The 57,671-nt window shown below is 35.1% G+C and carries 49 protein-coding genes, 2 tRNA genes and 1 other RNA gene (2 of these 52 cut by a window edge); 33 read left to right on the top strand and 19 right to left on the bottom strand.

Annotated elements, in window-relative coordinates; genetic code table 11:
- Together recJ and cmk are read left to right on the top strand one after the other, a co-directional pair.
- On the top strand, nucleotides 1-900 hold the 3' portion of the coding sequence (gene recJ, locus WD055_03320) for a single-stranded-DNA-specific exonuclease RecJ (protein ID MEX0849234.1). Its footprint begins 831 nt before the window's first position; the window shows 900 of its 1,731 coding nt (coding positions 832-1,731); its start codon lies beyond the left edge, outside the window; its stop codon occupies nucleotides 898-900.
- 4 nt (nucleotides 901-904) lie between these two features.
- Nucleotides 905-1,558 carry a (d)CMP kinase gene (cmk, locus tag WD055_03315; protein ID MEX0849233.1) on the top strand — a complete coding sequence of 218 codons (654 nt, stop codon included), beginning with the start codon at nucleotides 905-907 and terminating at the stop codon, nucleotides 1,556-1,558.
- 51 nt (nucleotides 1,559-1,609) lie between these two features.
- Here the strand turns inward: cmk and WD055_03310 are convergent, their stop codons facing one another.
- Nucleotides 1,610-2,644 (bottom strand): hypothetical protein, encoded by a 1,035-nt coding sequence (locus WD055_03310; GenBank protein MEX0849232.1) that lies wholly within the window; start codon nucleotides 2,642-2,644, stop codon nucleotides 1,610-1,612.
- Between the two features lie 179 nt (nucleotides 2,645-2,823).
- Here WD055_03310 and WD055_03305 point away from each other — a divergent pair, with 179 nt between their 5' ends.
- The 3 genes from WD055_03305 to WD055_03295 all read left to right on the top strand — a co-directional run bounded on the left by WD055_03305 (nucleotide 2,824) and on the right by WD055_03295 (nucleotide 4,258).
- Entirely contained in the window at nucleotides 2,824-3,177 is a 354-nt protein-coding gene (locus WD055_03305; protein ID MEX0849231.1) for a hypothetical protein, read from the top strand.
- An 84-nt stretch (nucleotides 3,178-3,261) separates the two neighbouring features.
- On the top strand, nucleotides 3,262-3,975 hold the full coding sequence (locus WD055_03300) for a hypothetical protein (GenBank protein MEX0849230.1): 714 nt from the start codon (nucleotides 3,262-3,264) through the stop codon (nucleotides 3,973-3,975).
- Between the two features lie 88 nt (nucleotides 3,976-4,063).
- Nucleotides 4,064-4,258, top strand: a complete 195-nt coding sequence (locus WD055_03295; GenBank protein MEX0849229.1) for a hypothetical protein — start codon at nucleotides 4,064-4,066, stop codon at nucleotides 4,256-4,258.
- A 25-nt stretch (nucleotides 4,259-4,283) separates the two neighbouring features.
- Here the strand turns inward: WD055_03295 and WD055_03290 are convergent, their stop codons facing one another.
- From WD055_03290 to lon, 3 genes are all read right to left on the bottom strand, one after another.
- On the bottom strand, nucleotides 4,284-5,156 hold the full coding sequence (locus tag WD055_03290; protein MEX0849228.1) for a hypothetical protein: 873 nt from the start codon (nucleotides 5,154-5,156) through the stop codon (nucleotides 4,284-4,286).
- 294 nt (nucleotides 5,157-5,450) lie between these two features.
- Nucleotides 5,451-5,669: a hypothetical protein gene (locus tag WD055_03285; protein ID MEX0849227.1), complete on the bottom strand. Its 219-nt coding sequence runs from the start codon at nucleotides 5,667-5,669 to the stop codon at nucleotides 5,451-5,453.
- Between the two features lie 36 nt (nucleotides 5,670-5,705).
- Complete coding sequence (gene lon / locus WD055_03280; GenBank protein MEX0849226.1) at nucleotides 5,706-8,129, bottom strand: endopeptidase La; 2,424 nt, start codon at nucleotides 8,127-8,129, stop codon at nucleotides 5,706-5,708.
- A gap of 279 nt (nucleotides 8,130-8,408) precedes the next feature.
- On the opposite strand from lon, the gene WD055_03275 reads away from it, so the two are divergent.
- The 7 genes from WD055_03275 (at nucleotide 8,409) to der (ending at nucleotide 16,079) form a co-directional block, all read left to right on the top strand.
- Nucleotides 8,409-9,761 carry an Npt1/Npt2 family nucleotide transporter gene (locus WD055_03275; GenBank protein ID MEX0849225.1) on the top strand — a complete coding sequence of 451 codons (1,353 nt, stop codon included), beginning with the start codon at nucleotides 8,409-8,411 and terminating at the stop codon, nucleotides 9,759-9,761.
- Between the two features lie 137 nt (nucleotides 9,762-9,898).
- On the top strand, nucleotides 9,899-11,344 hold the full coding sequence (locus tag WD055_03270) for an Npt1/Npt2 family nucleotide transporter (GenBank protein ID MEX0849224.1): 1,446 nt from the start codon (nucleotides 9,899-9,901) through the stop codon (nucleotides 11,342-11,344).
- A 137-nt stretch (nucleotides 11,345-11,481) separates the two neighbouring features.
- Complete coding sequence (gene rpsB, locus WD055_03265; GenBank protein ID MEX0849223.1) at nucleotides 11,482-12,570, top strand: 30S ribosomal protein S2; 1,089 nt, start codon at nucleotides 11,482-11,484, stop codon at nucleotides 12,568-12,570.
- A 14-nt stretch (nucleotides 12,571-12,584) separates the two neighbouring features.
- A tRNA-Ser gene (locus tag WD055_03260) sits at nucleotides 12,585-12,676 on the top strand.
- Between the two features lie 181 nt (nucleotides 12,677-12,857).
- An RNA gene (ffs, locus tag WD055_03255) (signal recognition particle sRNA small type) lies at nucleotides 12,858-12,951 on the top strand.
- A 36-nt stretch (nucleotides 12,952-12,987) separates the two neighbouring features.
- Entirely contained in the window at nucleotides 12,988-14,730 is a 1,743-nt protein-coding gene (gene dnaX / locus WD055_03250) for a DNA polymerase III subunit gamma/tau (protein ID MEX0849222.1), read from the top strand.
- Nucleotides 14,730-16,079 carry a ribosome biogenesis GTPase Der gene (gene der, locus WD055_03245; protein MEX0849221.1) on the top strand — a complete coding sequence of 450 codons (1,350 nt, stop codon included), beginning with the start codon at nucleotides 14,730-14,732 and terminating at the stop codon, nucleotides 16,077-16,079. The genes dnaX and der overlap by 1 nt, the downstream gene beginning before the upstream one ends.
- 13 nt (nucleotides 16,080-16,092) lie before the next feature.
- Here der and WD055_03240 read toward each other — a convergent pair whose 3' ends face one another.
- A complete protein-coding gene (locus tag WD055_03240; GenBank protein ID MEX0849220.1) occupies nucleotides 16,093-17,340 on the bottom strand; it encodes an ATP-binding protein in 1,248 nt (415 codons plus the stop codon).
- Nucleotides 17,341-17,767: 427 nt separating this feature from the next.
- On the opposite strand from WD055_03240, the gene WD055_03235 reads away from it, so the two are divergent.
- Nucleotides 17,768-18,151, top strand: a complete 384-nt coding sequence (locus WD055_03235) for an HPF/RaiA family ribosome-associated protein (GenBank protein ID MEX0849219.1) — start codon at nucleotides 17,768-17,770, stop codon at nucleotides 18,149-18,151.
- Nucleotides 18,135-18,371, top strand: a complete 237-nt coding sequence (locus WD055_03230; GenBank protein MEX0849218.1) for a hypothetical protein — start codon at nucleotides 18,135-18,137, stop codon at nucleotides 18,369-18,371. Before WD055_03235 ends, WD055_03230 begins: the two co-directional genes overlap by 17 nt.
- 10 nt (nucleotides 18,372-18,381) lie before the next feature.
- Here the strand turns inward: WD055_03230 and WD055_03225 are convergent, their stop codons facing one another.
- A complete protein-coding gene (locus WD055_03225) occupies nucleotides 18,382-20,136 on the bottom strand; it encodes a cytochrome c biogenesis protein CcdA (GenBank protein ID MEX0849217.1) in 1,755 nt (584 codons plus the stop codon).
- 106 nt (nucleotides 20,137-20,242) lie between these two features.
- Here WD055_03225 and WD055_03220 point away from each other — a divergent pair.
- Both WD055_03220 and WD055_03215 read left to right on the top strand, forming a co-directional pair.
- A tRNA-Ala gene (locus WD055_03220) sits at nucleotides 20,243-20,315 on the top strand.
- 245 nt (nucleotides 20,316-20,560) lie between these two features.
- On the top strand, nucleotides 20,561-21,574 hold the full coding sequence (locus tag WD055_03215) for a hypothetical protein (protein ID MEX0849216.1): 1,014 nt from the start codon (nucleotides 20,561-20,563) through the stop codon (nucleotides 21,572-21,574).
- On the opposite strand, the gene WD055_03210 is transcribed toward WD055_03215, so the two are convergent.
- The gene (locus tag WD055_03210) at nucleotides 21,571-21,780 is read right to left on the bottom strand and encodes a hypothetical protein (protein ID MEX0849215.1); all 210 of its coding nucleotides are present in this window, start codon (nucleotides 21,778-21,780) and stop codon (nucleotides 21,571-21,573) included. The two genes, WD055_03215 and WD055_03210, sit on opposite strands and share 4 nt — an antisense overlap.
- 138 nt (nucleotides 21,781-21,918) lie before the next feature.
- On the opposite strand from WD055_03210, the gene WD055_03205 reads away from it, so the two are divergent.
- Nucleotides 21,919-22,899 (top strand): tetratricopeptide repeat protein, encoded by a 981-nt coding sequence (locus WD055_03205; GenBank protein ID MEX0849214.1) that lies wholly within the window; start codon nucleotides 21,919-21,921, stop codon nucleotides 22,897-22,899.
- Nucleotides 22,900-22,973: 74 nt separating this feature from the next.
- Here the strand turns inward: WD055_03205 and WD055_03200 are convergent, their stop codons facing one another.
- Nucleotides 22,974-23,897, bottom strand: a complete 924-nt coding sequence (locus WD055_03200) for a hypothetical protein (protein MEX0849213.1) — start codon at nucleotides 23,895-23,897, stop codon at nucleotides 22,974-22,976.
- A 54-nt stretch (nucleotides 23,898-23,951) separates the two neighbouring features.
- On the opposite strand from WD055_03200, the gene WD055_03195 reads away from it, so the two are divergent.
- The 9 genes from WD055_03195 (at nucleotide 23,952) to rpsT (ending at nucleotide 32,793) form a co-directional block, all read left to right on the top strand.
- Nucleotides 23,952-25,367, top strand: coding sequence for an HD domain-containing protein (locus WD055_03195; GenBank protein ID MEX0849212.1), 1,416 nt, complete (start codon nucleotides 23,952-23,954; stop codon nucleotides 25,365-25,367).
- A 62-nt stretch (nucleotides 25,368-25,429) separates the two neighbouring features.
- Nucleotides 25,430-26,122: a MotA/TolQ/ExbB proton channel family protein gene (locus tag WD055_03190; protein MEX0849211.1), complete on the top strand. Its 693-nt coding sequence runs from the start codon at nucleotides 25,430-25,432 to the stop codon at nucleotides 26,120-26,122.
- Nucleotides 26,123-26,133: 11 nt separating this feature from the next.
- Nucleotides 26,134-26,547, top strand: coding sequence for a biopolymer transporter ExbD (locus tag WD055_03185; protein ID MEX0849210.1), 414 nt, complete (start codon nucleotides 26,134-26,136; stop codon nucleotides 26,545-26,547).
- Nucleotides 26,516-27,310, top strand: a complete 795-nt coding sequence (locus WD055_03180) for a TonB C-terminal domain-containing protein (GenBank protein MEX0849209.1) — start codon at nucleotides 26,516-26,518, stop codon at nucleotides 27,308-27,310. The genes WD055_03185 and WD055_03180 overlap by 32 nt, the downstream gene beginning before the upstream one ends.
- A gap of 7 nt (nucleotides 27,311-27,317) precedes the next feature.
- Nucleotides 27,318-28,577 (top strand): hypothetical protein, encoded by a 1,260-nt coding sequence (locus WD055_03175; protein MEX0849208.1) that lies wholly within the window; start codon nucleotides 27,318-27,320, stop codon nucleotides 28,575-28,577.
- Between the two features lie 165 nt (nucleotides 28,578-28,742).
- Nucleotides 28,743-31,400 (top strand): ATP-dependent zinc metalloprotease FtsH, encoded by a 2,658-nt coding sequence (ftsH, locus tag WD055_03170; protein MEX0849207.1) that lies wholly within the window; start codon nucleotides 28,743-28,745, stop codon nucleotides 31,398-31,400.
- A gap of 17 nt (nucleotides 31,401-31,417) precedes the next feature.
- Nucleotides 31,418-32,218 (top strand): inositol monophosphatase family protein, encoded by an 801-nt coding sequence (locus WD055_03165; protein MEX0849206.1) that lies wholly within the window; start codon nucleotides 31,418-31,420, stop codon nucleotides 32,216-32,218.
- Nucleotides 32,219-32,293: 75 nt separating this feature from the next.
- A complete protein-coding gene (gene rpmB / locus WD055_03160; GenBank protein MEX0849205.1) occupies nucleotides 32,294-32,497 on the top strand; it encodes a 50S ribosomal protein L28 in 204 nt (67 codons plus the stop codon).
- Between the two features lie 20 nt (nucleotides 32,498-32,517).
- On the top strand, nucleotides 32,518-32,793 hold the full coding sequence (gene rpsT, locus WD055_03155; GenBank protein ID MEX0849204.1) for a 30S ribosomal protein S20: 276 nt from the start codon (nucleotides 32,518-32,520) through the stop codon (nucleotides 32,791-32,793).
- 115 nt (nucleotides 32,794-32,908) lie between these two features.
- Here the strand turns inward: rpsT and WD055_03150 are convergent, their stop codons facing one another.
- Nucleotides 32,909-33,322 (bottom strand): hypothetical protein, encoded by a 414-nt coding sequence (locus WD055_03150; GenBank protein MEX0849203.1) that lies wholly within the window; start codon nucleotides 33,320-33,322, stop codon nucleotides 32,909-32,911.
- Between the two features lie 109 nt (nucleotides 33,323-33,431).
- Nucleotides 33,432-35,135 carry a penicillin-binding transpeptidase domain-containing protein gene (locus WD055_03145; GenBank protein MEX0849202.1) on the bottom strand — a complete coding sequence of 568 codons (1,704 nt, stop codon included), beginning with the start codon at nucleotides 35,133-35,135 and terminating at the stop codon, nucleotides 33,432-33,434.
- Nucleotides 35,136-35,285: 150 nt separating this feature from the next.
- Here WD055_03145 and WD055_03140 point away from each other — a divergent pair, with 150 nt between their 5' ends.
- The gene (locus tag WD055_03140; GenBank protein MEX0849201.1) at nucleotides 35,286-36,626 is read left to right on the top strand and encodes a ferric reductase-like transmembrane domain-containing protein; all 1,341 of its coding nucleotides are present in this window, start codon (nucleotides 35,286-35,288) and stop codon (nucleotides 36,624-36,626) included.
- Nucleotides 36,627-36,654: 28 nt separating this feature from the next.
- On the opposite strand, the gene xerA is transcribed toward WD055_03140, so the two are convergent.
- The 3 genes from xerA to WD055_03125 form a co-directional block, all read right to left on the bottom strand.
- Nucleotides 36,655-37,578, bottom strand: coding sequence for a site-specific tyrosine recombinase/integron integrase (gene xerA, locus WD055_03135; GenBank protein ID MEX0849200.1), 924 nt, complete (start codon nucleotides 37,576-37,578; stop codon nucleotides 36,655-36,657).
- A gap of 135 nt (nucleotides 37,579-37,713) precedes the next feature.
- A complete protein-coding gene (locus WD055_03130; protein MEX0849199.1) occupies nucleotides 37,714-40,440 on the bottom strand; it encodes a sigma 54-interacting transcriptional regulator in 2,727 nt (908 codons plus the stop codon).
- Nucleotides 40,441-40,785: 345 nt separating this feature from the next.
- A complete protein-coding gene (locus WD055_03125) occupies nucleotides 40,786-43,479 on the bottom strand; it encodes a sigma 54-interacting transcriptional regulator (protein ID MEX0849198.1) in 2,694 nt (897 codons plus the stop codon).
- A gap of 286 nt (nucleotides 43,480-43,765) precedes the next feature.
- On the opposite strand from WD055_03125, the gene nth reads away from it, so the two are divergent.
- Entirely contained in the window at nucleotides 43,766-44,437 is a 672-nt protein-coding gene (gene nth, locus WD055_03120) for an endonuclease III (protein ID MEX0849197.1), read from the top strand.
- Here the strand turns inward: nth and WD055_03115 are convergent.
- The 5 genes from WD055_03115 to WD055_03095 all read right to left on the bottom strand — a co-directional run bounded on the left by WD055_03115 (nucleotide 44,434) and on the right by WD055_03095 (nucleotide 49,836).
- Nucleotides 44,434-45,141, bottom strand: coding sequence for a hypothetical protein (locus WD055_03115; GenBank protein MEX0849196.1), 708 nt, complete (start codon nucleotides 45,139-45,141; stop codon nucleotides 44,434-44,436). The two genes, nth and WD055_03115, sit on opposite strands and share 4 nt — an antisense overlap.
- Before the next feature lie 12 nt (nucleotides 45,142-45,153).
- Complete coding sequence (locus WD055_03110) at nucleotides 45,154-45,777, bottom strand: hypothetical protein (protein ID MEX0849195.1); 624 nt, start codon at nucleotides 45,775-45,777, stop codon at nucleotides 45,154-45,156.
- Nucleotides 45,778-45,795: 18 nt separating this feature from the next.
- Nucleotides 45,796-46,446, bottom strand: coding sequence for a hypothetical protein (locus WD055_03105; GenBank protein MEX0849194.1), 651 nt, complete (start codon nucleotides 46,444-46,446; stop codon nucleotides 45,796-45,798).
- A gap of 541 nt (nucleotides 46,447-46,987) precedes the next feature.
- Nucleotides 46,988-47,425, bottom strand: a complete 438-nt coding sequence (locus WD055_03100) for a hypothetical protein (GenBank protein MEX0849193.1) — start codon at nucleotides 47,423-47,425, stop codon at nucleotides 46,988-46,990.
- A 455-nt stretch (nucleotides 47,426-47,880) separates the two neighbouring features.
- A complete protein-coding gene (locus tag WD055_03095; protein MEX0849192.1) occupies nucleotides 47,881-49,836 on the bottom strand; it encodes a hypothetical protein in 1,956 nt (651 codons plus the stop codon).
- 230 nt (nucleotides 49,837-50,066) lie between these two features.
- On the opposite strand from WD055_03095, the gene WD055_03090 reads away from it, so the two are divergent.
- The 3 genes from WD055_03090 (at nucleotide 50,067) to WD055_03080 (ending at nucleotide 55,198) form a co-directional block, all read left to right on the top strand.
- Nucleotides 50,067-53,339, top strand: coding sequence for an ankyrin repeat domain-containing protein (locus tag WD055_03090; GenBank protein MEX0849191.1), 3,273 nt, complete (start codon nucleotides 50,067-50,069; stop codon nucleotides 53,337-53,339).
- A gap of 66 nt (nucleotides 53,340-53,405) precedes the next feature.
- The gene (locus tag WD055_03085; GenBank protein MEX0849190.1) at nucleotides 53,406-54,287 is read left to right on the top strand and encodes an ankyrin repeat domain-containing protein; all 882 of its coding nucleotides are present in this window, start codon (nucleotides 53,406-53,408) and stop codon (nucleotides 54,285-54,287) included.
- A 59-nt stretch (nucleotides 54,288-54,346) separates the two neighbouring features.
- Nucleotides 54,347-55,198, top strand: coding sequence for a DUF4258 domain-containing protein (locus tag WD055_03080; protein ID MEX0849189.1), 852 nt, complete (start codon nucleotides 54,347-54,349; stop codon nucleotides 55,196-55,198).
- Between the two features lie 206 nt (nucleotides 55,199-55,404).
- Here WD055_03080 and WD055_03075 read toward each other — a convergent pair whose 3' ends face one another.
- On the bottom strand, nucleotides 55,405-55,572 hold the full coding sequence (locus WD055_03075) for a hypothetical protein (GenBank protein MEX0849188.1): 168 nt from the start codon (nucleotides 55,570-55,572) through the stop codon (nucleotides 55,405-55,407).
- 245 nt (nucleotides 55,573-55,817) lie between these two features.
- Between WD055_03075 and WD055_03070 the strand changes: the two genes are divergently transcribed.
- Nucleotides 55,818-56,747 (top strand): ankyrin repeat domain-containing protein, encoded by a 930-nt coding sequence (locus WD055_03070; GenBank protein ID MEX0849187.1) that lies wholly within the window; start codon nucleotides 55,818-55,820, stop codon nucleotides 56,745-56,747.
- Nucleotides 56,748-56,813: 66 nt separating this feature from the next.
- On the top strand, nucleotides 56,814-57,671 hold the 5' portion of the coding sequence (locus WD055_03065) for an ankyrin repeat domain-containing protein (protein ID MEX0849186.1). 1,539 nt of this gene lie beyond the right edge of the window; only the first 858 of its 2,397 coding nucleotides appear in the window; the start codon lies at nucleotides 56,814-56,816; the stop codon falls past the right edge of the window.

Below are 57,671 nucleotides of genomic sequence, written 5' to 3'. Positions count from 1 at the left end.
ATTTCATCAACCGATATCGGTTTTTCAATTGCGCCTCAAATTAACGCATTGGGCCGTTTGGAAGATGCGCGCGATGGCGTAAAATTTCTTATTGGTTCTGACACCAATGATATTGAAGCGGTCGGTAATGTACTGCTTGAACTCAATGAAGCACGAAAAGGTATTGAACGTTCTATTTTTGAGCAAGTTAAACAGCAAATTGAACAGAAAAAAATAGATCTTGATCATGAAAATGTGATTGTTGCGGCGAGTAATAATTGGCCAGCAGGAGTTATTGGTTTAGTTGCATCACGTTTGGTTTCAGCATATGGTCGCCCCACGTTATTGTTCCATTTGTCAAAAGATGGGTTGGCAAAAGGTTCGTGCCGTTCAATTGCCGAATTTAATATGTTTGATGCATTGTACCAAAACAAAGATATGCTCAAATCATTTGGTGGTCATTCAATGGCTGCCGGGCTTGCTTTACCGGTTGAAAAATTATCAATATTAAAAGAGAATTTGGAAGCGTTAGTTGCAGAGCAATGTACACCGGAAGATTTACAACTTAAATTGACGCTGGATGCACAAGCAAAACTAAGTGATTTAACCAAAAAGTTTATGAATGATATGCAAAATCTGGAACCGTTCGGCAATGAAAATAAACAGCCTTATTTTTATTTTGAAGGTGTGGTAATGGTACAAAAACCGCAATTGCTCAAAGATTTGCATGTTAAATGTACTATGTTTGCCGATGGGGTTATCAAACCGGTTATATTTTTTAATCGTCCGGAACTGTTTCAACGATTTATTGATCAAGGTGAAAAACCGTTCTGTTTGGCCGCTCAAGTTATGGAAAATCATTGGAACGGCAGGGTGTCAATAGAACTTTCCGGCGTTGATGTTTCTTTTGATAAGGATTAAATGTATGATAATTACTTTGGACGGTCCGGTTGCAAGTGGCAAATCGACTATTGCACGTTTGCTTGCAGATAAACTGGGCTTTTATTATTTAAATACCGGCATTATATATCGTGCATGCGCTTATGTTGTACTCAGGCAGGGTAAACAGATTGATCAAGCCACTCAAGATGATATCAAGCAGATTATGACTCAGATTGCTTATAGTTATGCAAATGGTGCTGAAAAAATAACCTATAATGATCAGAATATTACTGCAATGTTAACGACACCTGCTGTTGATGAAGCTGCTTCAAAGATCAGTGCTATTGCATGGGTGCGGCCTTATGCAGATGCTTTGCAGCGTCGGTTGGTCAAAGATAAAGATGCTGTCATTGATGGTAGAGATAGCGGCTCAGTGGTGTTTGCCGATGCTGATTATAAATTTTATATCACTGCATCAGATACTATCCGTGCGCAACGTTGGCAAAAAAAACAAAAACAAAGAAATAAGACATTCAGTTTGCAAGAAGCGCTTGAGCATATTAAATCACGTGATGATCGAGATTCTCATCGTGAAATTGCACCATTAGTTATTCCGCATGATGCTTGTGTTATTGAAAATAATGGCAATCATCCGGAACAAGTGGTACAGCAGATTTTATCCGGTATTAAAAAATGAGCACAAAAAAAGCCAAGAAATTAACCTTGGCTTTTTTTGAATAATATATTCTTATTCAATTTCATCTTCAGGTTGTGGAACTTTTTGTTTCAATATATTAACCAGTTCTTGTTTATGTCGTGGAGGAAAATCACCGGATTTAAACACTGGATGATCTTCAATAAGTTCTTTAATGTAGATCAATTGTTCATCGTTACCTTGAAATAGGTTCAGTAATTCTTCCAGTCCCGCTCGTGCATTACCGTAATAGCGTCCTTTATCTTTATGGAAGAAATTATCAGGATGTGAATTATTTGGTTGTTCAAAGTCAGTTAAATGAATAATGATATGCATTTTGTTGTTATTATCAACAAAAATATTATTATTAATATTCCATAATCCAGCGCCAATAATAGCTTCGACAAGATCTTGGATGGCATTTTTGGATAAGTTTTTTGCTAGTGTAGAATTGATTTTTTTTGCTGATTGAGGAATTGCTTTTTGCAAAATGAAGACATACTCATCTTGGATATCTTTTTCTGGTGCATGAGGAGCAAAAACCAAATGAGTCTCAGGAACTGAAATGTGTTTCAATCCTTTTTTATCGATTAACTCTTTTAAGATAAGGTAATATGCGGCTCTACTTGCTGTTTGATAAGTTGGTATTACTTTCAAACTTCTTGCTACTGCTGCTGAAATTGGTTGCCCAGGCCAAATGCCTTTTGTAATCAATATTGATTGTAAGCGATTGAGTGGCCCTGAAATTTTCACCATATAATCCATGGTTGGTATTTTAAGCACATAATTCAATTGACTTGTGTTTCTATCGCCGGCAGCTTGCAAAACTCTTGTATTTAGTTGCATTTGGCCTCTCCAATTAGGGAATCGATTGAATGGTATGAGTTGATTTAAGAGCTTAGTTGTTTTTGGTTCACTTATCCACTGGGTAAGTCGAACTTGTACTTCTTCAGGCACTTGAGGTGTAAGATCAAATAAGCTTTGTGGAGTGATTTTTTGTCCTTGATAAGAATCAGGAACCTGTACGTCAGCTGCAAAGCCGTAGGTACCTAAAGTGAGCAAAATTAACGTTATATATGCTTTATACATGTTATTCTCCTTAACATTTAATTCAAAACAGCTATCATTTACTATTGTAATGTATTAATAGCAGAAACATCAATAAGGTTTATTTTCAAATTGAAAAAAAAGCATTGTCTTTATATTGTGTTATGTAATAAACTGATAATAGTAGTATTTTATTAACCTTTTTTAAGGAGTTCACTATTATGATGAACAGAAAGATGTTGTTAACTTTTTTGATGATCTCTTCAGGTTGTCTGTATGCGGCGGACAACAGAGACGAATTTGTAGGATTTGATTTAAGTAGATTTTTAGTACATAACAATGGTGTTACAGAGATTGCTGAGGAATCTAATACGCCAGAAAAACTTAAAGCAAACTTAGAGGGCTTAAGAACATCCGCGCAGCAAGGTGAAATACTCCCTGGTGAAGTTCGTGGTTTTCGGGCTATTGGAACATTAGCTGAAGGCCCGGCACGAGAGGTTAGGGATCGTGTGCTGGCTATAATAAATGATCCAAGCGTAGTAGAAGATCAAGGACTTACCAAACCTGCTAGATAATAAAAAATAAAATTGGGAGGTATGGAGCATGCTTCCCAATTTTATTCAATACTATTAATTCGTTTTTATTAGAAGGAATAGGCAGTGATATCGAAAAAATTAAGTTTAAGCTGTTTAATACTCATGCAGTCTTTGCATGCAGGTGTGGTTGTTTTAGTAGATCTACCACAAGATGTAATGCAAGAAATTATGCAGGTTGCTCAGGAATCAGCTGCAAAAGTTGTAAATGATGTCGCTCAAGAAAATAAGGTAGCATTGCAGTTTAGCGAGTCTCCTTATTTGCCTCATATTTCATTGGCATTTGTTTCTCCGGATAAATTGAATAACGAGCAAATTAAAGAAAAATATGCTGCATTACTACCGAACTTTAAAAAAATTGCACAGGGTGCGGACAGTATTGATTTGAGTGAAGCAGTTAAAAGTCCTGAGGTTAATTTATGGCCTGGTAGGTTTGAAATGGAATGTGGTGGAAGCAAGAAAAAGAACTATCAAAACCTGGTCTTGGCTTTAGGCGCATCAGCAGCTTTATCTACTTTGGCAGAGCAGGTCAGGGGTTCAATTGAAACAGAATATGACATAACTCAACGGTTTCCATTTAGTGCGCATTTAACTTTAGGTAGAATTTGTGAAAAAGATGATCAGCCATTGAGTCCTGAACTATTAGCTTCATTGAAAGAAACTTTAGAAAAGAAAATTGGATCAGAAGTGCAAGAGCTTCCTGAGGTAAAGGTTCGCAAATTTATGCTTAAAGGTGATGATGTAATGTCAGATCCTGATTTTGAATTTGAATTGAAATAATATATAAGTAAACAATAGTTAGTGGTGATAATCAAAATGTATTATCACCACTAACTATTTAAAATTACTTAAAATAGGATATTAAGATATGAAAAAAGTAGCACGAATCCCATTTTTTTTAGCACTTTATCCAATGCTAATTCTTGGCGCCGCCGAAGAAAAAAAACTATCAGATCTAATGAACCGTTACTCTAGCGATAGAGCAATGATTCAGTTGCTATTACGTTTAGGTGCCGATCCCAATAAGGCTAATAAGTATGGACGCAAACCTTTTGACAAGTAATAACGTGGATTATGATTTTGGATGATCATTTTATGTGCTGTAAAAGAAGGGACATTTCACGTTTCCAACGGTCCGCAAAATGATCAATATGTTTACTTGATTTTATTAATTGAACAATTAAAGCCATCTTTTTTGGATCATGTTTGCATAGATTAATAAGTTGTTCAATGCCTGATTTTACATTCCCTTGATATTCAAAATCATCACGCTCAAAACAATGATCCGGGTGTGCATTGTTTGGTTGCTCAAGATCAACGATGTAGATTGTACCATCTTTTTGTAGCAAATCATTCAAAGTCCATAGGCCAACACGTTCAATGAGGGCGAAAAGTTCTCGAACATGCTCTATTGTCATCTTTTGTGTTTCACATGTAGTTGCATCTGTTTTTTCTTGTATCACAACGCAATTTTCATCATGAGGTTTTTTTGCTTGATCAAAAACATATAAATAGGTTGTAGGGACATCGACCGTTTTTAATTTTTGTTGATCAATGCATTCTCTGCAAAGGAGATAGTTTCTAAAACGGCTTGCAGTTTGATAGGTTTCAATTTTTTTAGGTAAAACATCAGTTAGCCGTTTTACATTGTTGTTTTGAATGATAACGAGGTCGCCACTGGGTGTTGCGCCCCATTGTCCGGGCCATATACCTTTGGTTATAAGCATTGATTGCAGACGATTTGAAAGGCCACCACTTTTGATTTTATGATCAGATAATTCAAAAACTATATTGTATGCACTTTGATTAACAAGTCCTTCTTGTTCTAAGAGAGCTAATTTTGTAGAGCAATCGAGTCTCAGGACTTGAACGTTTTCAAACGAATTAGGAATTATGCAAAGTTTTTTTAAAAGAGTTTGTTTTTCAGGATTGCGAATCGATTGTTCTATTTTTTCAGGCAACGGACTGCTTAATTTCGCTAATGTCTCAGCGGTTATTTTTTCGCCATCAAAAGTGATTGGTGCTTTACCGTAAGCATCATCAGCAGAATGAATTATATTTGAGTGAAAGTGATAGTGTTAGCAGTAATAAGATGTGAAGCATTCGATTCCCTGATTTTTGTTTGTGTGCAAAAATAAATGATTAATGTTAGCTAAAGGATAGCATTCATATTTGATTCATCAAGATAAGATATATTAAACATAAAAAAAGCCGAGATATACTCGACTTTTTTTAATAAACAGTTGTTTGCTTAATTAGAATTTGTTGACAGAAGTAATGTCGCGTGAATAACTTAGTGTTTGCTCAGTCTCAACATCTACTTCAGAGTATGGGCTACATTCGTTGCATTCATCTTCATATGTGTAGGTGGTTTCACAAGGATCACACTCTTCAGGGCAGCAGTCTTTACCGCAAGAAGCTAAAAAGCCTAAAGATACAACACACAACAATGCAGCAAGAATATTCTTATTCATAAGAAGCGTCTCCGTATTTTTTAAAATTTAAAAGAATTATTTTTTACGACCTTTTTTAGTTATAGCCTTTTTTGATTTTTTTTGCACCTTTTTAAATGTGTTTGGTTCAAAAGCGGAATCTATAACTTCGTCCATAGTTTTTGCGTAAATAATTTTTATATCGTCTAATTTGGTTTCTTTAAGTACATCTTGTATGTCATCAAAGTTTTCATGCGGAACAATAACGGTGTTGATGTCATGTTGTTTTGCTGCCAATAGTTTTTCTTTTAATCCACCTACTGCAAGAACTCGTCCTTGTAGAGTTATTTCTCCGGTTAAGGCAAGACAGTTTTTTGTAGGTTTACCAGTTAATGCAGAAATGAGAGCAGAACACATAGTTATGCCGGCTGAAGGACCATCTTTAGGTGTTGCACCTTCCGGGATATGCACATGAATTTCACGTGTATTATAAAAAGATTTAGGCAATCCAAGTCTTGTTGTATTTGCTCTGATATAACTTAATGCAGCATGTGCAGATTCTTGCATCACTTCACCAAGTTGGCCGGTTAATGTCATGCCGCCTTTGCCGGGCAGTATGGTTGTCTCTATTTCTAGCACATCGCCACCAAGCTCTGTCCATGCCAATCCAGTTGTTAAACCAACCTGTTCTTTTTTTCCATTCAAACTGGTTTTTTTAAATTTTGGATATCCAAGCCATTCAAAAATAAGTTTTTCATTAATGGTAATGCATTTTGTTTTAGGATCTTTGAGTATAGATTGAATCGCTTTACGCATTAGTTTTGCAAGAATACGTTCAAGTTGTCTTACGCCGGCTTCTTTTGTGTATTCTGTGATAACTTTATACAACATCTCTTTTGATATTTTAAATTGGCGTGCAGTTAAATCATATTCCTTAAGGCTTTGTGGAATCAAAAACTGTTTTGCAATTTCAAATTTTTCATCTTCTGTATAACCGGCTAATGAAATAATCTCCATGCGATCAAACAGTGGATAAGGAATACCTTCCATCATGTTTGCTGTGGCGATAAACATCACTTTAGATAGATCGTAGTCTACATCCAAAAAGTGATCAACAAAGGTACTGTTTTGTTGCGGATCTAAAACTTCAAGCAGTGCTGATGCGGGATCACCTTGCATATCTCGTGCCATTTTGTCGATCTCATCAAGTAAGATGACAGGATTTTGTGTTTTGGCTCGTTTTATTGCTTGGATGATTTTTCCTGGCAATGCACCAATGTAGGTTCTGCGATGTCCGCGGATTTCAGCTTCATCTTTTATGCCGCCGAGTGAAATGCGTACAAATTCACGTCCCATGCTTTTTGAAATTGATTTTGCAAGAGAGGTTTTTCCCACTCCTGGAGGACCAACTAAGCAGATGACCGGTGAGCGTTCAAGAGATTTAGAGAATTTTTTTGCAGCTAAGAACTCAATAATACGATCTTTTGCTTTGTGTAGGCCTGCATGGTTTTTATTCAAAATATTTTCTGCTTGGCGTAAACTGATGGTATCTTTACTGGTTTTATTCCATGGAAGAGATAAAATCCAATCAACATAATTTCTGCTTACAACGGCTTCAGACGAAAGAGGTGGCATCTGGTCAAGACGACGCAGTTCTTTTTCAACCTTTTCATATGATTCAGTCGGTAAAGCCATTTTTTTTGCTTTTTCACGCAATTGAGCAATTTCAGCAGATTGATCTTCACGGCCAAGTTCTTTTTGAATCGCTTTCATTTGCTCATGAAGGTAGTATTCGCGCTGGCTGGTTTCAACTTGAGTTTGAATGTGACCACGAATTTTTTGTTCAACCTGTAAAATTTCAATATCACGTTGCAAGAACGAACACAGCTTTAGGATACGTTTTTGTAAATGACGAATTTCTAATAATGATTGACGCTCAGGGAGTGTGAGGTTCAAATGTACTGCAATAGTATCGGTGATATAGTCAAAATCTTGCGGTGACTTGGTATCTTTAATCAGGTCTGTAGGCATTTTTTCATTGAGTTTTGCATATTGCAGGTAAAGCTCTTTGGTTTGGCGCCATAATGCCTGCAATTCTACAGAATCTTTTATGCCGGTTGTGGGTAAATCATCATAGTGTACAGCTATAAAATCGGCCTGGTCTTGATCCAGACTGATTGATTTCGCTCGGCAGATACCTTCAGCTAATATTTTTAATGCTCCATTAGGCATACGCATTACTTGTAAAATAGTAGCACGTGTACCAACTTGATACACCTTGTCTAGGGTCGGATTTTCTACTTCAGAATCTTTTTGAGTGGTAATAAAAATTAAGCGATCATGTTTTAATGCATATTCTACTGCACGAATTGAAGATGGCCGACCTACAATAATAGGTGTGATGCTCTTAGGAAGAATTACAACATTCTTAAGAGGTAAAAGAGGTAAAAACGTAGAAACGCCTTCGATTAATACAGGTTTTTGGTCTTGAACTTCTATCATAATAGTAATTCCTAGTTTTTTGCTTTACAATAAGTCATATGGTCAAATGTTTTTTCTTACGTTGTATTTACTCCTATTTTACCATATTTTTGCTCATTGTACATCCTAATTTTAGGTGTTAACCTATTAAAATAGGGTATTTCTTAGTTTTACTCCAGGAAGATTTTAGAGTAAAATTTTTTCATCTTCTTTTTTACAAATTATAAATCATCTGATAAGCTGTAAAAGTGTTGTTTTATAGATATTTTTTTAATAATTCATATTCAAAAGGATTTATGAATGCTGAGTGGTTTAAAACGAGTTGCACAATCATTATGGGGTAAATTTGAGAACCGCCAAGAACTGATGAGATTTTTACAGTTGGCAATTGTTTTTGGTCTTATCATCGGGACGTATTGGAGTTTGAGAACTATGAAAGATAGTATCTTCAATGCAATCGTTGGTGGTACAGATTACTTGTGGTTTGCTAAAATTATTTCATTAGTTATCAATGTTCCTCTTGTGATTATTTATAGTAAAATGACGGACATTTTCCCAAGACATAAATTTTTCTGTTTTCTAACTGTTTTTTATGGCATAGCAACATTAGGTTTTGCTTGGGCATTTACCACAGAAACTATGGGGTTAATGAATACAGTTGCTAGTCCGGATCGTTATATTGGTTGGGCTTGGTATGCATTTGTTGAAAGTTTTGGTTCACTTGTAGTGGCGCTTTTCTGGGCATTTACTACTGATATTACCAAACCGGATGCGGCAAAAAGAGGTTTTCCTCTAATAATTTTGTTTGCACAACTTGCAAATATTGTTTTCCCTTTCTTTATGTCAGCTAGAAAAATGGGTTTCACAAATAGTGCTCCTGTCGTGGCAATATGTGCAGGATTGATGTTTGCAATGGCTCTTTTAATGTTGAATTTTATCAGAACTGTACCTGAAAAAGATCTCGTAGGTTATGCTGCAGGTAATGTTGAAACAACTGAAGAAGAAGGCGAGCCGGGCTTTTTTGAAGGCTTGAAATTGCTTTTGACTAAAGGTTATTTGTTTGGCATTTTCCTTATCATATCTGTGTATGAGATAATCGTTACTATTGTTGACAATCACTTTAAAGTTACAACTTTTTCAGCGCATAGCGGTGAAGCCAACGTACAAGCATTGCTTTCTCAGTATGCAACTTGGACAGGTATTGTGGCAATGGCATGTGTATTGCTTGGTATCAATAACATTCAACGTAAATTGGGTATGACAGCGTCTCTTTTGGTGTTGCCTCCATTGGTTGGTTTAGCTATTGTTTTAATCAAGTTTAATCCAGCTAGCCTGAACATTGCCTTTTGGATTATGGTGTTCTCAAAAGCGGTAAACTATGCATTGACTCAGCCAACAATCAAGCAACTTTATATTCCGACAACTAAAGATACTAAATATAAAGCTACTGCATGGATTGAAACTTTCGGTTCACGACTTTCAAAAGCGGGTGGATCAAGCTTTGCCGGATTGCGCTCAGTTCTTGGTGTGAACAGTTTCTTGTCAATAGCAGCAATGGCTTCTATGGGAATGATTGGTATATGGGTATTGGCAGCAATGTATATTGCTAAAAAATATAACAAAGCAATTAAAGATGACACTGTTGTTTGTTAAGAGAGAAGCAGCATATGGCATTTGAGAGTTAAAAAAAGAGTCTTTCTGTTATTATAACGCAGGAAGGCTCTTTTTTCGGTTTAATGAAGCATTGAACGGAGCAACTTTTTCAATTTAACTATAGAATGGGTATATTTATGGGGCCAGCGCATTCAACCACTCTCGATACGCCAAAGATGAAACTGTATTACGAAAGGCGTAAATTTATACTTTTAGGGTTAACTTTTTTCTTTGTTATTGCTGCTTATACGCTCGTACAGGCACTAAAAGATTCAATTTTCAGTCATATTGTTGGAAAGTATTACATTAACTATGCTCGCTTTGCGTCAATGTGTATGTTGATGCCGGCAATTGTGATCTATTCGAAGTTAGTAGATAGAATGCGTCGTTATTATTTGCTCTGTTTTTATGCAGGACTTTATGCGATTATGGCGCTTACATTGGCTTATTTTTTAGCTGATCCATTGATCGGTATTGCAAATACACAAGAAAGCCCGACTCGTATCTTTGGTTGGTTGTTTTATTTTTTCAGTGAAGGGTTTTCCCCTTTTGTAGTGAGTGTTTTTTGGGCTTTTGTAAACTCAGTGAGTAGCCCGGATAATGCAAAAAATCGTTATGGTAATATTGCCGCTTCATCAAAGATCGGTGGCATGATGAGTGCCGGTTTATGCTGGCTTTTGTTTGCATGGCGAGATGCATCAGGGCAAAATGTGCTATCTGATGTTGCCAGTCATCAATTGGCTTTATTTATGGCGGCGATATTTTTGGCGATGATTCCTGTTGTAATTCTATATCTTATGAAAATAGTTCCGGGTAGATTCTTGCATGGATATGAGGCTGCCTATAAAGTTGAAAAAATAAAAAAGAAAACAGGTCAATCAGATACCGGTATTTTTGCCGGAGTGAGGATGCTTATTAAATATCCCTACGTATTGGGTATTTTTGGTATGGTGTTCTTCTATGAATTGCTGAGTGTTGTTATTAGTTATTTGCGTATTGGTGTTGCTCAAGCAAATGCGCAAAACCTATCAGATGTTTCTGCTTCATTGTTTCAAATGATGTTTTTAACTCATTTTACCGGTTTTTTAATTTCATTTTTTGGTACCAGGAAGTTGCTCAAAAAACTTGGGGAACGTGTTTGTTTGTTGATTATTCCAGGTTCAATAGGTCTGGTGTTGACTATCTTTATGTTCAATACTGCCAGTTCAATTGTGATAGTATTTACTTTTGTTGTGCTTAAAGCGATAAATTATGCATTCAGTTGGCCGGTACGTGAAGGATTATATATTCCGACGGTCAAAGAGATTAAATTTAAATCAAAATCATGGATTGATGCATTTGGGTCAAAATTTGCTAAATCAAGTGGCGCTTCGTTTAATCTGTTTGCTGAATGGCTTGGACCTGCACTGTTTATTCCGGCACATGCAATCTTTTTTGTGATGTCGATTGGTTTATGGTTTGCTACTGCATGGTTGCTTGGAAAACGCTTTAGTAAAGCTGTTAAAAATAATGAAGTTATTGGTTTGGATAAGCCTTTGCTTAAAACAGCACAAACAAAAGAAGCTTCATTGGCACAATCATAATGTTTTATTGCTTTATTGGGGCAATTTGTTACACTTGTAAACGTTGATATTAATAATACTTGTTTCCCTTACAGTAAGGGTGGCCACTGAATTTTTAAGGCCCGGGAAACAACAGTCATAACCCTAAAGGATTATACATGATTCAATTAGAAAAATTATTTAAAGCCGGCGTGCATTTTGGTCATCAAAAAAGACGCTGGTGTCCAAAAATGGAACCCTATATCTGGGGATTCAAAAATAACGTTCACCTTATTGATATTTCAAAAACAGCATTTCAACTTGAAAAAGCAGCTAAGTTCTTAAAACAACTTGTTGGTAAAGGAGAAACTGTTTTATGGGTTGGTACAAAGAAACCGGCACAAGACGTTATTAAATCAGTTGCAACAAAACTTGACATGCCTTATGTTAGCCATCGTTGGATTGGTGGTACATTGAGTAATTTTGCACAAGTTAAAAAGTCAGTAACAAAATATTTGCATTATAAAGATATTTTAGCAAAAGCTGATAAATATCCACATTATACAAAAAAAGAACTTAACGTTATAGGTAAAGCTGCTGCTCGTTTGGAACAAAACGTTGGTGGTATTCTTAATTTAAAATGGCCTGTAGGCGCATTGGTTCTTGTTGATGTACTCAAAGAGGGTTCAGCATTACGTGAAGCTACGACTATGAATATCCCTGTAATTGCTCTTGTTGACACTAATGCAGATCCAAGCATGGTTGACTTTGTTATTCCAACAAATGATGATTCTCCTCGTGCAATTCAAGTGCTTATTGATTATTTAGGTGAAGCGGCTCAAAAAGGTAAAGAATCTTTTGAAGCGAAAAAAGAAGAAGAACGTTTGGCTAAACAAGCTGAAAAAGATGCTGCTAAAGCAAAAAAAGAAAAAGAAGACAAAAAAACGGATGCTAAAGCTCCGGTAAAAAAAGCTGAATCTACAAAAAAAGCAGTAGCGAGTGCTCCTGTGAAAAAAACAGCTTCAAAAGAAACAGCTTCAAAAGAAACAGCTGTAAAAGCTTCAGAAGAAAAACCGGCTGCTAAAGCAACAGATAAAAAAACTGAATCTACAAAAAAAGCAGTAGCGGGTACTTCTGTGAAAAAAACAGCTCCAAAAGAAACAGCTGTAAAAGCTTCAGGAGAAAAACCGGCTGCTAAAGCAACGGATAAAAAAGCTGTAGAAAAAAAAGAAACCAAAAAAGAAGCACCTTCAAAAGATAAAAAATAACATACGTTGTTTTTGGAGAGGTGTCTGAGTGGTCGAAGGAGCACGATTGGAAATCGTGTATGTCTCGAAAGGGGCATCGAGGGTTCGAATCCCTCTCTCTCCACCAGTCTTCGCTTATCCGGGTCTTCCGACTCGGCAAGCTACGCCTGGCACGGCCAATCTTCGCCAAGGCTTCGGTTGGCAGGCCAACTTTGAAAAAGGAATTTGACATTAATTGTTAAGATAGTTGTAGAGTGAAGACAAAAAAATGGAATGGGTGTGAAAAGCAATTAATTTGAAATAAAAAATGTGGGAAAAGCATTAGGAAAAGTTTGCTTAATTTGTCAGGTCCGAAAGGAAGCAGCAAGAGTAATACTTTACTTGTATGCTTTTCCCCTTTTCTCATATAAACAAAAAACTTTTAGTGGTGTATAATACATGAGTTCAACAAAGGCTCACCTTAATTTAGCGCGCAAATGGCGGTCTCAAAAATTTGATCAAATTATTGGTCAGGACTTGTCTGTGCGCATGCTAAAAAATAGTTTGTATTTGCATCATTTTTTCCCTGTATATCTTTTTTCCGGTCAGCGTGGATGTGGAAAAACAACTACCGCACGTGTTTTTGCAAGTGCAATAAATTGTGCTGAATTTGAAGCGTTTCAAAAAGAACCAAAAAAACATATGATTCCTTGCTTGCAATGTGTTTCATGTACATCGATGATTGCGGGTAAACATCCGGATTTTATTGAAATGGATGCGGCTTCTCATACCGGTGTTGATAACGTGCGTCAAATAATTGATGCATCATCTTTGATGCCATTAATGGGTCGCAAGAAAATTTATCTTATCGATGAAGCACATATGCTTAGTAAAGCTGCATTTAATGCATTTTTAAAAATTTTAGAAGAGCCGCCGGCTTCAGTATTGTTTATTTTAGCAACAACTGATCCGGAAAAAATCATAGAAACCGTCCGTTCCCGTTGCTTTCAACTTTTTTTCAAGCCTATTGATGCACCTGTTTTGCTTACTCATTTGATGCATGTGTGTGATAAAGAGAATATTGGTTATGAAGTTGCCGGACTGGATTTGATCATTAAAGAGACTGAAGGTTCTGCGCGTGATGCTCTTAATATGTTGGAATCGGTACGTTTTTCTGCTGGTAATATTACAAAAAAAGCGGTATTGCGTGTGCTCGGTCATGTTGAAGATGAACGTATTATTGCATTGCTTCAGGCGGTTGTTCATGGCGATAGCATTTTGCTCTTACATACTTTGCAAAAGATTGATTCATCCGGAAATACAGCTCTTTATCTGTGGCGCAGTTTTTTACAACTTTTGCGAGCATCTATTTGGATTAAACATGGCGTAGAGCCAAATTTGTTTGTGCAACATGTTGATACAATTAAAAAAATAATACATACAATCGGTTGGAAAAAATTACATGCATATCTTGATTTTTGCTATAAAAATGAACAACTGTTTTTAAAAACTACTAATCAATATGCATTTTTTGAAATGATTTTATTGCAGTTATGCAGTTTGCGTCGTTCAAATGATAATGATCCAGGTTCCGGTTGTTCATCTACTCCTTCACCTTTATCCGTACCTATGCAAGAGTGTAGCGAAGATGATCAAGAAGATGACCAAGAGGAAGAAGATATTATTGATGAAGAAACCGCAAATTTTTCTCAAAAATGGCAATTAAGTTTGCGTGAAATTGAATCATTGGATGATCCATTGGTTATTTCAATTTTTAAGCAAAGTGTGTTTAAACAATTTGATGAAAAGCTTAATTTGTTGGAAGTTGAGTTTTGTAAAAAGTTTGTTTTTTTTCAAGATTGGCTAGATAATACCAAAAACAAATGGATGCGTGTGCTTCAAAAACGTTTTGGTACTCAGGTTATATTTAAGCCACATTTTACCGGTAAAGATGTTGAACCAATAAAAACAGCTCCAATTGTACTGGAACAAGCTCCACAGCGTACTGCTTCTCAGTCTGTTCAGGCCTCATACGGTAATAAGGGTAGTTATACAAAAAAACGTTCATATGGACAGAAGAGTAATCGCATATCCCATGGTCCGTTATTAGATATATCACAAAAAGATCAATGGCCAAGAACACATATGTTATTACAACATTTTCCTGGTACCGTACATGCATATTCAGAAGGTATAAATTAATGAGTAAATTACCACGTATTATATTAATTGGGCGTACCAATGTTGGAAAATCAACCTTATTTAATCGTATATCAGATAATGTAAAAAGTATTGCACTAGATCAAACAGGTGTGACACGAGATTTTTTGCAAGATACTGTGTGTTGGAACAGTGCCTGTTTTGAATTTATTGACACAGGTGGTGTACAGATTAAAAAGACACGTGACGAGATTCATAAACGTGTTTCTGCCGGTGTTTTTTCATTATTAGAAACAGCAGAAATTATTCTCTTTATGGTTGATGGTTCTGTTGGAGTTACTCCGGAAGAACTGGAAATAGCAAAATTATTACATAAATTAGATAAAAAGGTAGTTCTTGTAATAAATAAGGGCGACAAGCCGCAAGTCCGTGATAATATGTATGTATTTGATCGACTTGGTTTTAAAACTAACATTGTTATTTCAGCTGCTCATGGTCATGACGTTGCAGAGCTTTTGGATCTTGTAGTTGAGATGTTGCCTTATAAAATTCCTATGGTCGAAACTAATGAAGCTTTAAAAGTGGTTATTATCGGCAAACCAAATGCAGGCAAATCTTCATTACTTAATGCATTAATTGATGAAGAGCGTGCAATTGTTTCGGACATTCCTGGGACGACACGAGAGCCGATTACTGAAAAAGTCACTTTTTATAAAGAAGATATGGCTATTACTGATACGCCGGGGGTGCGTCGTAAACGTGGCGTAACTGAACAACTTGAAAAGATGATGGTTAAACGTGCATTTGCTGAGCTTAAAGATGCTGATATTGTACTGCTTGTAATTGATTCATCACAAGGGAAACTATCAGATCAAGAATTGAAATTAGCATTTTATGCGTTTGAACATCATAAAGCATTGATCATATTATTTAACAAATATGATTTAGTCGATGAGCATACACAGCGTGAATTAGATTTTAATTTGGCTCCGTATGAGTATTTCTTGAAAAAAATTAAAAATATTCGCATTTCATGTAAATCAGGCAAAAATATTGGTAAAGTTCTTTCTATTATCAAGGGAGTTGCTGATCGCTATAAACAGCAATTTTCAAATGATGAACTTTCTATTCTGTTCAAAGATGCCTTACATCGGCGTCAGTTATTTCATCAAGGTAATAAGTTAGTTGTTTATAAAGCAAAACAGATAAAAACAGGACCTATTACTATTGTATTGTTTGTGAATGATCCGACCTGGTTTGGACCAAGTCAGTTGGGTTATTTTGATAATGTTATGCGTAAAGAGTATGATCTTGAAGGTGTACCTATCAAATTTATTCCACGTGCGAACAGTAAGAACTTTCAAAAGAACCAGAGTAAAAAGAAAAAATAATTCGTTTCTGGAACTACATATCTTTTTGTGCAAAACTCCATAATGTAGATATTGGTAGTGCAGTGATTTTATGACCGAGTGGAATTGATTCATTGCCGGTATATAAAACAATGCCTCGATGCCATTTATCTTTTACATGTTCTTTTAGATAGAGAAGGCCTTTTGAGTCTTTGGGTGTAATATTGCGACTACTTTTTACTTCTATGCCAATAATTTTACCATCAGGTCTTTCAAGTACTATATCTACTTCAATACCCGCTGGAGTACGGAAATGATATAATTGCACTCTTGTCTTATTCCATGTTGCCTGTTTTTGTAATTCATTAAATACAAAATTTTCTAAAAGGTGTCCTTTGTGAGAAATCTGTGTAATTTTTTCATTATTAATGGCCAGTAGCCAAGATAGCAATCCGGTGTCAACGAGGTATGCTTTGGGTGATTTAATAACGCGTCTAATCAGATTTGAATGCCAAGGTTGTTGAAGATAGATCATAAAAACTGTTTTTAATAACATGAGATAACGATTGAGAGTTGTAATTGTAATGCCACTTTGGCGACCAATTTCTGATACATTTAATAATGATCCTGCGTGAGCTGCAAGGATAGAGAGTAGACGTGGTATAGCTGTTGCATCCTCTATTTGTGATAGTTCAAGTATGTCTTTTTGTAAAATAGCAGAAATATAGTTATTAAACCAAGCTTCTTTATCTTCCCATGATATGTGCTGTACTAGAGGATAACCGCCGGTTAATATTTTATGAAAAAGCTCTTGTTGTGTACATGTTATAGATGGAATACCGGTTATTGAGCCTTCTTGGAAAATGCTATCAATGAAGTGGTCAAATCTATTGAGTAGTTCTCCTTGGGACAATGGATACATGGTTAATATTTCCATGCGACCTGCAAGCGAATCTCCCAAACGAGGAATGAGAAGTGGGTTAGCAGAACCGGTTAATGCATAGCGACCTGGAATACGATTATTATCAACATCATATTTTATTGCTAGAAATAATTCTGGGGCGCGTTGTATTTCATCTAAAATTACCGGTTTTGGAATATCAGCAATAAATCCCATGGGATCATTTTGAGCCGCAAGTAAATAACGCATATCATCAAAACTAACATAATGATATTTTTTTCCTCGAGCGAGCTCTTTCATTAATGTTGTTTTCCCTGTTTGTCTTGCTCCGGTAAGTAATACGACAGGACTTCTTTTTAATGCTTTTTCTAGATTAAATCGTATGTTTCGTTTGTAATTCATATAGATAGCTCCCTTGTTAAATTAACCATTGGATGGTTAATATTTTACCATTCAATGGTTAATTTAACAAGGGATTGCCCTAAACCAGTAAATGACAAATTAACCATCCAATGGGTGATATTTTACCATTCAATGGTTAATTTGTCATATTTATACTAAAAAAGGCTTTTTATAAACTGTTTTATTGAAAAATGATAGTTTCTTTAATCATTGTTTGATGAGTCGAATCACGATTTACATTTTTTGGGTTATGCAAATATGATTGAACTTCTTTGTATTGCTTTCGTGAGGTAATCTAAAAAATTAAAATTTAATCGCGTTTGCCCTAGGTTATGCTGGCAAAAGTATCTAGTTATGAACTCTTTAGTAAAATAATTTATTTATGCTAAGCTCAGCATGAATATCAAAATATGCTATAGGAGGAAACATGCATAAACGTATAACTTTTCGTAATATGGATCATGTGGCAGCTATTGAAAATTATGCTAATGATAAATTAGCTAAAATTGAAGAGTTTCTTACTCATGAGCCAACACCTATTTATATCGATTTAGTTCTTGAACCATCGAAAGTACATGAACATCATCGTGTTGAATTGCGTATTAAGTCACCGCATTATGACATGATTTCTAACTATGAAGGTCCGGAATTTTATAAAGTTCTAGATCGTGTTATTGATGTAATGCTAGAGGAGTTACATCGAGAAAAAAGAAAGCAACTTGATGAACGTAACCATCGCATTAAAGTGAGTAAACTTAGAGAGTTTCAAGAAAAGTTGCCGGATGAAGATGACGATGATGATGAAGTATAATAAGCGATATATTTTATGGGGTACACTATTATGTTGTACCCCTTTACTTTATGGCATAAAAACAAAAGAAAAAATTGCTTCAGTAACTAAACAAAACATACCTGAAGATGTTAACTTAATTGAACATCAACAAACATCATCTGTATCACATAAAAAAGATAAAGAGGAAGCCTATTTTTGGGCTTTAGTTCATTTACTATCAGTTTGTAAGATTCAGTGAATGAGCTCGTTTATCTTGCGCTATCAATGAGTATCTGTTTGAATTCATCAATTGAATAATCATACAGATCGGATGCCCATTTTTTGAGTACTACTTCATCAATCGGATCAATGATTAAAATTGTTGGGAATCCTACAATTGAAAATTTCTTAACTAAATCCGGAATAGTTGGATCAACAGTATCGCTGCCATCAATATGGACCGGAATATATGCTTGCTCTAATGTATTGATGATTTCACTGTTTCTAAAGAATTTTTTATCAATTGCAGTACACATAGAGCAGCAAGGGGCTTCAACTTTTAATAACAGTTTCTTATGCTCATGATGAGCTTGCTCGCGCGCACAGGTGTAATTTTCTGTCCATAAACCAACAACGGTACAATCTTGCGGATTAAAACTTGCGCGGATTGCAAAATAGCCAAATATAATGCTTCCGGCAATCAATATCATACCCAGTATATTATAGAGTAATTTGCCCGAAGTTGACTGTTTTGATGCAGCTTTTAGATAATAAAGACCTGCAACTAAAATGAGTAGAGTGAACAACCAAGTCGTTACGTATGCGGGTATAATAGTACCTAAGAAATAAATTGACATGCCAACCATCAAGAAACCGAACAGTTTTTTGATTTCAACCATCCACATGCCGGCTTTTGGCAATACATTAAGTGAACTTGAAAAAGTACCGATAATCATAAGTGGTAAACTGAGTCCAACACCAAATGCAAATAAAAATATGAATCCTAAAAATGGATTCCCCAATCCGGTTACAATACTGAGCACGAGTGCCAATCCGGGTGAAACGCATGGTGATGCAACGGTTCCACTGACAATACCAAACAAAAATGCAGTAATTGGTGAACCACCTTTAGAGAATCTATTATTGGATTGAAACCCTTTTGGAATATACATGTCATATAAACCGAACATTGATAATGCAAGATAAAGAAGTAATGCCACTATCGATAAAATTACGAATGGGCTTTGCATGAAAGTGCCAAATAATTTACCCGTATAAGCAGCTACGGTGCCAAGTAGTGCAAAGGTGGTTGCAACTCCCATGGTGTAACATAATGAAACAAAAAGATTGCGTAGGAATGAAGTTGATCCTTGTCCTTGCAAAATGCCGACCGTAATAGGAATCATAGGATAAATACATGGCGTTAAACTTAACAATGCGCCAAGGAGTAAAATGAGTAAACATTGCAACCATAATGAGTTGGTATGTTCAATCAAGTTTGAAATTTTACATGAAAGAGAGATAGGTGCTTTCGGTTCTATTTGATCAATTAGTGTGTCTTCAAGTTCAATTTTACTATCTTCAACATCAGCTGCCAAATTAACTGAAATTGATGGTTTATTTATTTGTTCATTTTGTAACGGCAGATGTATGAGCTTTTCTTCAATTGAGCCTTTGTTTTTTCTATAAAAAGTAAAACGTAACGTAGCTTCGGTTACCGGTTTTTTTATGGTCATGTCAATATTAAAGGTAACATCTTGCGTGTAGATTTTTTTGTTTTCTTTAAAGATTGGATCATATACAGAAACTGCATCAATATCAGTTTTCCAATCATGTATAGTTATCCATTCTTGATCGCAGGAAAAATCGATATATTCACGATAGAGTGCATCTTCTTGATCAATGGGGACCATGAATGATACCGTTGCTTCTTTGCTTGGTGTTTCCCATTCAATGTTTGGTGCAAAGCTGAAGCAACAATTGATAATGAATAAGCTATATAATGAGAGTATGCGTTTAATCATGAAAAAAAACCTTTATTAATAACAAAAAAATGATTGGCAAAATATGACATTCGGGTGTATAATAATATCATCTTTCACATATCTTTTCAAAAGTAATATAAATTTTGGGGCTGTAGCTCAGTTGGTAGAGTGCATGGATGGCATTCATGAGGTCACCGGTTCGATCCCGGTCAGCTCCAAACTACGCCTATCCGGGTCTTCAAGCTCGGCAGGCTTCGTTTGGCAGGCCTGCCCTTCGTAGCTAGTTGCTTTAGCAACGCGAAGTAGGGGCCACTTTTTTAAAGGTCTCTTATAAATTATTCCCTAGATTCAACTCTGAAGTGCATAATTTAAATCAAAGTTAGTGTCTTGTAAAAAGACCTCATTTAATTTTTATTTTTGTTATACTCTCCTCAATATTTATTCTTAATCTTGAGGGTATGTCATGTTGATTTGGTTGTTTTTTTTAATGGTATCTTTAAATATATCAGCTGCTGATGAAGTAGATATTGATGAATTTACATTGGTAGATAAATCCCCAGATGATTTTATGCTATTAATTGATCGAGCGAAAAAAAGTAGCATGAGGTATAAAAATAGTTTTGTATATGATGACACAGATTCATATATTAAGAGGTTTGGTGGCGAAGAATTAAGGGTATGTTTTAGTGAAATTGATTCAGAAGATTTTTTAGATTATTTTAAAGTATTAGCTGCTCTACCTTTTTTGAGTGATGCGCAAAAACTTAAATGTAGTTATGTTCTGATTCCGTATTGGCAAAAGTTGCAGCTTGATAAAAATGAAGAGCATAAAGATGAAGTTTTACAAAAAATGTTTCGTAATAACATTGATAGTAAACCAAGTTATCCGATTGGGAGGTTAATGTATGCAGCCGCGCTTCATGCAGGGGCGGATCCAAATGTGGAGCTTTGCAAGGATAGTCATACAAAATTGCTTAAGATTTCACTGATGTATAAAGATTGTGCATTAACAGAGCTTTTATTGCAAAAGGGTGCAGATCCCAATGAGCCTATTAAAACTAATACAGTTGTATCGGGAGGAGTGAGGCGTGGCGAGAAAGAAGTATTCCCATTAAAATGTGTCGAAACATTAAAAGAGCTACAATTACTTTTGCAATATGGCGCTCATCTTTTTATGCAAGATCGGCAATTTGATGCCTTTGATTCTCTTTGTGCACTGTCGTTAAATGAGCATGACCCGTCTATATTAGCAGCATACTTGAATAAGCTATTAAAAGAAGTAGAAGGTATTAAAGATGCTGATTTAAAGTGGTATAAAAGGCTAAAAGAGCGTTTGCATTACGTTATTCTCAACTGTTATCGCATAAATGATAAGTGCACTAAAGAAGTATACATTAACATTGTGAAACAAGCGCTTGAAGAGCATATTGCAACACCAGCAAAAACAGTGACCTGGCATGAATCAGTTACAGGTTAATATTTTAGAATCTTAATATCGCCCTTGGTGCTAAACATAGTAACGGATGTATCTTTGTTGCCGATAGCACCATGCATGGATTTTTTTATGTTATTCCAATAATGAGTATTGAGTGTTGTTGTTTCAGGGTCAATCGTGATCTCTTGCGTGCTGGTAATGGTGCCATGTGAAATACGTTTCAAATCTTGCGGTGAAATACAGAACACCGTAAATAAGGTCTACTTTAGAGCTTCAAAATATACTGCAATCTAAGAGAAGATTCATTAAAAAAATGTTTTGGTTTATCTGAACAAAAGTGTTAGGATAATTGCGTCAAAAATATTTTTATCTAAAGGAGTTCTTTTATGAACAAACATTTCTTACTCATTATATTGTTTTCGGTTTTTAATGGAGTTCACTTGCTTTCTGCTACAGATGAAAGTAAGCGAATCGAAGAGCAGTTTAAAGCATGTATGCAGCGGGGAGAAAAACTTTTTGAAGATGCACAATATGATGAAGCGCGTGCTCAATTTGAACAAGCAAAAAAACTGTGTCCGCAAGAGCCTAGACCGTATGCTAAAATATTTTGGATTTATTATCGTCAGTATGATGCAGATAAAGCGTTAAGCTTTTTACAAGAAGTTCCTCAGATTCCCGAAGATCATACATATTATGTACAGTATTTAAATTTGTTTAGAGCTGCATATACACTGAAGGCAGATTATGAAAAAAGAGACGAATATTTGAATAAAATTGTTGAGCTAGATGTGGGAGATAACTTGCCGGACTTGCTGGCCAAAGCTAGAGCTTATGATGGTTTAAAGCAATATGAGGATGCTTTAGCATGTTATGAAAGACTTGTAGCGCTAATGGATGATGAAGCTGATGAACGTCTGAAAGGAAATGCTTTCTTTGGTTTGGGTCATACCAATATTCAACTTAAAAAGTATGATGAAGCCATTGCTTATTTTGAAAAAGCGCTCGAGCATCGTGTCTTTGCACAGGGTTATGATTCATTGGGAACAGCTTACCGCAACAAAGGTGATTATGAAAATGCTCGGTGTTATTATGAAAAAGCAGTTGAAATAGATCCTCTTCTTGCTAATGCATGGGCCGGTATGGGGCGATGCCATAGAGCTGAAGGTAACTTGAAGCAAGCAAAAGAATGTCTGCAAAAAGGGATTGAGGTTTATGCGCTTCACGGGCAATCTCGTTTACATCTAATTCATGTATTGATTGATGAAGGCAATATAAAAGAAGCCAGACAACATATAAATGTATTACAAGAACGAAAGATGTATCCAAAAGGTATTGCTGAATGTTTAAAGAGAATAGAAAATCTATAACTTATTAAGGTAGATTCAAAATTAAGTGCCTTCATATTCTGGTATAGGATTTGAAGGCACTTTTAAGTTCTTAATCAGTACTTCAATATCTTAATATCACCTTTGGTGCTAAACATAGTAACTGAGGCATCTTTGTTGCCGATAGCACCATGCATGGATTTTTTTATGTTATTCCAATAATGAGTATTGAGTGTTGTTGTTTCAGGGTCAATCGTGATCTCTTGCGTACTGGTAACGGTACCATGTTCTGTTTTTGCAGTAAGTGAGCAATTCATATTTTTTGTTGTGTGCAAGATAACCGGTCCATGTTCGGTTGCTAATTTCATTTGCTTTGTTGCTGGGAGTTCTTTACATTTAACTTCAACTTTCCCATTTTTTGCGCGGGCACCAACAGAGTTCATACTGTCAATAACGCGCACCATTCCTTTGTTGGTTGAAAGTTGCACGCTGCTTTGTGGACGTATAATGGTAATATTGCCCTGTTGCGTGACATTCGCTTCGATATGTTTTTTTGGATTGTACACGATAATATCACCGTGACCGGTATTGGCAAGCGCAGAGCCATGAATGTCTTGTATAATAATATCACCAATATCAGTTGAAACTTGAACTTGTGCGTCATCTGGGATGGTAATCATATAATCAATAGTGCCTTTTACTTTTTCATAATCATATGCGGTGCGCAATGCCAAACGATTAGGCAAAACTTCCTCTTCTATGACATGCATATGATCTAAATGCTCTTGTATTGATGCATGTTTTGTTGCTTTGATTGAAACGCTTCGTTTATCAAGCCCGGTTTTAACCGTGATGTTGCCATCTAAATTTTTGAGTGAAATGGTTCCTTCAGTTGTTAATGTGTAATCTTTATCAACAACTTGTTCATATGGTGTGCCTCCAAAAAATGAACTGATAGATTTTAATGTTAAAGTATGTATTGTATGTGTTATGCTCAACATGGTACAGGTAAAGAAAAGCAACGTATGCTTATGGTTCATAATAAAGACTCCGGTAAAAAACTGTTTCACGTTTGTAATTTCACGATATGTAATATGAAGTTTAATAAAAATATAAAAATTATTCAAAAAGATTTAGAACTTATCTATGCTAAATATCCTAAATTAACCCCTATTTTAAATGCAATAGATGCTGCCGGTGGTACCGCATATTTTGTTGGTGGAATGGTAAGAGATCTTTTATTGCAAAGGCCGGTAAAAGATGTTGATATTGAAATTCACGGATTGAGTTCAAAGCAAGTTGAACAGGTATTACAACAGTTCGGTGTAGTTGATTTAGTGGGTAAATCATTTGGAGTATTTAAACTGTATGGTGTTGATGTTGATTGGTCATTGCCACGTACTGATAGTTCAGGGCGCAAACCGGTTGTAGAGGTTGATCCTCATATGTCTATTGAGCAAGCATTTGCACGGCGTGATTTGACGATTAATGCATTGGGGATTAATGCAAAAACCGGAGAATTGGTTGATCCATTTAATGGTTTGCAAGATGTACAAAATAATATATTGCGTTCACCAAACATATCTTTTTTTGCACAAGATCCATTGCGTTTTTTTCGTGTGATGCAATTTATAGCACGTTTTGAAATGCAACCGGATGAAGAGCTCAATGCACTATGCAAAAAAATGGATATTTCAAAAGTTTCTCGCGAACGTATTGAACAAGAGTTTAATAAAATGTTATTACGTTCAAAAAGACCATCCTTAGGTATTCGTTGGTTAAAAGATATTGGACGATTGCAAGAGATATTACCCGAACTTTATGCAACTATTAGCGTACAACAAAAACAGCCATATCACCCTGAAGGCGATGTGTTTGAGCATAGTATGCAAGCACTTGATGCTGCAGCGCGCATTGCATGTAATACTGAATACGAAAAACTTATATTATTGTATGCAGCGATGTGCCATGATCTGGGCAAGTCTAAAGTATCAAAAATTGTTGATGGTAATATATGCAGTCATGGACATGCCCAAGTTGGTGCGCCCTTGGCAAATAAGATGTTAAAACGCATTGCGTGTAACAAAACATTAATTGATACAGTAGTAAAGTTGGTGAAGTTACATATGGAGCCGTTAGGCTTTATCAAAAGTAATGCAAAAAAACCGGCGTATAAACGTTTGGCAAGGAAATTGTCGCCTGATGCAAATATTGCTTTATTGGCGAAACTTTTTTTAGCTGATAAACAGGGCAGAAATCCCAAAAGTTCCATGCCGCTTGAATGTGAGTTTGATGAAGTTAATACTTTTACACAAAAAGCAGAACAGGCACATGTATTGTCGTTACCCGAGTTACCATTATTAACAGGTAAAGATTTTCTTGATGTTATCAAGCCCTGTCCGGATCTTGGAAAAGTTGTTAAAAAAGCATATGAATTACAATTAGATGGTATCACTGATAAAGATGTTTTGAAAAAAGAAACTTTGTCTTTTTTTGATTTTAATAAATAAGTTTTCATTCCCAAGCCCTTTTTGGTAAGCTTTGTTTTGCAAACTAAAAAAGGAGAAAAAGTATGTTTGGAAAAATGTTTTCAAGTCCGTTATGGCATTTAATGGTGCAAGCAGATAGTATAACTCGTGTAGTATTGCTTATATTGTTATGTATGTCGATTATGTGTTGGTCAGTATTTGTATATAAATTGATTTTAATGCGTCTGAAAAAAAGGCACATGAAGCGTGCGTTTTCATATATTCGTCATGTAGGCACGATGGAAGATTTGGTGTTGGTGACTGATAAATGTACCGGTACAACTCCCGGTTATTTTTTAAGCAATAACATGCAATTTTTAAAATCATTAATTGAGTTAGGCAGCAAACAAGGTACCGGTAAATTGGGCGTTGCTCAATGGGAACGTTTGCAAGATAGTCTTTATTTCACCATTGATGAAATTGTGCATCATGAAGAAAGTATGTTATGGATATTATCAACTTCGGCCGGTGCTGCAACATTGCTTGGTCTTTTTGGAACGGTTTGGGGATTGGTACATTCATTTGTGAGTATTAGTGAAAAACAGACTGCAGATATTGCCACTGTTGCTCCCGGTATTGCAGAAGCATTGGTAACGACCTTGGCCGGTTTGATGGTTGCGATTCCGGCATTGATCATGTTTAATTATTTGAACACCCAAGTGCGTCGTATGGAACAACAATTGCACGTGATGGTGCAAAAATTTAATCGCATTATTCAAATCATGTTTGTTTGTTAAAGGAGAATTATATGCGTAATCGTCGTATGCGCCGTCCGCGCAAAATGATTGAAGATTTGCCATTGACTCCTTTGATTGATACTGCATTGACATTACTTATTATTTTTATGATTACCTCTCCGATGATGCATAATGCTATTAAGGTAAACTTGCCTCAAGGCCAGGCAAAAGAGGATGCAGCACTCAAGCAGGATCTTGTGGTATACATTGATAAAGATGGTCATATTTATTTAAATGAAAATCGAACGTCACTTGAGCAAATAGTTGCAGATTTATCACAAGATGCACTTAATAAAAGTGAAGGCACTGTGTATGTGAAAGCTGATAAAGATGTGCATTATGGATGTGTCATTCAAACAGTAGATAAGCTTAAAGTTGCCGGAGGAGTGCGCTATGTTGCTTTGGCAACACAAAAGCATGCTTAAATTTAGCTTTTGTTTACAACTTTTATTTTTAGTTTTTTTATTTCATCTCTTTATATTGGTGCTCGTTTTTGTGCAAAGTACCATTGATGTTGATGATCTACATATTATTGCATCTAAACAGTATGAATTAGGTGCAGATGTTATGATTATTCCATTTAAAAAAATCGTTGAACAACCTATAGAACAAAAAAAAGTATCTTTAGAATCATTACCTGAAAAAACAACTTTAGTAAAAGAACTAAAACCGGTAGTGCAAAAAAAAGAGATAACAAAAAAAGTCGAATCAAAAGTAGATAAAGTTGATATTAAAAAACCCTTCGACAAGATTACGTCTTCACAAGATGTCGCCGCACAAGAAAAGGCAGGCGAAAAAGAGATGCCCAAAAAAGAGGAAATAAAAAAAGATATTGAAACAAAATCCAGCAAACAAAAAGAGCAATTGTCGATAAGCAAGCAATTTCAACAAGTTGTTTCAAAACCTCAGCCACAACAAATAGGTACAAGACAGCTGCAGACTATGCATGTTCAGCGCGCTATTGCGCAACAAGTACAGACACATTGGCAACCGCCGGCAGGATTTGCAGATGATGCACAGGTCACTTTAGCAATTGAGCTTAACTATAAAGGTGAAGTTGCTGATATCGATGTGATTGAAAGTTCACAGATATTGGTATTTGATATTCATGCACGTAGTGCCGTGTATGCAATGGATTTTCCACGAGCATGTTGGGGCAAAAAAATAACTATTACCTTCAAACAGTAGGTTGGATATGAAATATATAGACTTGTTATTTTGTTTGTTCATATATTCGAGCAATATCTGTGCTGTTAATGTTAATGCGCGCGCGGTCAAGCATGTAGCATTACCAATATTGTTATTAGCAATAGGTGTTGCGCAACATGATCAGCAAGCACAGGAGCTGTTTGATGTAATTAAAAAAAATCTCAGTTTTACGCAGCAGTTCAGCGTTGATGTTCATTATGCAGATAAGGTTGTTTATAGTAAATGGCAAAAACAGTATCCCATTATTATTGTCATTGAACCTAAAGAGGATCTACTTACGTGGAAACTTTTTGATGTAACGCAAAAAAAAGTGATCAATCAGGGTGAAATAAAAAAAAGAGAGCATCAAAGAGCCTATGCACACATAGTCGCTGATATATTGTGGCAGGAATTGACCGGATCTCCCGGTTTTTTTTCAACGCGCATTGCTTATTGCAAAGAGGTTAAAGGGCCAAAGGAGCGCACATTAAAGCATATTTGCATTGCCGATTATGATGGTATGTATGAACAAGTTTTAGTCGATACGCCAACGGTCAATATTGCACCACGCTGGAATGCAGATTTGCGCAGACCATTACTTTTTTATTCAGAGTTCACCGATAAGAATGTTTGTATGATGTACGTTGATATGAAAAAAAGACGGCATATTGCCTGTAACTTTGATGGTGTGAACATGTTGCCGGCATTTTCTCAAGATGGCACAAAAGCGGTTTTTTGTGCATCACAAGGAAAGGGCAATCCACAACTGTTTTATATCCAACAGGGTAAAGTAAAACAGTTAACTAAAAACAGTGGTAATAATTTTTGTCCGACATTGAATGAAAGTGGTGATATTATCTATTTTTGTTCCGATTGCAATCTGAAGCGTCCTTCAATATTTACCTATGATATGAAATTAAATCGGTTGGATCGTATCGCCAATACAGCTTCAAGTGAATCTCCATGTTATTGTCCTCAAAACAAAAAACTGGCTTATTGTCGTTCAATTAAAGGGGTGATGCAGATATGTATATATGATACTGTTGCCAAAAAACATCAGCAGCTTACTTTTGATAATGCTGCAAAACAGGGTGTTTCATGGTCTCCATGTGGCAACTATCTTGTTTTTGTGCACGAAATAGCCAATACAAGTTGTTTATGCATGATGAATATACCAACGCGTAAGATATATTATTTAAGTAAAAAAGGGGCGAAAATCAGTTATCCTGTTTGGTCCCCTCGATATGTTCAGTATCCAGTTATATGATGCATAGACAGAAACCCTGCTTTTGCCTATACTAAATGACAAAATGATGACAAATCTATTAGGAAAGAGTATAATTCTAATAGAATAGTTTTAGGGGCGTGCTTTTCTAGTCGGGAGCATATATCCAATAATCAGAGTAAAACAGTTAAATAAACATAGGATATTATGAAGAAATTTAATAAAAAAAATAAAATGCAGTTTAGTGGATATAAAAATCTGCTTATTGCAACCGTTATTATTGTCGCATGTGTATCATTATTGAGTAAATTGACTGAATATACCAGTCATGTTGAAAAAATAAGTTATACTCAATTTCAAAAAGATGCCCAAGAAGGCATTATCAAAAAATTATATGTCAGTGGTGCTGAAGCTGAGGGCATTAAAAAAGATGGTTCTCATTTTGCAGTACGTATTCCGGAGCGGTATGATTGGAAGTCATTCTCTGAGCAATCAGATATTGATGTTGCCTTTGTGCCGCCTTCAACAGATCTTTCACTGTGGCATTTTTTGCCTATGTTCTCTATTATTCTTGCCTTGTTAGTTGCTTGGTATTTTTTGAAACAATCACGTGGTGGCTCAGGTTCAGGGAGTGGTGGCCCAGGTGGAATTTTTAGTATGGGTAAAAGTCGTGCAAAAATGTTTTTACCTTCAACTATAAAGCAGAAATTTAGTGATGTTGCAGGCGCAACTGATGCAAAAGAAGAATTGCAAAATATTATTGATTATTTAAAGAATCCTGAAAAGTTTCGGCATTTAGGGGCTAAAATCTCTCGCGGTGTATTGCTTGTAGGTGAACCGGGAAATGGTAAAACATTACTGGCAAGAGCAGTGGCAGGTGAGGCGAATGTTCCTTTCTTTTCAATTACCGGTTCAGACTTTATTGAAGTGTTTGTTGGTGTTGGCGCAGCTCGTGTTCGTGATCTATTTGCACAAGCACGTAAACATTCCCCGTGTATTATATTTATTGATGAAATTGATGCTATCGGTCGTGCGCGTGGCACCGGTATGGGTGGTGGCCACGATGAACGAGAGCAAACATTAAATCAATTATTAACAGAAATGGATGGTTTTGGTTCAGATGGTAGTAATATCATTGTTCTTGCTGCAACCAATATGCCGGAAGTTCTTGATAAAGCATTATTGCGTCCGGGTAGATTTGATTGTCGTATTGATGTTCCCTATCCAGATGAGCAAGCTCGTGAAGATATTCTGCATATTCATGCTCGCAAAGTAAAATTAGCACCCGATGTTGATTTAAAGTCATTTGCTGCCGATACTGCAGGATTTAGTGGAGCAGAATTAGCCGATTTAATTAATAAAGCTGCAGTTGAAGCTGCACGCTTAAATCAATTGACTATCACAACAGAAGATCTGAAAAAAGCGCAAAAAACAATTGTAAATTCTCAAGAGGCAGTAAACCCTCAACAAAATCCATTAGCTGCTGATAACAGTTTGGCACGGATGCATAAACCGTCACAAATAAAAACAACGTTCGCTTCAGTTGCAGGAATGGAAAATGCAAAAGAAGAGCTTAAAGATATTGTTGATCATTTAAAAGATCCAAAGAAATTTGGCCGCCTTGGCGCACGTATAAGTAAAGGTGTGCTTCTTGTAGGCCCTCCGGGAAATGGTAAAACTTTATTGGCTCGTGCTGTTGCAGGTGAAGCAAATTGCCCATTTTTTAGTATTAGCGGTTCAGAATTTGTACAAAAATATGTTGGTGTTGGTGCAGCTCGTGTTCGTGATATGTTTGCACAAGCACGTAAGCATAAACCGAGTATTATCTTTATTGATGAAATTGATGCAGTTGGAGCAAAAAGAATTAATAGTGATTCAGGCGGCGGACAAGAGCATAATCAAACATTAAATCAATTATTGACTGAAATGGATGGTTTTGATTCAAAAGAGGATCCGATAATCATTATTGCTGCGACAAACCGTGCAGATATTCTTGATAAAGCATTATTGCGTCCGGGTAGATTTGATCGTCAAGTTCAGGTGCCAAATCCTCGCGTTGCAGATCGTTTGAAAATTTTGCAATTACATGCAAAAGATTTTCACTTGGATGAATCAGTTGATCTTGAACGTATTGCTCGAGGGACTCCGGATTTTTCCGGTGCACAACTTGCTCATCTAATTAATGAAGCTGCATTGTTAGCAACAAAACATCCGGAAAAAGATGCTATATTCATGGAAGATTTTGAAGAAGCACGTGATAAAATTATTGCCGGTAAAAAGTGGAAAGATCAAACTAAAAATAAAGAAGATCTTGCTGTTACCGCCTATCATGAAGCGGGGCATGCTTTAATGCATGTGTTGCAGCCTGAATTTTCAATGCCACTTCATAAAGTCACTATTTTGGCTCGTGGAGGAGCTCTTGGTTTGACTTGGGGATTACCTGAAGGTGATCAGTTGAAACAAACTAAAGAGCAGATGATTGCACATATTAAGGTTTGCATGGGTGGTCGTGCTGCAGAAGAGTTGGTGTTCGAAAAACAGTCAACCGGAGCACATGGCGATTTTCAACAAGCAACTGAAGCTGCGCAAAAAATGGTGCGCTATTATGGCATGACAGATGAATTAGGTCCGGTTATTTATGATGAGCGTAGTTTTCCTATTTCACAAAAAACTGCTGAACGTATTGACGATGCAGTTAAAAAGATTTCACAAGAATGTTTAGCGCAAGTAAAAGATACACTTATTAAGAATCGTGGTAAACTTGAAAAACTTGCACAAGCGTTACTAGAAAAAGAAACATTGGAAGCGCAAGAAGTGTATGAACTGCTTGGTGTTACGCCACGTACTTCACATAAATTGGCTTAACTTAAAAAAGGATGCATGTGGAATATAAAGTAGATTTGCAATCATTGCGGGCACAAGTTGAACCACTTATGCGTAAAGCAGGTGATTTGCAGTTATCATTATTCCGTTCAGATAAACTTGATGTACGTCGTAAGGCTGATCAAAGTTATGTGTGTAATGCAGATATTGAAAGTGAAGAGTTACTCAAAGAAGGTTTGCATAAGATTTTTGATGAAGCAGGTTTTTTTGCTGAGGAATCGGGGAAATCTGAAGGAGAAGCTGCATATCATTGGGTGATAGATCCATTGGATGGAACCACCAATTATGTGCATGGACTACCTTATTTTGGTATTTCAGTTGCTTTGACCTATAAATATAAGTCTATTTGGGGTGCAGTTTTTAATCCTATAGCAAATGATTTCTTTTATGCTATTAAAGGTGCGGGAGCATTTTTAGGTGATAAAAAGCTTTCAATGCATGATGGGCGTTCTATGCGCAATACTATGGTTATTATAGGATTACCTTATACGCGTAATGAGGGATTTAAAAAAATATTAAGAAAAATACCTGAAATAGCTAAAAGTTGCTATGCTTTTCGTCACTTTGGCTCTGCTGCCCTTGATCAGGCATATTTGGCGCGTGGCGGTTTGGATGGCATATTCTTTCCCCGTTTGGGTTGGTGGGACATTGCAGCAGGGATGCTCCTTGTTACTGAATCAGGCGGATTAGTGACCGATTTTGAAGGGAAAGAGGTGGATTATGACTATAATTCATACTTGGCCGGCAGTGTGGCGGTACATGCTGAATTGGTGGCATTATTAAAAAACGGTCCAATTTGAAAAAAATAGAAAATTTCGTATACTTATAATTACTATAAACTTCGATATAATAACGGGATGAAAGGAAATTCGGCAATGGCACGGATATGCGCAATGTGTGGAAAACGTCCACAAGTGGCAAATTTAGTCAGTCACGCAAAAAATAGAACAAAACGTTGGGTATTCCCAAATGTTCATAAAATGCGTTTTACTAAAACTGCTAACAACTCAGGTAAAGTCTATAATGATAAAGTTTGCACTAAATGCGTAAAAGCTAAAAAAGTGCAAAAAGTTGTTTAATTACATAGGGTCTTGATTCAATGGCAAATATTAAATCTGCAAAAAAACGTGCAAAGCAGACGATTAAAAAACGTCAAAAAAATCTTACACGTAAAACTGCGCTAAAAACTGCAGTGAAAAAAGTTGTTGCAGCTATAAAAGATGGCAGTGATGTAGCTAAAGCAAAAACTTTATTACGCGATGCTGAAGCACAACTTTCTCGTGCAAAAGGCAAAGGCGTAATTCATAAAAATACCGCTCGCCGTAAAGTAAGCCGTTTGGCAAAACGTGTTGCACAGCTTGAGCGTACAGCGTAATATCGCTTCACCCTGAGTGTTGCTTTGCAAGGCCTGTGCTGAGCTTGTCGAAGTATATCGAAGGGTAAAAAAATTAAATTCACGAATTCTTTATATTGAAGAACTCGTGAATTTTTTATGCTATTAAATAAGTTATCCAACTTATAAGCCAAGCGCTATATTTAGTGGTTTCTGCGCTGTGTCCCACATTTTGTTCTTTTAGATCATCCATAAATGCTTGTAACAAGCTTTGTTGTACGTTACCCCAGACGATGAGGTTAACGATGCGAAACAGTCCTATGTCCTGTAAAATTTCTTTTTCAAATTTACGGCACAAATAACCACTTAATGCGCCGTACAGTGATGCTAAAATGAGTGTTTTGCTGTGAGCCGATTTTTTTGGATTTCGGAATTCTAATGCTTCTGGAATTGGTTTATATGTGCAATAGGTGTCGTAATGGCAACAATGATTATTAAAGTAGTAGTGGTCGCGTGTTGCATTGTTATTCATTGCTATCATAGATAAAATAACTAGTGCTACTTTTTTCATCTCAGCGTCCCTTTATTAAATAGATTATAATGTGCGGTTGCGCATTCTGTTTTTCATGCTTATTTAATTTAGCAAATAATGATAGTGAGAGTATATATGTGTTATGTTTTTATACTTGTAAATCACGATATCCAAGCAAGAAGTTTTTTGCAATAATCATTGGCACACGGGATGATCCGGCATGTTCAACCATTGCTACTATAACTAATGGCTCATAATCTTTGTATTTGAAATGAGCAACAACCCAACCATGTTCTAGATATTTTTTTCCTAAAGTACGTTTTTTCATGTCACTCATTTGTGCGGTACTTGTTTTTGCATGAATGGTGATATCTTTTATTTTATTCACTCGATGTCCGGTGCCTTCAGTTACCACAGAACGCATTGAATCTTGTAAAAAGGCGGTAGTTTCAGGATTAATTTCAAGTGTTGTTGTTTCAATTGGTTCATCAAATAAAATACGAGGTTTGACTAAAAAGCCGGTAAATATGCTGCCTATCATGCGTGCAATTTGCATTGGTGTTGTGAGTAAATAACTTTGGCCAATAGCTGCAGACAATGTCTCTCCCGGCCACCATCGTTCGCCATATACTTCTTGTTTCCAAGCAGCGGTAGGAATTAAACCATTGTTTTCGGGAAATATGATGCCGGTTTTTGTGCCTAATCCAAAACGTTGAGCATAATCGGCAAGTGTATCTATTGAAAGTTTTTTACCCAATTCATAAAATAATGGATTGCATGATAATGCAACGGCCTGTTTTATTGTTAAAGTACCATGGCCTTGTTTTTGATTGCACGAATAACGTCGTTTACCAAAAGTGGTAAATCCTTTGCAGGTGAAACTGTCTTCAGGATGTATTAAATCATTTTGTAATGCCGCACTTATGGTTATTAATTTAAATAATGAACCGGGAGGATATGCACATTGTATTGCACGATTTAAAAAAGGATTATTTTTTTGCATTGACCGCCATTTTTCCGGATGTAATGGATCCAAGAAAAGTGTTGGGTCAAAATTTGGTCGAGAACATAATGCTTTAATTGCACCGGTTTGTGGGTCCATGATGATGAAGGTGCCGATATATTGTGCATCAAAAACCTGTTCGACCAGTTGTTGTATTGCAAGATCTAAGGTGACTTGAACATTTTTGCCGACAGTTGATTTGTGTAATTCGTGCATATTTATTCTTTTGCCATATGAGTTTATTGTTTTAATAACAGTGCCATCAGTGCCTTGCAATATTTCTTGAAATTTTTTTTCAAGCCCCATTTTGCCCATTGCTTCAATCTGCGCATTACTTAAATAACCAATAATATGACTTGCAAGATCTGCATGAGGATAAAATCTTTTAAAATCATGTTTTATTGTAATGTTAATTTCATCGGCAAAAAATTCTTCAATTCTACTGAGCAGTTCAAAGCTTATGTTGGGCATGAGTAGTAGTTGTTCATTTCTTTTTTCAGCAAGAGTAATTTTTTGTATGATTTCTTGATTGCATATAAATGTGTGGCATCGACGTGATAATTGCGTTATGAGGTTTTGTTGTTGTTCGGTCAATCTTCGATTTCCGGTTCCATGCCAGTACAGATTGATGATTGGTTTATTGGTAACCAGTTTGTTGCCATTGCAATCTAAAATTTCACCTCGTGCAGAGTTTATTTGTTCATAGCGAACATAATTTTTTATACTTTGTGTGCCATATTGATGGCCAAGGTATATTTGTAAATATCCTAAGCGTGCGATGATAATAGTGGTGCATAGTATGCTGAGTATTCTTATAGTGTTTAAGTAATTTTCATTTTTCATATTCATAAAGGTATAGTTTTTAATTAGTATGTAATAGTTTATGATGATTACTTTAGCATAATAAATACTTTCTTGAGAGTAATGGGGTAGGTTATGCTATAGATCGATAAAAAATGTTCAATATGTGTAAAGAGAAATAGTTGAAGGAGCTAGCGAATGCAATCGGTTATGGTGGAATCTATAATACCTATAGAAAGTGCAAGAAAAAGAAGAATTACGAGTTATGTTGTTTTTTTTGGTTCGCTTATATGTACTGCAGTACTTTGGTTAGCAACTCTAAACGACTATACATTTATATGGGATGATCCATTTTTATTTTTTTCAAAATTAACCGTTTTGCCCGGTATAATCGCTATGTGTTGGACATTTATTTTGGCAACCCGTGCTCGGTTACTTGAATATATGCTTGGAGGTCTTGAGCATATGTATCACTTACATAAGTATGTAGGTATAACAGCTTTTTGTTTAATTAATGCTCATGTTATTTTTCAAGTTATGCGTAAACTACCCTATTGGCAAGAAATTGTTACTCTTTTTTCTCCAGCCTCCGGATGGGGGACATTTGCAGGTGTTTGTGCTTTTTTTCTTTTTATTATTTTGATGACCTTGACGTTGTCAATACGCATTCCATATCACATTTGGAAGCGATCACATGAACTCTTTATTATTGTTTTGGCGCTTAGCTTTTTGCATATTTTTTTACTCAATAGACATATAAATAGCTCTTTGTTGTTGAGCATATGGGTTTATACTTTTATGGGGATAGCGTTTTTGTCATATATATATATTCGTTTTTTGTATTTTTATATTGGGCCAAAACATATCTGTAGAGTTACAAAAATTGAACGAATGCGTAAAACCTGGAATATTTATCTTGAACCGGCAAAAAAGATTTCCTACTTTCCCGGGCAGTTCGCTTATGTTTCATTTGACAATGATTTATTGGGTAAAGAGTTGCATCCCTATTCTTTTTCATCACATCCGTCACAAGATTTTATACGGTTTTCAATTAAAGAGTTAGGGGATTATACCAAAGAAATATCTTACCTACATGTGGGAGATCAAGCGACTGTTTGGGGTCCCTATGGAAAATTTTATGAAAAATATGTATTTGACACAAAGCGAGATGCTGTATTTATAGCAGGAGGTATAGGTATTACGCCATTTTTAAGTATGTGCGGTTATGAAGCTTTAAATCCAACAGATCGAAAAACATATATATATTATTGTGTTAAAGAAGCATCACGTGCAGATTTTGATACAGAGATTGAAGGGTATGCTGAAAAAAATCCAAATATTAAGCTTATCACTCATTGTACAACAAGTCGTGGTTTCTTGCGCATGGAAGAGCTAAAAGAGTTACCGGGAGGGCTAACAAACAAAAACTTTTTTATTTGTGGACCATCTGCTATGATGTTTGCATTTGCAAAACAATTGCGTGCATTGGGTGTGAAGAATCGCAACATTATTATGGAGCAATTTGATTTACTCAATTGATGTCTTGTATTATATGGATCGAAAAAAATTATTTTTTTTCGGTTGTTTTATTAGATCGCATGGGATGTTTTTCATCACACATACGGGTTAAATCTTGCAGTGAAACATGAGTGTACTTTTCAGTGCTTGAAAGTGTTTTGTGTCCAAGAAGCTCTTGCACCACGCGTAAATCTGCGCCCATATTGAGCAGGTGAGTTGCAAATGAATGACGAATTTTGTGCGGCGTGATATGACGTTCAAGTTGTAAAAATTTACGGAACATCTCAAAAATGCGCTGGATAGAGCGGCTTGTTAATTGTCCTCCACGATAATTAACAAAAAGATAATCGCGTTGACTTTTTCCTGGCATTCGTTCGTTGGTGATATAAGAAATGATGCGATCTTTTGCTTTTTGACCAAAGAGTACGACACGTTCTCGTCTTCCTTTCCCAAAAATACGAATTGTTTTTTCATCCATGTTAACATCGGCAAAAGTTATGCCGATCAGTTCAGAACAACGAATGCCTGTTGCATATAACAGTTCAAAAATAGTTTTATCACGTAAAGGAAATTTTGAGGGCAAATCGGTATCGTCAACTTTATCAAGGAGATGAAATACTTCGTCAACACTTAAATATATCGGTAGTTTTTTATCTAAACGGGGTCGTGTAAGTTTTAAATTGAGTTCGATACCTAAGGTGTGCAAAAAGCGTTCAAGTGATTTAAAGCAGGAAAATTTACGTGCTATCGATGGTTTATCAATTTTTTTATAAAATAGATGTACTAAATACCGTTCAATTACGAGTCGAATGCCCAGTACCGTTTGTTCATCTTTTGGTAATTCTTGCCAAAAATGTAAAAACTGTTTTAGATCACTACTATAGGCGCGTAGAGTATTGTCCGATAAATTACGTTCTACTTCAAGATAGGTTATAAATTCTCGTACATGTTCTTTGAACTGTTCAATCTTCATTGCTTACCTTACTCTTACTTTTTTTCTTTTTGTTTTATACTATGCCTGAATACGCATAAAATGCAATGTTCTTTTTATTGTATGAATAGCAGAATGTACTTGATTTACCTGTACAATATTTATCTGTCGATAAAATTATTCCAAATTAAATTGCTTACAACGTCGATTAACTGACGAGCGATTAACACCAAGAAAGGCTGCAATTTTATTTTGATTATAAAATTTGCTCCATAATAAACTCATAATTTGTTGATCACGCAATGCATGTTTGCCCAAGCGGGCAGCTTCGGTTAATTCAGGATCGGTAATGTGATATGCCGGATCAAAATGTGTTTCTTGGAAAATATGATTCTTTTTAGATTTTTTAACTAGTAGTTTTTCAATTTGAATGCGCATGTCTTGTAGGCTGGTAGGGCGATTGTAGGCTAATTTCATTTTTTCTTTTTCTGACAGTTCCAACATGTTTTTAAAATCTGCTGTTTTAATTGCTTGTTCAGTCAGACCATCGGCCAAACTATCAAGTTCTTTTTTAGATAATGTTTCGAGTGATGACATATGTAATGTCATTTTGTTGAGTAAATGAAACAAGTTACGTGAAAAAATGCCTTCTTGCATTAGGCTCATTAAATTTTGATCAGTGGAACAAATTATGCGCACATTACTTGTAATACGTTGTTCACTTTTGTAAACGCGGTAATGGCCATATTTAATTAATTCTGCTAGATATTCTTGTGTTTCCAAATCAAGAAAATGAATGTTTTTTATAAATATTGTACCATTTTGTCCTAATTTTTTCATGATTGGTGTTGATTGATTTTGCATACCAAAAACCGGATTTATACCAAACAGTTCTATAGAAACTGTATGATCGGTACATGTTTTTTCCAGATTAAGTATATGTAGTGATTCACGTGAGCTTAAATGATGGAGCAATTCTACTGTAGGCAAAAGATCTTCATCGGGCAACATGAGTAAGGTAGCTTTTTTACTCAGTGCTGTTTGCAGCAGATTTATTTTGAAATTGAGTAATGTTTCGCCGGTTCCGGGAACGAGTTGATTTATTAATTGTCCCGATTTGGTTGCTTGTAAATATAATAAATAGTCCCATTTTGTAGGGTCTTGAAGCAAGTTTATATCTTTGGTGACCATGTCGCTCATCTCAGGATAATGTACCAACATGATAATATTGTTTTGTTCTAAGTTAGGCACAGCAGAAAGTACCAAATTGTCACCTTTTTCATCGGTAGTTAAGACGGTTTGTGCAGTTTTATATTCTGTTACTTGTTGTACTATTTGTTTACATACCTTTGTTAAAGGGTGACCATTTTGCGTGTTTAGGTTTACACCAATCAGTTCTTTTGCAGCTTGGTTACCAAAAGAGAAACGTCGATGTTTATAAAAAATAATACCGATATGTTTTTGATGATTAAATATGAAAGAACGGACGCTTTCTTTATATTGTATAATCTCTTGGCGTAAATGATATAGTTCATCGTTGAGCTCTTTTTCTTGTTGAATGAGTGATTTTAAGTTACGAGTTTGTAGTAAGTTAATGATGTTACACAAGTAACTTGCAAATACAATCATTTCGTCACGTTCAATATTTCCATACAGTTCTTTTTTTCTTGGATGGCGATCAATAACGATATAGGCAATGATATTTTTTTTCTCATAAATAGGTAAAAAAATGTCGGCATCAAGGTTTTGCAAAAAAGTGAGTAATGTTTGTGTGGTTACATTGTCTTGATAAAAATTGGTAAAATCAAGTTCATCATAAATGAGAATTTTACTTTCTTGCATGTGCCTACGGATTGTACTGTTTTGCTTATTTAAAAAATTTTCAACAAGTGATTCAATAGTCGTTTTATTTTTTTCTTGTGTAGGATCGGTTGTTTCATGAGTGCGGACATATAGTTGTGCTTTGCGAAGTGGAATGTCGAATGTTTCTTTGAAAAAAGTTTGAGAAATTTGGCATACTTCTTGAATGCTGGTGACATGACTGAGCTGTTCCAACACGTTTTTAAAGTTGTGAATTAAATCAATATTCGGTTTTGATTGTACGTGGTTATTAACATTCAAAAATCTGATGCCCAATACTTTTTTTACACTATAGTAAATTGCATAGGATAAAATTAAAGTAGAAATGCTCACGGTGGGATAAATATACATAATAGATGATGAAAACAGAAAACTTGTCGCTTGTAATATTTCAACAAAAAGATATGAGCTGATTAAAAATTTAAGTAAAATAGATAATTGATGTTTAACAATTACCGGTAAGTAAGTTTTTTGAATTTTAAAAAACGTGATAATGATGCTTGGAATAATGAGTAGAAATAAAGAATAGTAGATGATTAAATTCATCATGCATGCTTCAGGAGAGCTTTCTAGGGTCCAGAGTGATGCGCTCATTGCGATGCTGCGATTTTCTTCATGTATGAGTCCGGAGTTGGATAAAGCAAGTCCACAAAAGTAACATGACATCATAACGCTGATACTTGAAAAAATTTTATGCCGAAGATTAAAAGAAAAACGTTTGACGATAAGACATTCTAGAAAAAGTGAAAGTGATTGATATTGTAAAATGAGAAATGCCCAGGACAGACGAATAAAAAAAACTAATGTTGTATAGGAGAAGTCAACTATCTGCATTTCTCGCAACAGTTTAACAATCCAGGCAAAGTCACCAAATAAGGTTCCAATCAAGGTGCCGAGTAAGAACATCCATGGATGTTTAATGGTTAACCGTTTAAAACCGGAAGGGATAAGCAATTGTAATAAATATACTTTTATTACAAAAGATACCACTATGACAGCAAATAATAATTCTGTACTATAGAGCATTGCATTTAAATTTAACATTAGGTATTGATCTTCTTAAGTTACATCATTATACTTTTTCACGTTATGTTAGTAGTAACATTAAAAAGAAAATATGTTAATACCTTTTTGCACGAGGGGGAAGATTGTGTTTTTTAAAAGGAATTTTTTGTTTGTGGTTAAAAGCTTTTTTCTTAGATGGCCACCTAAAGATTAAAAAGATATAAAAAGGTGGCTTGAAAAAATATCTTTATTTTGCCAGGTCGCCTTTTTCTTTTTAATTGGAGTGCGCTAAGTCTATGATTATGCTTAATTTTTTTATTTCTTTTTTTTAATATTCTAAGTTGTTTTTGTATAGTGAGTTCTGATTGGAATTGTATAAAAAAGTTATTCTAAATTGTACTGTTTACATCTGCGGTTAACCGATGAGCGATTGACGCCCAGAAAAGATGCAATTTGACTTTGACTTTTAAACTTACGCCATAACAATCTCATAGCCGTTTCGTCACGTAATGCGTTTTTTCCTAAACGCGCAACTTCTATTAATTCAGGATCAGTGATTTCAAAAGCGGGATCAAATTGTGTTTCACTATAAATGCAGTTCTTTTTAGATTTATTTTGGAGCATCTGTTGTATTTTACTTTTGAACTCTTGCAAGCTAATCGGACGTGTTCCTGAAATTCTAGTTTTTTCTTTGTCGGTTAATTCTAAAAGATTTTTAAAGTCATCAGCTTTTAATGCTTGTTCTGTATATCCTTCAGCCAATTCGTGAATTTCTTCATCAGGGACTGAAAGTAATGATGGCATACTTAAGGTATGTTTTTTCAGTTGCCTGAATAAGCGTTGGCTAAATGTACCTTCCTGTACTAATAAACTTAATTTTTGGTTAGTTGAGCATATAATGCGCACATTGCTCGCCATTTTTTGTTCGCTCTTGAACATGCGGAAAAAACCATAGGTAAGATATTCAGCAAGATATTCCTGAGATTCAGGATCAAGATAGTGAATGTTTTCGATAAATATTGTACCGTTTTTATCTAGCTTTTCGAGCAATGGAGCTTCAGATTGTATGCCAAAAATAGGATTAATACCGAACAGTTTGGTTGCGATGTCATTATTTGTACAAGGTTGAGTAAGTTTAATGGTGTGTAATGTTTCGCGTAAACTTATATGATGCAATAAACGAACGGTAGGAAGGAGATCTTCTTTGGGCATTTCAAGTAATGTCGCTTTTTTGCTTAATGCTGCCTGCAGTAATGAAATCTTGAAATTGAGCATATGCTCGCCGGTGCTTGGTATCAGTTGATTGATCATTTTACCCGATGCAGTTGTTTCTAAGTACAATAAATAGTCCCATTTTGATGGATCACGGAGTGATTCGATCTGTTTTTTTACCAAGTCAGATATTTCAGGATAATAGAGTACAATAATAACATTGTTTTGTTCTAAATGTGGGACTGCTGAAAGGACCAATCTTTGGCCATGTTTGTCTTTTACAAAACAACTTTGAGGTGTTTTATATTCTTGTACTTTGCGAGCAAGATTTTTCAGTTTTTGTGTTACAGGATGGCCTTCTTGTTGATTAAGGTTCAGATCAAGAAGTTCTTTTGCGATTTGATTTCCATAAGTAAAGCGACGGTTTTTATAAAAAATAATGCCGGTATCACCTTGCTTGCTATTACGCAAGAATGAACGAATACTTTCTTTGTATTGATTGATTTCCTGGTGTTTATTATAGAGTTCTTCTTGTAACTCTTTTTCTCGTTGAATTAAATGCTCGATGTTACGTGTTTGCAATAGATTGATAATGTTTGCTAAATAGTTTGCAAATACTGCAATCTCGTTATGTTCCACATTACTATAAAATTCTTGTGGACGTGCAAAGCGATCAATGACAATGTATCCAATAATTTTTTCTTGTGTTGCAATAGGAATAAACATATCGGCATTGAGTGCATCAAGGAATTTGAGAATTTTTTCAGTTTTTTCGGATTTTTCATAAAAATTACTGAATGCAATCTCATCGTAAATAAGAATCTGATTTTTTTGAATATAGCTGGTGAGTATATCAGGTTGCAAAACAAGAAAATTCTCTGTGATATGTTCAGTATGAGATGTTTCATGTTGTTCAAAAATCGGTTTTTTAATTGATCGAATATATAATCTTGTTCGTGATATAGGGATTTGGAACATCTCTTTGAATGACATCTGTGTAAAATGTTGCAGTTCTTTATAGGTGGTTGCATGGCTAAGTTGTTTGAGAACTTCTTTGAACCCTTCTACAAAGTTATATCGCGTTTTTGTTTCTACATGGTTGTGAAAATTGAGAAATCTAAGACCTATGATTTTTTTTATACAATAATACATAGCAAAAGTAAGTGTTATTGTTGAAATACTTACTGCAGCATAATTACTAGTAATATATGCCGGGAAAAATCCAAAAGGATAAAACTGAATAAAATCTGAAATCAAATGTGGGAATATAAGAGTTTGAATAATAAGTTTAAGTTGGCTTTTTAATATTTTAGGTATGGTGGAAGTTCGGAGTTTTTTTATAGCTATAAATAGTGGAGCTGCCATGAGTGGGAAAAAGAGATATAATGTGAATATTTGCTGTAATTTACACTCAAATAAAGAGCGATCGCTTGGTTGGAAACAATTAAAATGGAAGATAGATAAGCCTAGAAATAGTAAGCAAAATGTAGTACTAATACAAAGAATAATTAGTTGTCTGAGGTTTAATTTTTTTTTAGACCTTACAAGGGTTTCTAAGAATAAGGCCAGAGATTGATATTGAATGACAGAAAATGCCCAGGCAATTCTAGTCCAAAAAATTCTAATTCTATAACTGATATCGACAGAGAATAAATACTTAGCAAGCGTCAAAAACCATGCAGAATCAACTACCATTGCTGAAATAAGCACAAGAACTAATAATATCTTTGGGAGCTGTGCATTGCGGGATTCTGATTTTCGCAATATAAGAGTGCTGAGTATATAGGCTTTTAAAATGAACGAAACTGTTGTTGCGGCCATTAAAAAGGGATAAGAACCTAAAACAGCTTCAAGTAGTAAGAACATTGGATCCTTTGTTTCGATTTCTATTGATCTTATTTTCTACCAGTATTATACTGTAAGCATATTATTTTGTTGTGGGTTTCTCATAATACAGGAGTTTGATATGCTTAAAAATATAAGTTTAAAAGTAAATTTACATTTTTTTGTTACTATATTAGCAATAGTACAATTTGTAGGCTCATCATTACCGCCAGCAGGTGGATGATTTTGATGATTCTATTGTTAAGAGTTTAACATAGAATTTATTTTAAAACAAAAAGAAGAGTAGCTTTGAGTCAAGGAATTCAACTTGTCAATCGATGCTAAGAGAAAACGTGCAGTTAGGATTATTAAGATTCTAGAACAGGCAACAAAAAAAATGCCTGAACCTGCAAGTGTCACTATTGTCAAAAAATATGGGCGTAATCCTTATTTGGTTCTTGTAAGCTGTCTCTTGAGCCTTCGGGCAAAAGATACAGCTTCATTGCCCGTTTCGATTGAATTGTTCAAACATGGCAAAACGCCTGATCAAATAATCAAATTGCCTTTAAGGCAAATAGAAAAAATAATCTATTCTGTAGGTTATTTCCGTAGTAAAGCAAAACAGATTAAAGAAGTAACACAAGATATTATTGATCGTTTTAATGGTATTGTCCCTCATACATACCAAGATTTAATATCAATTAAAGGTGTTGGCCCAAAAACAGCTAATTTAGTATTAGCTACCGCATTTGGCAAACCTGCTTTAATCGTCGATATTCACGTTCATCGTATTTCTAATCGCTTAGGACTCATCAAAACAAAGACCCCTGAAGAAACACAAATTGCACTCGAAGAGCTGTTGCCTGAATCATACTGGAATAAATACAGCCGTTTGCTGGTTGTTTGGGGACAAAATATTTGTTTACCAATTTCACCATTATGCTCACAATGCCCTGTTTATAATGAATGTAAACGAGTGGGTGTTACACGGCATCGTTAAACTTTATGGGATTTATTTTTTAACCATCCAAGTACCAATTTTCTTAAATCAGATAAATTTGAAATGCGTGCTTTTGCTTCCAAAATTTCATAGGTAAAATCATCGAATACAAATTTGAGTGCCCCTGATTGTGCCGATTCGGCTTCGCGGATATACTGCTTTAGAATATCCATTTCCCGTTCAACATCTTGCAGAAAATGTGAAATTGCAATTGCATAACGGTCGGTATTATACGTTTGTAAAATATCCATCATTAAATCGGTATCTTGATGTTCATGTGGTAGATTGCCATTAGTTTTGTTTTTCCATACTGACCACAAAGCATTTTCAACGCATGCTTTACTCAAACTATACAGATTGAATTTCGTTTTTGCGTAATATAACGCATATCCCACGCATCCAAGTGCACTCAAACCTAAAGGTCCCAAAATATGTTTATATGAAAGTTGTGAAAATATGCCGGATGTTGTCGTCGTTTCATGCTCAATATTGTTTTTTTCAACTATTGGTGTGGTGACTTGATTTGATTGATTGTTTTCAATATTGCATTGTTGGCTAATATTGTATTTCACTATGATTTTTTGATCATCGTCATCACTCATTTTTACTGTTTGAAACTCTTCACGATGAACCAATTTAGGTTCAGCATGGATATAAAAAACTTGTAAGATTATACACAGAAAAAGAGCATTGCTTTTATACATTTTTATCCTTTATTATGGCATGTTGAATAATTCTAATTTTTTACGTAGCAGATATCCTTGCATAAAGTTTTTGCGATAATATATCCTGTTTTTCCATTTATCCTTTGTATGAGAATCATTTGGATCTTTATGATATAATGTTTTGAATTTTTGTAGATCACATGAGTGAGGCGCTTTTTTTTCAGGGAGACTGAGCCATGATTCATTGGCTAAATGTTCTTGATATGCCCCATAAGCATCTCGCACAAACAACAGTTGTTCTTCACGTGTTTTAGGAATGCGTTTTTGCTCTTCGCTGGTTAATGAACACCAAAAATGTTCCCACTCATCATCAGTGTAACGTTGTATGAAGCGCTCATAATCAGGTATCTTCACTTCAAGAAGGTACATTAATTTTGCACGGCAATGCAGCTTTGCAAATACTTGTTTGAATGTTTGGTTATCAAGGTTGTTCAGATAGGCCACCAGTTTTTTGCCAAAAAGTTCTTTCAGGTCAGTTTGGATTTCGGTTTTTTGGTCGACAATTGTTTGAAATATGATTTGCTGAACGGTGATAGGTTGTTTGTGTGCTATTTGCTCAATCGGTTGATCTGCACATAATGGCAGTGTAAAAAGTAGCAACCAACATCTATTCATACTAATCTCCATTATCTATTATTTTTGTTGTTCATTTTTGTTAAATAAAGCAACTTTTTTTTCAAAAAAACGAGCATGTAGCCATTTGAGAAAATCTGAGGTAAAAGGAGTCTGCTTTTCAAATCCATTGAGTGTTTTATTGCGCCAAGCAGCAAGATCTTTTGTCTCCGGATCTTTTTCAACTTGTTCATATTTGCCAAATTTTTGTTCCGAACATTCAGCCCATGTGTCGCGAATAATAATTAACTGTTCTCTTAATGTTTGTGGTAGATGGCTTTGTTCATGTTCGGGTAATGCATAAATCGTTTCTTTCCATTGATCTTCATTTTCAAAAGCAGCTAAAAATCTTCGGTATTCAAGCAGATCCATTTTTTCTAAATATTTTATGCGAGCATATAAGCTCATTTTTGCAAATGTTTGTCGTACTTCTTCTTTAGTGGCGTAATCCATGCAGGAAACAAATTCTTTGCCTGTGTATTTCAGGCATTTGCACGGTTCTTGTGAGTTTGTGATATGCATTGCTTGCTCAAGAGTCCGTTTTTCAAAACGTTCTTTTTCGATCTCGATTTCAGGTGGCAGTTCAAAAGGGATGTTTTTCTGCTCAGTTTCTTGGCATAGCATGAAATTGCATACTAGTAATGATAGTAGATATGAATATGTAACATGCATTATCTATCCCCTCCATTTGATACTGCTTGTTTATAAAGTATAGCATAGCGCCTTGTTGATATTTTTGTGAAGGAATTAAGTTTTATTCTCGTTTTTAACGGTTTTTAAATGTAATTCAATGCATTTTTTATAGTATTCATAATTATTTCAAAATGAATATTAAGTGTGGCGCAGTGTTTTTATGTATATAATTGTGAGTATGTATAGTTGTGAGTTATTTTATTTGGATTTTTTTATTGCTTTAAAAGCGGCTTACTTTTTGAATCTTGGGCTAATTTTTTTTCGTGTCATTTTGTTTTCTTATAGATTTAGTTTGAAGTGAAAATGAGATCTTAGAGGGTTTATTATAGTTGTTGAAATTAAAGATGTTATCATGTTTTAATGAATTTCAGTTGAAGAACTTGAAAAAACATTCTCAGGAAAATTGCGATTGCGCATCAAACTAACTTACATGCTTTTCCTTAAAAGGGGAACAATGCATCAGCCTTGCTGAGTCACAAAAGTGTTTTCCTATTGAACTTAGAAAAAAGGGAGTCAAAGGCTATGCTTTGAGTAAGATTCCTTTTTCGTTTTGCTCCATAAGGGCGCCATTGGCAATCTTCGCTTTACCAAATTCATTGATTGATATTTGCGTTTCCTCAGTTTGACTTTTAGTATGTGGGTTTATCTCAATCGTTCTGTCAGGATTACTTTGATATTTGATCTTTAATCCAGAAATGTTGGATTTATCAATAGTGATGTCTCCATCCTCAGCAATACAGTTTATAAGTTTATCTGAGGTTATCTTAGTATCATTAAGTTGTATATTGATCTTTGAGTCTTCTTTTAACCGTTCCAAAGTTTCCCCTTTGTTCATATATTTTCTTATTTTGTTTACATATTTTTTTATGATAGCGCGCAATTCCTCAGATATCATATTTAATAATATATTCATAATGCAAGGTTTAAGTATTTTTACGATTTCAGCTATCATTTTCATATATTTTCTCCTTAGGTTGTGTTGACTTTTTAATTTAGAAGATTTTTTTGATATGATAGTACCAAAAAAGATAAGAATCTAAAACACATTTTAATCGATATTATCATGAGAAAAAAGTGTATCGCTAAAAATCAAAAAAGTATATGTATGCGATGAGAACGTATGTAGAGGCTTTGTCAACGCTATTTATTGGATGTCAAGAACAGACGCGCTGGTGTTTTTTAGAATCAACATTTGGCAAATGGAATACCATATATAAAAGGTTCAATGCTTGGTGCAGCAAAAAAATTTGGGAGGACTTAATGGATTATTGCATTATCATATGCATTAAAAAGAGCGTCTGATTATGAAAATGAAACAATGTATGCAATCATTAAATTATTAATTGATTGTGGGGCTCAAATATAAATAGACACAGATAAGCGATTTAAAATTCTTATCTGTATATATCAGGTTTATTTTTTGCTTGAGCAACTTGCAATAGATGATGGATCAACTGCGGCATGAGGAACTCTTCGTTGAGCTCTTGCTGGAGTAACGTTGCGTTGCTTTGCTTTTGCATCCTGCAGTTTTCCGGTTCTTTTAAAAAAGCGATGATATAAAACATGAGAGCGAGCGCTTTTATAAAACGTAAATTCAAAATGTCCTTTCATCTTCTGGCTTGGAATTTGTGCTGCATGAACTAAGCTGTCTTGAGATCTCTTTTTTGTTGTAATAAATGGATTTTCTGCTCCAAACATCTGCATCATATAGTCGATGGCAGTGCCAAAAACATGCGGATCGCGCGGATGCTTTTTTTGTTGTTCGATTATTCGTTGGTTATATTTAAATGGTGCAGGTTTAATATCAAAGTGAAATTCTCTACTGTCACAGGGGAAAATAAATCTTTTTTTATTTTTCGGATCCTGAATAGTCACACAAAGATCTTGTGTATTTCCTTTGCTTATTTCAATAAAGCTGCCATCTCTTTCTTGTGATAACAGATTACATCGTTGAATTATGGTTGAGTAGGGAACTTCTTTAGGTATCGTTTGCATTCTTCGTTGAAGGGCTTTCAAAACATCGGTGGTATATGTTTGTTGCGATTGCGTAATTAATAGGCAAGGTTCTTTCGCTTGAACAATAGAAGTTTGTTTTGATTTTTTGGGCTTTCTTCGCCTTGTTTTTTTTCGATTAACTTTGCCAGTGGTTCTGGGTTTAATAGTTTCTTTTTTTTGAGGTTCATTTTTTTGAACTTTGGTATGAACTTCAGGAGCTGCGGCAGCAGGTATTTCTGAAAGAGCGTCTTCTGAATCGTCTTTTTCTTTGGCCGCATCAATAATTTTTTTTGCAGCAGCTTCTTGTCGTTGTTTTTTTAATTCTTCAACTTCAAGGATATCGTCTTTAAAGAGTTCGAAAATATCTTCAATGGTTGATGTCCCGTTTTTTGCTTGCTCGAGTAATTGAATTGCATATTCTTTATTTTGCTCAACGCCATCACCGCGCATATACATGTAAGCTTTTGTTACCAAGTTTGCTTGAGTGTCTTCTGATGCTTGTATTTGTTGAGCATAACTTTCTGCTTTATCTATATCTTTATCAACATAGAGTCCATGACGGTATAAATTTCTTAATTGGAGCATTGAGCATGCATCACCTTGTTGTGCAGCAATTGTAAAAGCACGTATGCCAAATACAGCAAATTCTTTATCATAATTATTGGGATTAATAGCATTATTGGGATTAATAGCGTTGTTCATCAGTATCTCACCGTATAAAAATAAAGCATCATTAGATGCGTATCTAATTGATGGGTTACTGAATGCCCGAGAAACTTGTGGTCTGATATATTTGAGTATGTCTTCAGTCGATAGATTTTCGCTTTCCGGGAGTTTTTCGCGATACAATAATGTTGCATATTGGAATGCGCACGCAGGTTCTTTATATACATCAAAACCTTTTTTAAAGTAGCCTGCTGCAAGTTTGAATCTTATATCAATTAATTTTTCATCAAGATCAGGACAATACTGATAGTACATTCCAATTGCAAGTAATGCCAATGGGTCTTTGTGTTTTTGATAACATTTGTGATAACAATCTAGAGCAGCCTTTGTATCTTTTTTTACGCCATTACCTTTAAAAAGTAGACGTCCTTTTTGTAGTAATGCTTGGGCGTGCCATTCTTCAGAATAATTAGTGTTCGCCAAAAATGAATATATTTTAAATGCTTCTTCAGGATTTTCTTCTTCAATCCTCATTGCCTTTAATAGCGATAGCTCGAGACCTTTGCCATGGCAGATCATATTCATGATAAATCTAGGATCTTCGGTCACGCGTAAAAGTTCAGCGTCGCTTGGAGCCATGCATAAAAGTTGAGAGCTATTTAAGGTTAAAATAGCTAAAATAGCTGTTTTTTTGATTATATTCATCATAATTGATACTCCATTAGTACTGAATTGGTGATATTTTAATTATGATACTTATTTGTAAAATGTCAATTGAAATAAAAATATTAGGGAAGATGATTAGATTGGATAGGTTTTTTAGCTGTTTTATACCTGAGATAGGCTATTTTGGGCATGTTGAGCTTGTATTAATTTCAAAATCAAGTATAATTTATATTAGTAATATTATTGTTTTGCATATATAATGGAGGTATGTAATGAATACATGTCGTACTTTTTTAATCACTAGTTTATTAGTTTTATCAAGTGGTGTTCATGCTGCTTCGTTTGATGCTCTGAGCATGAAAGATCTTAATCGAAAAAAGGTAATTCGTCATCGAGCGGCCAATAAAAAGTTTAAAAATGCCCAACAAAAAGAGTGGGAAGATCGTTATAATAAAGACACGAAGAGATATAAATCCTTTTTCAGGAATGAGCGCTTAAATAGATTCGTGGGGCTGAATAATGCTGCAGTGTTGAGAGATCTTTTCGAAAAAGATAAAACTAATGCATCAATAAACCGACAAGATGGACACGAGGTGGATCATGAAACAGGTAAGTATCTGAAGCAATCAAATGATTCTTATAAGAAGAAGAAAAAGAATAAGAAGAAGAAAAAGAAGAGTCCAAAAAATAATTCAGCAAAAAAGAAGAGTCCAAAGAAGTCGAATCAGCAACAGCAACGGTCAAAAAAGTCTAACTTTCAACAACAACGTTCAAATGTTGCGCCAAATAAGATTAAGGTAGAAAAAATAGCTTCTATGAGCATTGAAGAGCGTACGGCTAAGTTGCATAAAATCATTAAATATCGAAATGATGATTATTGTTGTCAGTTGCTTGAGGCAGGAGTTGATGCATCGGTTGTCAATAAAAAAGGCAAGACTGTTTTGTATAAAGCTGTTGCACGAAGAAAATATGACTTTATAGAAAAGTTGCTTCAAAAGGGTGCTGATTCATCTATAGCTACTAATCAAGGATATACGCCGTTACATAAGGCGGTTGTTCGCGATTCAATTGAATCAGTAAAGTTATTGCTTCAATTTAAAGCGAATCCTTCAGTTGTTAATGAAGATGGTGATACTCCTTTGCATATTGCAGTTATAAATGATTGTTTTGAATGTGCAAGCGAATTAGTTAAAGCAGGTTCTGATCTATTGCTTGCTAATAAAAAAGGTTTAACGCCTTTAGGCATTGCCCATCAGATAAATAATAAAGCAATGATATTATTGCTCAATGAGCATAGTTCATCCGGCAATAATATTCCTGCTGCTGCAGTACCAAGTTCATCAAGGAATAAAAAAACAACTAAAACAGCTGAATCACGTCTTTTGCTAATGCAAAAGGATGAGTTGAGCTTGTTAAAAGCTTCTAAAAGAAACGATACTAAGACAGTACGAAAATTACTTAATATGCATGTTGATCCAAATTGTCCTACCGTTACGAAGAAAGATAAAAAGGCTTATGGCGGTTCGCCATTATGCAATGCTGTTGAGCATGGAAATGTTGAGCTAGTTGAAGCTTTATTGAATGTTAAATTTAACAAAGCTGATCCAAATGTTTTATGCGAACGTTACAAGAATGATAATCCTGATACACCACTGCGTATTGCAGTCAGACAACGTACTAAGAGTGCTGATTATCCGGCAATTATACGATTGTTGGTTAAGTCTGGTGCAGATATTAATTATGGCGGACAGAGTGAAGAATATTCTCGAAAATCACATACCCCATTGATGATTCATGCTTATCAAGATAACCCCAGAATGGATATTTTTGATGCTTTATTAGAGTGTGGTGCGGATGTGAATAAACAAGATCATTTTGGCAATACCGCTTTGCATATCGCAGCTGAAAGAAATCATATTGTATACGCTCGGAAATTACTTGAAGCTGGTGCTAATGTTTTATTAGCAAACAAAGATGGTAATACGCCGTTACATTTGGCAGTGGAAAAAGGATGCGTTGATTTTGTAAAACAGTTACTTGAGTTCAAGGCAGATATAACAATTATCAATAATAAAGGTCTGACTCCACTTGATATGGCATTAAAGTCTAAAAATAAGGATATGATTTCAGTACTAAAGGATCATGCGAAATGTGAAGCGGCCGATGCATCAGGATCGAGTATGAAAAAGAAAGAAGGGTTTTCTGTTGTAGATGAAAATGGAAATACAGATTTGCATCTTGCAATGGCACGTATCAATAAATATGCGATTGAGCTATTAAAAACGAAAGTTAGTGCTGATGTATCAATTGTTAATAATGACGGCGATACGCCATTGCATTTAGCAGTGAAAAGAGAGCGTTCTCGCTTAGTTCGTAAATTGCTTAAAGCTGGTGCTGATGCTTCGATTAAAAATAAAAACGGAGAAACTCCTGAGGATGTGGCACCTTCAGATAGAATAAAAGTTTTATTTAAAAAGAAAACACCCAAACGTAAAAAAAATAAAAAGCATCTACTTGAGTCCAAAGCAGATATGGTAACTATCAATAATGAATTTATTTCACTACTGTGGATCCCTAATGAAGATTTATCTTCTGATGAATTGAAAGGTGAAACGGCCGATGCATCAGCAAAAGAAGCTTTAAATGCATCAGGACCGAGTATAAAAAAGAAAGAAGGATCTTCTGTTGTAGATGAAAATGGAAATACAGATTTGCATTTTGCAATGAATCGTACCAATGCATATGTGGTTGAATTATTGAAAAATAAAGCTAAAGCTGATGATATATCAATTGTTAATAATGACGGCAATACGCCATTGCATTTAGCAGCGAAAAATGGGCGTACTGGCTTAGTTCGTGCATTGCTTAAAGCTGGAGCTATCATTTCGATTCAAAATAATGATGGCGATACGCCATTGCATTTGGCAGTGAAAAGAGGACGTGTTGGCTTAGTTCGTAAATTGCTTGTTAAGGGTGCCGATGCTTCGATTAAAAATAAGAAAAACGAAACTCCAATAGATTTGGTATCTTCAGATAAAATGAAAGATTTATTTGAAAAGAAAACATCTAAGTGTAAAAAAAATAAAAAGCATCTACTTGAGTCCAAAGCAGATATGGTAACTATCAATAATGAAGATTTATCTTCTGATGAATTGAAATGTGAAGCGGCCGATGCATCAGGACCGAGTATGGAAAATAAAGAAGAACCTCTCGTTGTAGATGAAAATGGAAATACAGATTTGCATCTTGCAATGGCACGTATCAATAAATATGCGATTGAGCTATTAAAAACGAAAGTTAGTGCTGATGTATCAATTGTTAATAATGACGGCGATACGCCATTGCATTTAGCAGTGAAAAAAAGACGAATTGTTTTAGTTCGTAAATTGCTTAAAGCTGGGGCTGATGCTTCGATTAAAAATAAAAATGGTGAGAGACCTCTGGATGTAGCATCTTCAGATAAAATAAAAGATTTATTTAAAAAGAAAACACCTAAGTGGAAAAAGAAAACATCTAAATGGAAAAAAAATAAAAAGCAAGACTGAAAACATTTTTAGTTTTTTATAGTATTATTAATTAAATGATTTTATTCAAACAGTAAAGGAAATATGATGATAAATTCAAAAGTGATGTTATGTATAAGTTTGATGAGTATTGTTTTTGTTATAGATATGCAAGCGGCAGATGTGAATGGTCCATGTAGTTTTAGTCAAAACTTTTGCTCATTAAGTGCTGATCGTGCCTTAGATTCTTTTAATGAGAAGATGGATGGCAAAAAAGTTGAAAAATATGGTAAAAGATCAAAAAAACAAAGTAGTTATGCTAAGTCAAAAAAAGAACAAAAAGTATTGTTAAAAGCTTCACAAGGTAAATTAAATAGAAAAAAAATACTTGCATCTATGGAATCAGGTGTTAGACCAACTTGTCTTAAAGTTAGAAGACGTGAACTTTCTGAGTTAGGTGGTTCAGTATTATGTAATCTAGTGCAAGAAGGCCATGTTGGATTGATAAAAGAAGCTCTTCGTCATGGTGCTAATCCCAATCGAATTGTAAGGCGTTATGAAAAATCGCCTGATACAGCCTTGCGTGTTGCTGTTAAGCAATTTACAGAAGATGCAGATTATCCCCGAATCATTCAGGTTCTTGTCAATGCAGGTGCAGATATAAACTTTGGCGGTATAGATGAGTTTGGCAATAAATATGAACGAAAATCGCATACCCCGTTGATGATTCATGCTTATCAAGATAATCCCAGAATGGATATTCTTGATGCATTGCTAGCATGTGGTGCTGATGTGAACAAAAGAGACTTTGATAAAAACACAGCATTGCATATTGCAGCTGAAAAAAATCATATTGCATACGCTCGGAAATTACTTGAAGCCGGAGCGATAATTTCTTGCAGGAATGTAGAAAGACAAAAACCGAAACATATTGCAAGAGAAAGAGGGCATAGGGAATTTGTTGCCTTATTAAGAGAGTTTCAAGAATGACGAGAAGAAGCTCCTTACATATAAAATTAAAGTAAATATTTAAAAATGAAGGTTATATCATGAAAGTGTATTTTAAACTATCTATTTTACTGTTTTCACTCATAACTGCTTATGCTCAAAGTGCATCGACATCAATATTAGAACAAAGAAAAAATATCAGTTTAATTGCTTCTAATAGAATCAATATTAGTACAAACCTTGAGTTTACAAAACATGCTCTTGAACGAATGGAAGAAAGGATGTTGCCAATAAATCAAGTGCAAAAAGCAATTTGTAAAGGCCTCATAAAAACTGATAATAGAGAAGACATATATATATTTGAAAAGGATGGATGTAGAGTTGTCTTGAGCGTAAAGGAAAAGTTGTATCTTGTAATAACTGTTATTAATATTAAAAACGATGAAACCTCTAAAGACGAAACCCTTCAAAGAATAAAACTTATAAAAGAAGAATCCAGACTAGCTCGAAATAAAAACAACAATCTCTCACGAGAAAAACGAGCGATAATAGAAACTAATTTGTTTTACACAAGACATGTTCTTAGCTGTATGACAGAGCACAGGATAACAGAAAAAAAATTACATCGAGCTCTTAGAAACGGTAGGGCTAAAGCAATAACGCTAAAAGACGGAGCCACTCATTACCTATTTACATTGGACACAGGTAAAAAACAAAAAATTGAGGTTATCGTATCCAAAAGTAATGACGTATATGTTGCAATATCTGTTATTAATTGTGGATTTAAAAATGAAAAGCATCCAAGTCGTGGTAAACAAAAAAAGATACCGAGCAAACACATAATTACAGCACGTGAGCAAGTTAAAACTAAGAAGACAATAAAAGCTGCAAAAAGAAAAACTATTAAACATATGCGAGCTCGCAACAAAAAAATAGCTAATCGTTCATATTAAACTAACAAAAGAATATATGATGATGTATTAGTGCATCATCATATATCGATACTCTTAAACAACCGGTTTATTTTTCTTGTTGATAAGCTCAGAGCAGCTTTAAACGACCTGTCTCAGAAGCAGAAAGACGCCTCTTTATAATTGAGGATATTTAATTTATGCAAAACAAATAAGTTATGGATGAGGTATTATGGCTAAAATGGAAATCATGTTTTTTCAGGATCATAATGCCAAAATATGCGATAAGCACTAGGTGTTTTTTGTTGAGCATATGCCTCAAAAATTTTTTCACCATTAGGTCTTTGAAGGTTATGATATTCATGTGTATCTATTTTTATGGATGCACCTTTTTTTTGTGTATTTTTTATAAACATAGAGTTTATCCGAAAATTATCAAAAGAAGCTTGATTTATTGCGATATTCAGATCTTATTGAGTTCAACTCAAACAATCAATTTCCGGATAGGATCGTTTATACATGATTTCTTATAAGTCATGCTTTCTTTGACATTAAAGGTGAATGTCAAAGAAAGCATTTACATTTTGTTTCATTTTGTAATAAAATATGAGCTAAGAAGTCGAGTGGGTTTTATGTATGTCAAAATAGGGGGCGCCTTCAAATGAAAAAAACATATAGCATGTTTGTATTGCCGGCTGTTTTAATGTTTATGCCGATCTTTTTATTTGCAGCAGCATCGATTCAGATGCCAGAGGCACGCAAAGAGCTGCTTACTCAGGCTGTGTATGCAGAGCAGTTTAAAGATGAAGGTTTTTATAGCTCAAAATCAAAAGAAGATTTGCGCAAAGCTTTGCAAGCGATTACACAAGCTTTAAAAAAAGATGAAGAAGTTCTACAACTAAGCGGTGCATTGAGTCTCTCTTCAACAGAAATACGAGAACTGCTCAGTAGTGCGGCATCAAAAACGACATCACAAGTTGAGCAACGAGTAGCTCAAGAGTGGGCGCCTGCATCTCGTCGCACAAGAAGAAAGCCTAGAGCAAAAACCGGTTCAAGGCAAAGAAAACCAAGTGGTGCAAAAGTATATACACCATTAATGAAGGCTGCGCAATATAATAATGTTGAAAGAGTAAAACGATTATTAAAAGGTTCGGTTGATGTTAATGTGCAAAATGATCGCGATGAAACCGCTTTATTTATTGCAACTAGGTTCAATCACAATGATATAGCCAACATTCTTTTACAAGCTGAAGCTGATACTGATATTGCACAAAAAAATGGCTTAACCCCATTACATCAAGCAGTAATGAATGGCAATATTGAGTTGGCTCAAGCATTGATTGATGCGGGAGCAAACGTTAATGCACGTGATAAGTTTCATAACAGAACGCCGCTCATGTGGGTTGGGCGTGTGACTGTTGGTGCGCCAAAAAAACAGTTAAAGCAAATTTCGATAAATAAAGCTAAGGAGTTAATTGATTTACTCCTTACTCATGGTGCAGATCCGAGAATAACCGATGATAAAGGTCTGACGGCATTGCAATGGGCAAAGCAGATTAATGTACAGCCTTTAATTGAGATGTTGCAATAAGAGCTTATTGACTAAGAGCTCGTTAATCGATGTATATTCTGATTGCTCAAAAATGGAGAGTTGATAATGCAGATGAGAAAAATATCTATTTTGATTCTATTCTTTTTATCTTATCTACCCAGTCATTTAGATGCAACATCGTCTATGAATTTATCAGTGGCAGATAGAAAGTTGTTAAGAAAAGCTTTAAATGTTGAAATGCATGGGGGCGCAGCAACTTTTTATGGTTCCAAATCTGACGAAGACTTAAATGCGCTTATTGAAAAAGCTAGAAAAGCATCTAATAATCCTTTTGTTATCAGTTTTTTTAGCGCTGAATATAATAAAACTGATAACAAAATAAAACAGCTGCTAAAGCAAATTAGAGAACGTTCAGAGCAAATAATTGATAGTCGTCGAACGAATGCAGCAAAAAAACAACAACTTCAAGCTGAAACAAAGCAAGCGGCTGTGAAGCTTAGTCGTCGACGAAAAAAGGGAAAAAAATCGGCCGCTGTATCTTTGAATATGTCTGTAGCAGATCAAAAACTATTAAGAAAAGCTTTTAATTCAGTAATTAATAATTCTACAACATTTTTTACAGTTAAATCAGATGGTGATTTGAATATCCTTATTGAAAAATGTCAAAAAGTATTGAATAATCTTGATGCGATTAATTTTTTTAGCGCTGAATATAATAAAACTGATGACGAAATAAAACGGCTTTTAAGGCAAAGCATTAAACGCTCTGAGCGAATAATTAATAGTCGGCAAGTAGCAAAAAAACAACAGTTATCTGACAATCAAATAATACAAATAAAATCGGTTGATGGAGAATTGTTTAAAAATGCATTTAAAGTTCAAATTTATGGGGGAGTTGAATCATTTTTTGCATCTAAATCAGATGTAGAATTAAACAAAGTCATTAGAATGTCTCGACAGGCT

Source organism: Candidatus Dependentiae bacterium (assembly GCA_040878395.1).
Lineage (GTDB): Bacteria > Babelota > Babeliae > Babelales > Vermiphilaceae > JAKBEL01.
This window is presented reverse-complemented; position numbering and strand designations above follow the sequence as displayed.

Excerpts from the sequence above, each read along its gene's own strand:
- WD055_03180 (MEX0849209.1), top strand. The coding sequence starts at position 26,516 with ATGTTGCTTTGGCAACACAAAAGCATGCTTAAATTTAGCTTTTGTTTA.
- WD055_03305 (MEX0849231.1), top strand. The coding sequence starts at position 2,824 with ATGATGAACAGAAAGATGTTGTTAACTTTTTTGATGATCTCTTCAGGT.
- WD055_03285 (MEX0849227.1), bottom strand. The coding sequence starts at position 5,669 with ATGAATAAGAATATTCTTGCTGCATTGTTGTGTGTTGTATCTTTAGGC.
- WD055_03115 (MEX0849196.1), bottom strand. The coding sequence starts at position 45,141 with ATGTATAAAAGCAATGCTCTTTTTCTGTGTATAATCTTACAAGTTTTT.
- WD055_03230 (MEX0849218.1), top strand. The coding sequence starts at position 18,135 with ATGATGATGAAGTATAATAAGCGATATATTTTATGGGGTACACTATTA.
- WD055_03085 (MEX0849190.1), top strand. The coding sequence starts at position 53,406 with ATGATAAATTCAAAAGTGATGTTATGTATAAGTTTGATGAGTATTGTT.
- WD055_03195 (MEX0849212.1), top strand. The coding sequence starts at position 23,952 with ATGAAGTTTAATAAAAATATAAAAATTATTCAAAAAGATTTAGAACTT.
- WD055_03140 (MEX0849201.1), top strand. The coding sequence starts at position 35,286 with ATGCAATCGGTTATGGTGGAATCTATAATACCTATAGAAAGTGCAAGA.
- cmk (MEX0849233.1), top strand. The coding sequence starts at position 905 with ATGATAATTACTTTGGACGGTCCGGTTGCAAGTGGCAAATCGACTATT.
- der (MEX0849221.1), top strand. The coding sequence starts at position 14,730 with ATGAGTAAATTACCACGTATTATATTAATTGGGCGTACCAATGTTGGA.
- WD055_03225 (MEX0849217.1), bottom strand. The coding sequence starts at position 20,136 with ATGATTAAACGCATACTCTCATTATATAGCTTATTCATTATCAATTGT.
- rpsT (MEX0849204.1), top strand. The coding sequence starts at position 32,518 with ATGGCAAATATTAAATCTGCAAAAAAACGTGCAAAGCAGACGATTAAA.
- WD055_03240 (MEX0849220.1), bottom strand. The coding sequence starts at position 17,340 with ATGAATTACAAACGAAACATACGATTTAATCTAGAAAAAGCATTAAAA.
- WD055_03125 (MEX0849198.1), bottom strand. The coding sequence starts at position 43,479 with ATGTTCTTACTACTTGAAGCTGTTTTAGGTTCTTATCCCTTTTTAATG.
- WD055_03185 (MEX0849210.1), top strand. The coding sequence starts at position 26,134 with ATGCGTAATCGTCGTATGCGCCGTCCGCGCAAAATGATTGAAGATTTG.
- WD055_03095 (MEX0849192.1), bottom strand. The coding sequence starts at position 49,836 with ATGATGAATATAATCAAAAAAACAGCTATTTTAGCTATTTTAACCTTA.
- lon (MEX0849226.1), bottom strand. The coding sequence starts at position 8,129 with ATGATAGAAGTTCAAGACCAAAAACCTGTATTAATCGAAGGCGTTTCT.
- rpsB (MEX0849223.1), top strand. The coding sequence starts at position 11,482 with ATGATTCAATTAGAAAAATTATTTAAAGCCGGCGTGCATTTTGGTCAT.
- WD055_03310 (MEX0849232.1), bottom strand. The coding sequence starts at position 2,644 with ATGTATAAAGCATATATAACGTTAATTTTGCTCACTTTAGGTACCTAC.
- WD055_03070 (MEX0849187.1), top strand. The coding sequence starts at position 55,818 with ATGAAAAAAACATATAGCATGTTTGTATTGCCGGCTGTTTTAATGTTT.
- WD055_03150 (MEX0849203.1), bottom strand. The coding sequence starts at position 33,322 with ATGAAAAAAGTAGCACTAGTTATTTTATCTATGATAGCAATGAATAAC.
- WD055_03090 (MEX0849191.1), top strand. The coding sequence starts at position 50,067 with ATGAATACATGTCGTACTTTTTTAATCACTAGTTTATTAGTTTTATCA.
- WD055_03215 (MEX0849216.1), top strand. The coding sequence starts at position 20,561 with ATGTTGATTTGGTTGTTTTTTTTAATGGTATCTTTAAATATATCAGCT.
- WD055_03270 (MEX0849224.1), top strand. The coding sequence starts at position 9,899 with ATGGGGCCAGCGCATTCAACCACTCTCGATACGCCAAAGATGAAACTG.
- WD055_03075 (MEX0849188.1), bottom strand. The coding sequence starts at position 55,572 with ATGTTTATAAAAAATACACAAAAAAAAGGTGCATCCATAAAAATAGAT.
- WD055_03110 (MEX0849195.1), bottom strand. The coding sequence starts at position 45,777 with ATGAATAGATGTTGGTTGCTACTTTTTACACTGCCATTATGTGCAGAT.
- WD055_03100 (MEX0849193.1), bottom strand. The coding sequence starts at position 47,425 with ATGAAAATGATAGCTGAAATCGTAAAAATACTTAAACCTTGCATTATG.
- WD055_03105 (MEX0849194.1), bottom strand. The coding sequence starts at position 46,446 with ATGCATGTTACATATTCATATCTACTATCATTACTAGTATGCAATTTC.
- WD055_03275 (MEX0849225.1), top strand. The coding sequence starts at position 8,409 with ATGCTGAGTGGTTTAAAACGAGTTGCACAATCATTATGGGGTAAATTT.
- WD055_03130 (MEX0849199.1), bottom strand. The coding sequence starts at position 40,440 with ATGTTAAATTTAAATGCAATGCTCTATAGTACAGAATTATTATTTGCT.
- ftsH (MEX0849207.1), top strand. The coding sequence starts at position 28,743 with ATGAAGAAATTTAATAAAAAAAATAAAATGCAGTTTAGTGGATATAAA.
- WD055_03235 (MEX0849219.1), top strand. The coding sequence starts at position 17,768 with ATGCATAAACGTATAACTTTTCGTAATATGGATCATGTGGCAGCTATT.
- WD055_03200 (MEX0849213.1), bottom strand. The coding sequence starts at position 23,897 with ATGAACCATAAGCATACGTTGCTTTTCTTTACCTGTACCATGTTGAGC.
- WD055_03190 (MEX0849211.1), top strand. The coding sequence starts at position 25,430 with ATGTTTGGAAAAATGTTTTCAAGTCCGTTATGGCATTTAATGGTGCAA.
- WD055_03080 (MEX0849189.1), top strand. The coding sequence starts at position 54,347 with ATGAAAGTGTATTTTAAACTATCTATTTTACTGTTTTCACTCATAACT.
- xerA (MEX0849200.1), bottom strand. The coding sequence starts at position 37,578 with ATGAAGATTGAACAGTTCAAAGAACATGTACGAGAATTTATAACCTAT.
- WD055_03145 (MEX0849202.1), bottom strand. The coding sequence starts at position 35,135 with ATGAATATGAAAAATGAAAATTACTTAAACACTATAAGAATACTCAGC.
- WD055_03295 (MEX0849229.1), top strand. The coding sequence starts at position 4,064 with ATGAAAAAAGTAGCACGAATCCCATTTTTTTTAGCACTTTATCCAATG.
- WD055_03205 (MEX0849214.1), top strand. The coding sequence starts at position 21,919 with ATGAACAAACATTTCTTACTCATTATATTGTTTTCGGTTTTTAATGGA.
- WD055_03175 (MEX0849208.1), top strand. The coding sequence starts at position 27,318 with ATGAAATATATAGACTTGTTATTTTGTTTGTTCATATATTCGAGCAAT.
- rpmB (MEX0849205.1), top strand. The coding sequence starts at position 32,294 with ATGGCACGGATATGCGCAATGTGTGGAAAACGTCCACAAGTGGCAAAT.
- dnaX (MEX0849222.1), top strand. The coding sequence starts at position 12,988 with ATGAGTTCAACAAAGGCTCACCTTAATTTAGCGCGCAAATGGCGGTCT.